Genomic DNA, 57,671 nt, shown 5'->3' on the forward strand with positions numbered 1-57,671 from the left:
CGAACCAGACTTATCTGTCCAATGTGGTGAACCGCTACTTCGGTTGCCACCTGAAGGATTTGCTGAACAAGTACCGGGTAGAATATGCCAAGGAACTGCTCCGTTCGGACACATATACGCTAGATGAGCTGCCCCAACATTGCGGATTCCTGTCACGAAGCACATTCTACGCCGCTTTTAAGAAGATGACGGGCGCCTCTCCAAAAAAATATATGAAACAAGAACAGAGGGCTGTGCCCTCAGAACCGATAGAATATGTATAACCAATTTTAGTTTTTTAAATTTATAAATTTAAAGTTTTTCTATTATGAACAAAAAGTTTTTAAGTGCAATCCTGTTCGGAGCCTTGATGGTTTCGTCAACAGGAACATTCGTGTCTTGTAAAGACTATGATGACGACATCAAGGACTTGCAGGAGCAAATCGACAAGCAGAAGACTGACCTGAGCGATAAGGTCACTGCCATTGAATCTTCTATCGCCAGCCTGCAAACGGCTCAGACCGGCTTGGAAGGCAAAATAGCAGAAGTGAAAGATGCCGCTGAAAAGGCTGCTTTGGAAGCTCAGAAGACTGCTATTGCTGCAGCTGCAGAAGAACTCGCCGGTGTAAAGGCAGAGTTGGAAGCTGCTATCACTAAATTGCAGACTGCAACCGACGAGGAAATTCAGGCTGTAAAAGGTGATATTACAGAAATCGAAGCTTCTATTGCTGAGGTAAACGGTAAAATCAATGCTTTGCAGGCATTTCAGACAACTACCGAAGAAACTTTAGCTGCTTTGGCTGATGCTGATACTAAATTGGCAGGCACACTGACTGCATTGGATGCTGAAGTGAAAGCCAATAAGGTAGCTATCGGTAAAAATGAAGCTGCTATCGGTGCTCAGAAAAAGGCTTTGGATGCCTATATCTTGTCAAACGATGAGGCTGTAGCTGCCAACAAGACTGCCATTGAAGGCATTCTGGTTACATTGGGTGAACAACAGGAAATCTTGGATGGCCTGAAGGCATTCGATGTGAAAGAAACTCAAGATGCTATTGCAGCTATCCAGGCTACACTGGAAACTATGGCTACTGAACTGACAACCTTGTCTAATCAGATTTCAGCAATCAACTCCAACTTGGATTTGGTTTGGGCTGCTATTGCCAAAGGTGTAACTCACGTTTCTCTGTATGCTTCGGCTAACGGTGCTATCATTAATGGTGAAAATGTGAAACTTGGAGCAGCCAACATTGAACTGCTTTCTGCCAAATCAATCGCTGACTGGACTTTCGGTGAAGGAATGCCGGGTGCTGTTAAATTCACTAAGGGTGAAAGAAGCAAACTGAGAGCTACCTTGGTTGTTCGCGTTTCTCCCGTTACTGCAACTTTAAATGCAGGAGACATTCACTTTATCAGTACTCAACTGGACGGTACTACTCCGGTAGACTTGGTTGAAAAAGGTTTGGTGAAAGTAACAGGTATAGAGGCTTACAAAGGTGAAGTATTGTCACGCGCCGGTATTTCAGCAACAGGATTGTGGACTGTAAACTTGGAAGTGGGTGATAAATATGATGAAACTGCTTATGACAAGGCTACAACCGTTGTTAAATCAGAAGAAAAAGATAAGCTGTTTGGCAATCCAGATTATAATGTAGTTACTGAAGAAAAGTCTGTCTTATTTGCGGTGAAGGTTGCTGATACAGACAATGCTGCCAGAGCTGCAGTATCTGAATATGCTTTAGCGTTTACAAAAGACAATTCTGAAGCGAAGGCAACACTTGATTTCAATGTATGGGCCGGAACTGATGGTTGGAAAGTTAAAAATCTGCACAACCGTTTTAGTGAGAGTGAAGAAGATGTTGATGGAACAAAGGCTCCTACTGAATACACATGGACCGATGCTCCTGCTGCTACTCCTATATTTAAAGGTGCTTTGGCTAATACAAAAGAAGATACTGAGGATGACCGCCAAAACACATGCTTGAGTCAAGCAACTGGAAAAGTTGAAAAACCGGTTGTGTCTTCTACTGCAAATTCATTCAAAGTGAAATTGGCAGACAATATGTTGGCATCAGCTACTCACTTCTATGTAGTATTGGATAAAGAACGTGCTTTGTCTTCAGACGATTCTGAAATCAAGGCTTGGACAGAAATTTATGAACCGAAGATTACCGGTATCAATACTGTATATGATGTGAAGACTACAGGTGGCGAGGCAACAATCGGTTTCACTGCTGACAACATCAATGACGTTATCGGTTTCCGTGTTTACGCTGTAAACTCTAATGGTACTTTGGTTGACCCGGATGGTCGTGCATTCTATGTACGCGTAGGTGCTGTTACAGATGTAATCTCTGCTAAGACAACTATCATTGCAGATGCTAATGTCGCTTACAATAAGAACTTATCTGGTAAGGTTGACGTTGCAGTTGAAATGAAGGATAAGTATGCTGAGGCAAAAGGTACAATTGCCGGTGTTGAATTAGTAACTGATAAAGTTTATCACTTGAGTGGCTCTTGGATGGGTGAACCTTACTCAAAAGATGCATTCCAGGTTAAATTTGAAATGCAAGATGGTTCTATTCAAGATATTACTTACTTTAATAGTAAAGACTTGAAGGAGTTGGCTAAGGTTAAGAGTATCTATACTACTCGTACAAAGGATATCGCTGTAACTGATTATGTTGACGACCAAGTTTATAACGGTACTATCAGCTTCAAGAATGATAAAGATGTAGCTATTGCTACTCTGAATGTTTCTATGACTAAGGTTGTTCCGACTACTTTGCCTGCAGGTACTGCATGGAAGGAAAATCAATTGCAAGCTGACAAGAAGACATACTTGTGCTATGTTATTCCTGATGCATTTACTCCTGTAACTGCTACCGAAGCTACAATGAAGACCAATGAAATGTTCAATGTTGATGCCACTATCAGTGATGTAAAGAAGTACACATTCTTCTTCACAACCAACAATCCGATTGTAAATAGAAAGGTTGAAGGTTTCGGTAATACTGTTTTGAGCCTTGATGATAAATCTAAGGATGAATTTGCAATGATTGATGATGTAACTCCTTATGATGTAGTCGTTAAGTACAACTATGGTAAGGTTTCATCTAAGACTCCTACTCAGGATATTGTAATAGATAATGCAGCAGATGGCTGGAAGGCTATTTATAGCAATATTTATGGCAAGTCTTATACATTCGATTGGGCAAGTGATGCCTATAAAGCAGCCGCACAAAAGATAAAATATGGTGTAGACTTCAAGTACATGAATGGTAAGGATGTTGTCACTTTGGATAATGTAATCGAAGGCAAGAGCTCTTATTACGCCATCTATGATGCAGTATTGGCTGAGGCAAAAGGCTTGAAGATTATACCTGAGAAATGTTCTTTCGTAACAGTTTCAACAGGCGAAATTTCTGAATACTTCGGAATTAGTTGGAGTGCTGATGGTAAAACACCTGAATATTTGGAAGCTCTTAAGAAGGATTCTAATATTGGTGCCAATGTTCCTTCTATATTGAAGATTACAGTTCAGGATTGCTTTGGTAACGAACGTGTAATTGAAATGAACATGACAGTTGTTCCTAACGTTGCAAAATAATAGTTTTTAGAGCAGGTTTTAAAAACTATTCCTAATAAAGCTTACCCTCGTCGCAAGTAATTGTGGCGGGGGTAATTTTTTTAGGGGCTCCTTTATGGAAAGACTTATGATAAGCTTGCTTAATATTTCCTCGATAATAATCTTATAGGTGTCCATTTGATATTACGGAACCTGACACTTCATGGCATATATATATGTAGGCTTACGCGTACGTACGTGTAGGCCTATACGTATATACGTGTGGCCCGATGCGTACGTACGTGCAGGCCTATGCCACCGTATGTGTAGCCCGATGCGTACACTACAGTGGATAATGCTGTCGTTTCGTGCGTAGGGGCGAGGTTTGCTCGCCCGAAAACAGTTTGTTTTGTGTCTTCGGGCAGGCGAACCCTGCCCCTACAGCTGACGATGGGATAGCCCGGTTTAGTTTTGACACACTCCTATGCTGCAAAAAAGACCTTGAAGTTTTCAAAAAAGCTCGGTATGTTTCTTAAAAACTTCAGCACCTTTTTTTAAAAGCCCGGCATGTTTTTCATGTAGGGGCAGATGGGAGTTTCCCCTCATGAAGCCGGTCATTCCCTCTTCTCCCTTCATCCCTATATTTTAATGAGTACACACTGGCTATCAGATGGTTAAAGATGACAGCACATCTCCTCATCCTCCCTTCAGCCGCGCTTTCCAGGTCCTTTCACAATCTGCCTTCAGTATTTGTCCCGCCGGAAGAAATTCTACAAATGAAGGGAGGCTGAAAGGGTGATGACGAGACGTCCCTTCACTACCGGAGCCCCATCAACAGGGCGTTTCAGCAACGAATGAAAGGTGTAAGGAAGAAGCAGATTTCTGCTTGTAGGGTGAAAAAACACAGTTAGTTTATCACTGCTATCGCAAATGGGTGGCTTTGTTGGATATTGACTGGTTATTAGCCCCATCCAAAGGCGATGGATTGTAGAAAGATTATCCTCGTGGATGGATTATACAATAGAAGACTCTGCCGAAATTAGGAACAAATATTCGATTCGGCAGAGGGAATGGTCAAATTAGCAACTATATGATTTTTCAAATGCTTCGGCTTTTGCGAAAAGTTCTATGTCTTTTTGAAAAAGACTTAAGTCTTTTTCGGAAACTCTTTGGTCTTTTCCAAAAACTTCAAGGTCTTTCCATTATGATACGTTGACATCCGTTAAGATTTACAGAGCAGGAGTAAAACAAACATTTGATGATGCTTAATCTATTGGGAATGTGATGAATAAAATTGGGGGAGGAAGAAGAAAAAAAGTGTATCTCTTACTAAGAGATACACTTTTCGCTGCAAATTTACACAAAGTTTTGATAATTAAAACTTTTTGAGAAGAAAAATCACAGGTCAAATGCAAAAATATCTTTAGTCTTAAGTTGTAGGACAGTTTTTTATCGGCTTAAACAATTAATAATAAAGCGGTTATGTGCGTTCGGTGTATCTCTTAGTAAGAGATATACTGAACGCAACCCTTTTTTAAGGGTTTGGAAAATGTGTATTTATCTGAAAAAGAGACGATAAAAAGAGAGTACAATGGACTACCTGTTTCTACACCGCGACAAGCGCACCTTTACTTCCGAAAGGCAGAAGAATCTGCTCTTCCGGGCTGCCCATCTTTACTGGGAGCAGAAGTTTGCAGGCCGTAACGTGGAGCAGGCAAGGAAAGTCGATTGTGAGCTATATAAATATGTATTGTACTATTTGGAAGTGCGCCAGGTGTTCCTTGACCCGAAGCTCTCACTGAAGAAGCTGAGTGAGATGATTGAAACGAACCAAACCTATCTGTCGAACGTAGTAAACCGCTATTTCGGTTGCCATCTGAAAGATTTGGTGAACACATACCGCGTGGAATATGCCAAAGAACTGCTCCGCTCAGGCAAATGTCCGTTGGAGGAGCTGCCCCAACGCTGCGGGTTTCTGTCGCGAAGTACATTTTATACCTCCTTTAAAAAGGTGACGGGTGTCTCTCCCAAAAGATATATGAAACAAGAACAGAGGGCGATACAGCCCTCAGAACCAATAGAATATGTATAACCAATTTTAGTTTTTTAAATTTATAAATTTAAAGTTTTTCTATTATGAACAAAAAATTTTTAAGTGCAATCCTGTTCGGAGCCTTGATGGTTACCTCAACAGGAACATTTGTGTCTTGTAAAGATTACGACGATGACATCAAGGACTTGCAGGGACAAATTGACGCTAACAAAGCAGGCATCGAAGAACTGAAAAAGTTAATCGGTGAGGGTGACTATGTTACCAATGTAGCCAAAGATGGCGATAATATTGTTGTCTCTTTCAAAAACGCCGGGAACAAGACTATTGAACTGAAAGATGAAGTAGGCTCAATCTGTAAGGTGGAAAACGGTGAACTTTACATTGACAACAAGGCAACAGGCATTAAAGTGTCTGCTGACGCTCCTGTTACTGAATTCAAGCCGGCTGTTAAGGTTGAAGACGGCAAATGGGCTGTGTTGCAAGAAGACGGCACTTACAAGACAACCGGTATTCCTGCATCAGGCGTAACAGTTACCGGTTCTCAGACTGACGGCTTTACTTTGACTATTTATGATAAAGACGGTAAAGCAACTGAAGTGAAATTGCCGACTGCCACTTCCAGAATTACAGGCTTGTCTTTGGGTGTGAACAAGATATTGACGCTTGCAGCTGCCACCCCCTGGAATTTGGAACAAAACAAGAACGTCATTACAAAGGCATCAGACTGGAAAGGTCCCAAAACTTTGCCGAACGCCGGTGATGTGGTATATTCCAATGTTGCTAAGGACCCTATTGACTTGCGCATTAACCCTGTGGATATCGATGCTACCGGCATCACATTTACGCTGACTAACAGCAAGAACGAAACATTGAACTATGTTGAGCTGACTGCTAAGGAATATAAAGAAGAATATCAGACCGTACCTCAGACCGTACAGTCAAAAGCTGCTTATGGCAATGGACTGTATACATTGGTGCTGGATAACTTTGTAGTAGCCAAGGCGAATGCTGGTGATTTCAAGGAAGAATTGGAAGCTATTGAAGTAAAAGATGGTGAAGACACTAAATATATAGGTTATGCTGTAAATGCAAATTCTTCTTATCGCACAGCTTATAAGGTTGTAGTGAATACAGGTGAGGCAGAAGGGTTGGCTAAATATAATATCAACGCGGACGTAGATAAAGACCTTGGTGCTGAAACAGCCGAAGAGTTCACCGGAATAGAAGTGGGTAAGGCATACGAAGTAACATTTGATAACCCTGCCGCTCTGTATGATATGTTCTTTGATGTGAAAGATACCTATAAGAATGCATTCGGTGTGACTTGGGATAATGCTACTCATAAGTTTACTGTAGGCAAGAATCCGGATGAAGCTTCTCTTCAGGGAGAGTTTCCGATGGATATCTATACTGTGGATAATACCGGTAAGACTCAAAAGACTTCTGTCAAAATCTCATTGTCAACCGTAATTGCTCCTACTAAGGATTATCAACTGATAACCAAGAATATTGCTGATAAAGACAACTACTTTAATATTGATTTGGCATTGATGAAGAGCAATTTAGGTGCTAAGTTGCAGACTTGGGCATTGAATGCTGATATTAACGAGACAACTTATGCGCTGTATGAAAAATATGAAGATGGTGTATTGAGTGGTGAAGTATCTAGTGTGATTGCCGATAAAGCCTTGTTCACTCCTTCTATTCTGAAAGAATCTAAGAAAGATGCCGCTGTAGCAGCTGCTGCTGATGAAGCCAACTATATTCGTCTGACTATTGACAACGGAAAGGCTAAGAATGCCGGAATGAAGTTGAACACAACTTATTATGTAAGTATCACATTCCAAGACAAGAATTTGTCAGTATTGAACAGCATCGTAGTTCCTGTTAAGTTCGTGGCTCCGGCATTGTCTGAAGCATTTGAAATTGAACCGGCATTCCAAGACAAGACTACTAACGCAATCAATGCTTATTTCTATCTTGGTAATGGAATTGGCAGCAATGGCAAGGTTGCTGAAAAATCAGTTCTGTTGACTAAGTACTTCAAGAAGTATTTGGATACTACTATTGACTTTAAGGATGACGATCAACTGGGTGCAGACAAGAAATCTTCAAAAGCTATTGCTAAATTTAAAAAGGTCTCAGAAACAACTGTAGCAGAGGAAACAACAGACGAAGATGAAGAAGCGAAAGAACCGAGTACTTCTTATGAAGAGGTAACCAGCAACGCAACATTTGAAAACATCTATGTCGGTTTGAATGAAAAAGTTACTAAGAGTAAAACAGACATGCGTGAGTATGGTTATGGTGAAGCATTGACAGTAATTGCTTCTGCTGATGATTATGAAGGTTGGAAATATACTGAAACTGCAGAAAAAGAATACTCATTCCAGATTAAATTGATGAGTCCGATTTATGAAGGTACAGTATCAGGTGTAGATGGTAAACCGATTGAGGTAAATCGTAATGACCTGAAAACAGGTGCTTCCATTACTTCTGCAATGATTAAGGGTTATGACTATACTAACAAAACAACCAATGCATACAATGTAGTTCCTGATGCAGTTGGCGAAAACGGCGCATTGGCATGGGCTGATCCTCAAATCGAGAAAGTTGAAGCAAAAGAATCAGAAAATGATAAACCGGCTTTGCTTACTGAAGTTAAAATGACTGCGGCTACCGGAGCTACGGCAGACAAGCATGGTAAGATTGTAGTGAAAGGTGAATCAACTACAGGAGAATCTAATCCGAAATTGACTGTTACGGTTACCGATATCTGGGGCTATGTTAAAGCATGTGACGTAACTCTTACATTGAAATAATAGTTATTGACTACTGTTTCATTTAGAATAAAAAGAGGAGGAGAGGTTTATACTCTTCTCCTTTTTTATTATACATCAATAAACCGATCAGAATCGCAGTTCATGGTTTCGGAGACAATGTATTGAGATAATGTCTTGCTAAAGAAACAATCTACCAATTGCTCATATTCGCTAAGGATAAACTTAACATTTTGTAGTTTGTCAAACTTATATATTATTTTAAGCAATGCAATTTCATGTTCCGACAACTGAGATAATAAGATATTTCTATAAACGTTTTTCTCTTCTTCCTTTATTGATTGGTTTTGAATGTTTTGATATACATATTGGACAATAGTACAAACAGTGCGATAATAGGATATTAACCTTAATCGATGACCGTCAAACAGTTTAATGTTGGCGTTTCCATAATCTTTTAGATATTTGGGCTTACCGCCATTTATAAGGAATGATTCCTGTAATAATAAGAGTACGTTATTCAGTTCTTTTATTTTTTTCTGTAACTTGTCTGAACAGGTTTCCGATAATCTTGAAATTGATGATTTGCTTACTCCATTCAGAAATAAATAGTATGATTGTTCTAGCTCATATTTTTTTCTATCATGACATCCTTTATATACATTTGAGATGTGTACTAAATAGTAGATAGCCTTGAATTCATAAAACATAAAATGGAATACCTGTTTTGCATCTCCTACATTAGTCATGTGGATACCTGCTTCTTGGTTGTGTAGTAAGTCCAAAAAGCGGAAGAACTTGTTTTCAAAGCGCTCTTTCTTTATATCCATGCGTTGTTTTGCTGCCTCGGCTTCTTGCTTTAAGCTAATTTCTTCTTGGTTTTGGCTAATCTCTATCTGATGTTGGTTGGACTCATATTGAACCCAAAAAGCTTCAAATGTGAGCCAAATAGCAAGTAGAGTTAAAAAAGGGCTTGTAATGCCGCCAATAATGCTTCCTACATCTTTAGGCTCTCCCAAATGGATGACACAGATATCTAATTGTGTAAGGAGAATAGGAGTTATTAATGCTCCTATGGCAAAAATGAGTGCTCCGGTAAAATACAATTTTCTTTTGCGTTTCATTAATACAATCTTTTTCTCTGTATCTTTTTGTGTTCCCATATATAAGTAGATTTACGTTGTACTTCACAAACATAGTAAAATAAATTAGCTCATCTTGTTTATGGACAAAGAAATTTGAGATAAATGTTTAAAAGGGTTTGCTCAAATGGTTCGTCTAAAATTGCATTGGTTATGCTACCTTATGTTTGGGCTAACATACTCATCTCTGAAAGTGATGGAGCCTTTTTGAAAAAGCCTTAGTTCTTTTTCAGAAACTATTAAGTATTCGGAGAAAATCTATAAGTTCCTTAGAATGTGTGTTTTTACATTTTTAAACACTGCCTAAAGTGATAGGAAATAGGTGTGGGGATAAGGCTAATATGCTGATTATGTGTTGAATAGCTCTAGGGGAGAAACTTGAAAAAATGTATATCTCTTAGTAAGAGATATACATTTCGCTGCAAATTTACACAAAGTTTTGATAATTAAAACTTTTTGAGAAGAAAAATCACAAGGCAAGTGCAAAAATATCTTTAGTCTTAAGTTATAGGACACTTTTTTATCGGCTTAAACTATTAATAATAAAGCGGTTATGTGCGTTCGGTGTATCTCTTACTAAGAGATGCACCGAACGCAACCCTTTTTTAAGGGTTTGAAAAATGTGTAATTATCTGAAATAGAGACGATAAAAAGAGAGTACAATGGACTACCTGTTCCTACATCGCGACAAGCGCACCTTTACTTCCGAAAGGCAGAAGAATCTGCTCTTCCGGGCTGCCCATCTTTACTGGGAGCAGAAGTTTGCAGGCCGTAACGTGGAGCAGGCAAGGAAAGTCGATTGTGAGCTATATAAATATGTATTGTACTATTTGGAAGTGCGCCAGGTGTTCCTTGACCCGAAGCTCTCACTGAAGAAGCTGAGTGAGATGATTGAAACGAACCAAACCTATCTGTCGAACGTAGTAAACCGCTATTTCGGTTGCCATCTGAAAGATTTGGTGAACACATACCGCGTGGAATATGCCAAAGAACTGCTCCGCTCAGGTAAGTGTTCGTTGGAAGAGCTTCCCGGACGGTGTGGTTTTCTGTCGCGAAGTACATTTTATGCTGCTTTCAGTAAACTGGTGGGGGTATCTCCCAAACGTTACCTTTTGTATGAACAGAGGACAGACCTCTCAGAACCAATAGATTATGTATAACCAATTTTAGTTTTTTAAATTTATAAATTTAAAGTTTTTCTATTATGAACAAAAAGTTTTTAAGTGCAATCCTGTTCGGAGCCTTAATGGTTACCTCGACAGGAACATTTGTATCTTGTAAGGACTACGATGATGACATCGATAATTTGCAAGGACAAATTGACAAGCTTGTTACTCCCGAGACGCTGAGTACTCAGATCGCCCAGTTGCAGGCTAATATTGATGCAGCTAAGCAGAGCGCAACTTCTGAACTGGCGACAGCTAAGGCTGCTTTGGAAGCTGCGATAGCAGGTAAGGCTGATGCTGCTGTTATAACAAGCTTGACAGAGAAAGTGACTGCTGCTCAGACTAAAGTTGACAACTTGGAAGATAAGTTAGGTACTATTGAGTCTACTTTAAATTCAGTTAAGTCGGATGTTGATAACCTGAAACAAAATGCGGGTAAAGCTGAAATGGCTGAAATTGACCGTAGAATTAAAGAACTTAGAAATGAATTGCTAGCTATTATCGGTGATAAGCTGAGTAGTTTGGTGTTCGTTCCTGCTTTGTATGAAAATGGTATCGAAGCGACTCGTTATCCTTATGCTCAAGGTATTTATAAAGCATTTACAGGAAAAAGCGAAGGCGAGAAAAATGCTGAGGGAGCTGAGTTTACTATCGCTGAAAAAAATACCCTTATAAATGTTGCTGCTGAAGGTGATTATACAATTGGCTCTTTAGCTAAAGCTGTTTATCGTGTAAATCCTACCACAGCAAATTTGACCAATGTCGCTTGGGGATTCTTATATAGTGAACCTGAATATGTGGATGCATCTGTACGTGCTGCTGTAACTCCTAAACCGGTATACAGTACTAGCCAACAATTGGCTAATGGTGATTTGGAAGTGGTTTATAAAGTAGAAAACCCTGCTGAACTGAAAATTGTAGCTGACAAGAATGTGTCTGTAATGGCTTTGACCGGTACTTATCAGAACGAAGAAGCCAAAGATACAACAGTTACTTCTGATTATGCTGCTATTTTGCCGGCTGTTGTTACTTTTAAAGCGATTGCATTCAATACATTGGAAACAGAAAATACTGCTTGTGCTTTGGGTGCTAAACAGCATGAACTGTATATCACAGGTGAAGATGCAGCTAAAGAAGATGCAACTATCGACGTTAAGTATAATGGCGGTACTCTTGACTTGACTCAGTATCTGAATGTACATTATACTCAGGCTGATATTAAGGCTGCTGCTGATGATGCTGAACACCAGATTATGGCGTATGCTGATGTAGCTGATTATGGCTTGCATTTTGAATATGAAATGTTAGGTTATAAGACAGGTGCTAATAATACAGAAGAAAATAAGTATGGTACAGTAAATAACAATGGTATCTTTACTCCTTGCTATGTAAATGCAAATGGCAATACTACTCCATGTAGCACGAACGAAGACGGTATTTCTGCTGTAGGTAGAACCCCTATCGTATTGGTTAAGTTGATGGATGGCGAAAACATTGTCCTTGCAGGTTATGTTAAGTTGCATATCGTTAAGGATTTGGGTATTCAAACTTTGCCTGAGGTATTTAATGCAACTAAACCTTATGTATGTGATGGCTTCGAAGATGGCATTACATGGGATGATATGTCCGGTAAGATTATTGAAGCGTTGAAGATGACTAAGGCTGAATTTGTTAATTCATTCAATTTTGTAGTTGGAAAGACTTACATCACCAATGACAGTCAGAAGACATTTGCTGAGGTTGAAAATAACGTATACGGTGAGTTGACAATCTCTAGTGACTTTACAAATGTAACAACTACGAATGATATTATTACATGGACAGCAGACTTTGATGAAATGGATGCCATTTCTAAATTAGAAGGCCGCACTGTAACATTGTATGCTTGCTTCCAGTCTAAGACTGATACAAAATTCTTTGTATATGTACCGTTTACTGTGACTATAGCAAAACAGCCGGAAGTAACATTCGGAGATAAGATCAAGGCTTACTGGTATCCTACTACAGAGTCTACTGTAGCTAAGAGAGATACTGTGCGTATGAATGTTCCGAGACCTGCTACTAATGATAAGACCGTAGAGGATTATTCTAAGGATTTGGATGATAATTTTGAAGGCAATGTGGTTAAAGTGGCTAAGACTTCTGCAACTCAAAACCAGTATTATGATTTGGAAGTTTTGGGCACAGCTTATTCTTATGAATTTGCGGCTGCACAACCTGAAATTGCAGATCCTAACCAGAATGGTGTTAAGTACCAGCTTGTTCGTGGTACCGATCACACTAAATTGTATGTAGGTACAGCAGATGTTGCAGATAATCTTGTAGCTTCTATTGCTGCTGATGGAACCCTGACTTATGCAACTACCGACAGTGCTAAGAAACTTTTGAACTTATACGGTCACTTGATTCCCAAGCATTTTGCAAATGTTGAAATTGTTGCTACTTATGATGAGTGTAAGTTGGCTTTAGGCACAGAAAACTTCAAGGTACGTTTCTTGCGTCCGGTTGATGTTCTTGATGGTGACCAAGCTAAATTCATTGATGCTCAAGCAAATGGTTCTTCTATAGTTTTAGGTGATTTGTTTGACCTGAAGGACTGGCGTGAAGAAGCATTAATCGTTAAGAATGCTGCCGGTGTGTACGAAAGTGCTGTAGAGAATGGTGTTTCTTTGTATCCTTATTATGAATTCGAGACTATTAAAGTTGATATTGCCAATGCAGAATGTGACTTGACCGGAACTAGAAAGAAAGTTTCTGAAGTTACAGATAAATTGCAGTTGTCCGTTACAGAAGATGGAGCAGAAAGTGCTACTAATACTGTAGACATTGCAGATGTTGCAGCATTGAATACTACTAAGATTGTTTACAAGAATAATGAAGGTAATGTTCAGAAATTCACATTGTGGATTCCGGTGGAAATTACTTATTATTGGGGTACTTTGAAAGCTGTAGCCAAGTGTGATGTTGAATCAACGAAAGCAAACCAGTAATAGAACAGGTATTGCATTATTAGCAATTGAATAGATGGAAGGTGCGTTGTTGTCAGCGCACCTTTTATTATTGGTGGACTAATCTTAATTGTATTGCAAATGAAAATAGATAAAATCGTTTTTATTTTATTATTAAGTTGCTTGTCGTTTTCATGTGGACGAAAAGAAACAAAAGAGCGTATGAGGACTTATGCTGATGCAGAAAAAGAATTCGTCGGCTCATTGACAAAGACGGATTCCATTACGGTTCTCGAAATGTCTCAGAAGTGTATGGATAGCTTGAAGGCGGGCAATATAGAAGCAGCGTTAGGAATGCTTTATGTGGTTAAAGATGGTGAAGCGGTAAGACTTACAAATGAGAATGCGGAAAATCTTAAAAAGCATTTCAGTACCTTCCCGGTTGTGGATTATCATTTGGAGCATTTTAGTTTTTCCACTCAGGGATGTAATGATCTTAAATATAAGATTGAATTTGCAAAGAAAGATGTGGATGGAAATGCTCCGACGATGGCTTTTATGTTTAATCCTGTGAAGATTGATGGCATTTGGTATTTATGCATTAAGCATCGAAATCAATCCAGTAAGGAAATGCTAAATCCGCGGGAAAGTAATTCTCCGGCTCCCGGTGAGGTAGTACTACGCAAGTCATAAAATGGCTGGTTAAAATAGGAAGAGAGAACTGATTCCGATAGAATGGATATCGTTCTCTCTTCACTTTTATTTTCTAGAAGATAGATTCTTGCGTTTGCGTTGTCAATAATTCCAATGCTTTAATTCCCATTACCGAGTTTCCTTTCTGGTTCAATCTTGGGCTCCATACTGCTACCGAATAGCGCAATGGATAGACAGCTGCTATGCCACCGCCCACACCACTCTTTCCGGGTAGCCCCACAAGGTAAGAAAACTCTCCCGCTTCATCGTAAAAACCGCACGTCTGCATAATGGCATTAATACGCTTCACTTGCGATGCGGTAAGATTGGTATTCCCAAATGCGAATGGCTGTTTGTGATTGGCAAAAGCCAGAAAAGCCTTGGATAAGTCATAACAGCTCATTTCAACAGAACATTGGAGGAAGTAGAAATGAAGAACGCGCTCGATGTCATTCTCTATGTTATGATGATACTTCAGCAGATTGGCGATGGCTGCGTTCAGATAACCTTTTTCACGTTCGGATATCGCTACCTCTTTATTGTAATCAATAGTATCATTACCACAGATACTACGGATAAAGTGGAGGAAATCTTCTTCGGGATGCGCTGAGTGCTTTAAAAGTATATCTGCCAATACAATGGCACCGGCATTGATGAACGGATTGCGGGGAATTCCTTTCTCAACTTCCAATTGTACGAGGGAGTTGAAGGCAGTGCCCGACGGTTCTTTCCCCACTCTTTTCCACAATTCATCTCCCTCAAGACTGAGGCATACGGCAAGTGAAAATACTTTCGAAATACTCTGGATGGAGAAACGAGTGTCGGCTTGTCCCAGCATGAAAGTTTCTCCTTGAATGGTATTGATGCAAATGCCAAACTGATCCGGGTCTACTTTTGCCAATGCAGGAATATAGTCAGCCTGTTTGCCGATGCCGGCAAAAGGTTGTATCTCCTGATAAATATTTTCGAGTATCTGCTGATAATTCATGGCACAGATATTTTATATTTCAATATAATCGCCGTTCAGCTTAATCAGTTCAATTAATTTCTCTACGGCCTGTTCTTCAGGGATGTTCTTTTCAATGCATTCTTTTTTCTTATAAAGGCTGATTTTACCTCGTCCGGCTCCTACATAACCGTAATCGGCATCTGCCATTTCACCTGGTCCGTTGACGATACAGCCCATGATGCCTATCTTTAAGCCTTTTAAATGAGAGGTGGCGGCTTTGATTCGGGCAATAGTCGATTCTAAATCATATAAAGTACGACCGCAACCGGGGCATGAGATGTATTCTGTCTTGCTGGTGCGGATACGTCCGGCTTGCAGGATACCGAAAGCGGTAGTATCTACTACGGTGTGTGGCAGTGAGCCTTGATTATAAATGAAGATACCGTCACAGAAACCATCAAAAATCAATGCACCCATATCGGCGGCTGCCTTAATCTGTAAGTTCTCCGCTTCTTCTTCCTGATAGTATTGGAAGAATACAACAGGATTTTCCAGTCCTTCCGTCATCAGTTCATGTACCATGGTGCGATATTCGCCTAACCGGTTGGGGTGATTGCTTTGTGCAATGATAACCACTTCCGGGTGTAACTTAAGGGCGGCAATCACTTCTTCATTCATTGCCATGTAAGGCAGGAACAGAAATTTTAAATCGGCCTGGGTGTGGTGCAGTTCTATCATTTGCTGATAGTTGAAGGCGGGATACACATTTTCTTTTTCAGGATTCCAGGCACCGGCATCTACCAAATAGGCTGTTCCCTTATCGCGTGATTCGGGAATTGTTTGTCCGCAATAAATGTAATCGGGCTTGAATTGGGGATTTATTTCGTCCTCTCCTTCCAAACGTTCGGCGATTACTACCGGAAGGTTATCGCCGCCAATATTGCGCACGGCTTTTGTCTTACGGCGTGAAGGGGAGAGGTAATTGAATTCAGGCGCTTCTTTTCCGGGGATGAAGGGATGATTTTCACGCGTCAGTATATAGTCGACCAGTTTACGTGCTACCGGAATCTCTGCTTCCGGGGCCTCGCTCAATGATACGCGGATGGTATCTCCTAAGCCGTCGGACAATAATGCGCCGATGCCTAAAGCCGACTTGATACGTCCGTCTTCACCGTCGCCGGCTTCGGTCACACCCAGATGGAGGGGGAATGCCATGCCTTCCTTTTCCATTTCTGCTACTAGCAAGCGGACTGTTTTTACCATGACTACCGTGTTGGAGGCTTTGATGGAAATAACGACGTCGGTGAAATGTCCTTCCACACAGATGCGGAGGAATTCCATGCACGATTCTACCATGCCTTCGGGGGTATCACCATATCGTGACATGATGCGGTCTGACAAAGAACCGTGGTTTACACCGATGCGGATGGCGGTATGGTTCTCTTTACAGATATTCAGAAAAGGGATGAAGCGGGTGCGTATCTTTTCTATTTCTTGTGCATACTCTTCATCGGTGTATTCCAACTTCTTGAAAGTGCGTCCAGGGTCTACATAGTTGCCCGGATTGATGCGTACCTTTTCTGCATATTGTGCCGCTACATCGGCTACCTTGGGGTTGAAATGCACATCGGCTACCAAGGGGGTGTCATAGCCTTGTGAACGTAATCCGATATTTATATTTTTCAGGTTTTCGGCTTCGCGCACACCTTGTGTGGTGAGACGCACGTATTCACCGCCTGCGTCGATAATCCGTTTGGCTTGTTCTATGCAAGCGTCGGTATCCATTGTTACGGTATTGGTCATACTTTGGATGCGGATGGGATTAGCACCGCCCATTGGAGTAGCTCCAATGTTTACTTCGGAGGCTTCCCGGCGTGAATAGTTGAATAAATCGGTCATGGTTAATTCCTTATCTTTAAAGGGGTTGTAAATGTTCGTTTTAAATTTTCGGGCAGAAAATATCCTATCCTGATTAGAAGGAAAGAATATTTTCTGCCCGTGTTTTTTATAGCGCAGCTTTTCAGCAATGCTTGTTTAAAGAATCAATTCGTCTTATATTCGAACTTTACTTCTTTCAATTCTTCATTGGCTTTCACTATTTTCTTTTTCAAGCCGGTTTTGTAGTCTGCAAATTTAGCTGCGAGCTCTGTATCACTCAAAGCCAACATCTGTACGGCCAGAATAGCGGCATTCATTGCACCATTGATGGCAACTGTTGCAACCGGAATTCCGGGAGGCATCTGGATGATGGAATAGAGTGCGTCTACACCGTCGAGAACAGCCCCTTTCACGGGTACGCCAATGACAGGCAGTGTAGTGTTGGCAGCAATTACACCGGGCAATGCTGCGGCCATACCTGCAGCAGCGATAATGACTTTAATGCCACGGCTTGCAGCGTTCTTGGCAAACTCTTCCACTGCTTCGGGAGTGCGGTGTGCCGATAGAGCATTCATCTCGAAAGGTACGTGCATTTCGTCCAGTAGCTTGGCGGCCTTCTCCATGACGGGGAGGTCGGAGGTGCTGCCCATGATAATACTTACAATAGGTTTCATGTATATTTTTTCTGTAGTTTATTCGTTTACTAAAGCTTTGTAGGCTTCGGCATCCATCAAATCATTGACGTCACTTGCGTCATTAGGTTTGATTTTAACCAACCAGCCTTTGCCATAAGGGTCTTGGTTGACCAGTTCGGGGTTGTCTGCCAATGATTCGTTTTGTTCCAAAACTTCTCCTGCAACCGGAAGGAACAGGTCTGAGATGGTCTTTACTACTTCAATAGTACCAAAAACTTCTCCTTTCTCCAAGGTCTCGCCTTCAGTAGTAATGTCTACGAAAACGATGTCACCCAGTTGTTCCTGTGCATAATCGGTAATGCCTACATAAGCGATATCACCTTCTACGCGTATCCATTCGTGTTCCTCGGTATACTTTACATTGCTTGGGAAATTCATAATGCTTCTAATTTATAAGGTTAATACTAAAATTTTTCTTCAAATAAACAAAATTCCTATGACACCGCAAAACAATCCGACAATAAATCCTGCCAAAACCTCTAATAAAGTGTGTTGCTTTACGATGATGCGGGCTGTCCCCAGCATTCCTGATAGCAAAATGAAAAAACAGAGCCAAGACACAGGATTGAAATTGAATATCAGACTGTATGACAACAGGCCGCCCACCATCATGCCGCTGCTGGCAACATGGGTGCTGATTTTCCATTTAAAGTTTATCACAATGCAGATGACCATGCAGATGAGTGTGGCTACAATGATGCCCGACATATAGCGCGGCAAGTGTATCTTGTACATTGTGAGCAGGCAAGCTACATAGCTGACAATGGTCAGGGCATAAGGTACAAAACGTTTCTCACGATGTCCCAGTTCATGAATGCCCCAGCCGTTGATTTTCTGAAAAAGATAAATGGCAAGCATCGGCATTAAGATGGTAAAACAATAGACGATGCCCAGTACCACCAATTTATATTGGAGGGGCATGATGCGCAAATAGGTGAAAAAGAATAATAAGAAAAAGGCAAGAAATGGAACCATAAAAGGCGTGAATATACCTGATATGATGCGTGAGCCTATCTCTAACGGGTCACTTTTCCTGATTTCTTTCAGAGAACCGGTGGTTTCGTTTGCTTCCATATTTTTATCTTCTTAATCGTGCAACGGGAATGTTTAACTGCTGGCGGTATTTGGCTACGGTGCGGCGTGCAATGGGATAACCTTTGCCTTTCAGCATGTCGGCCAGTTCGTCGTCAGTATAGGGTTTCTCTTTGTCTTCGTTGTCTACACATTCTTTTAATATGCGTTTTATCTCGCGAACGGATAATTCCTCACCGTCTTCGGTGGTGTAGCCGTCGCTAAAGAAGAACTTCAACGAATAGATGCCATAGTTTGTTTGCACATATTTGCTGTTGCTGACGCGTGAGATGGTGGAGATGTCGAGTTTGGCACGTTCTGCCACATCCTTTAGTATCATCGGTTTCAGCAGCGATTCGTCTCCTTCGAGGAAAAACGGACGTTGGATGTCGATGATGGTCTGCATGGTGGTGAGCAAAGTGTGCTGCCGTTGTTTTACGGCATTGATAAAGCCTTGTGCGGCATCTACTTTTTGTTTTAGGAACATCAAGGCATCTTTCGATTCTTTGCTTTGGTTTTCTTTATTACGTGTATGCTCGTCCAATAGCTCGGTAAACTCCCGGCTGAGGCGCAGTTCGGGAACATTATGATTGTTCAGATTGAGGGTAATGGTGCCGTCTTCCAACGTCTCTACAATAAAGTCGGGAATAATCTGTTGGAAGTTCCGTCCCATCGCTTCGCCCAATGAACTTCCCGGACGCGGGTTTAATTTGGTGAGCTCGGCCAATGCTTCGTTGTATTGTTCTTCGGTGATGCCCAGTTTCTGAATTATTTTGTCTTTGTTCTTGCGGGTAAACTCATCACAGCATTTTCCGATAATATCCAGTTCTATCTGTTTTAGCGAGGAATCTGCTTTACGGTTGATTTGAATGAGCAGGCACTCTTGGAGACTGCGTGCACCGATGCCGGCCGGGTCGAAATCCTGAATGATTTCGAGTATCTTGTTCAGTTCATTCTCAGTGGTGTAGATTCCACGATAAATGGCAAGCTCGTCCATGATGGATTCTATGCTTTTGCGCAGGAGTCCGTCATCATCCAACGAGCCAATCAGGTATTCGGCTATGTCGCGCTGTTCATCAGTCAGGTCTTGCATGGCAAGCTGCTCTTTTAATATCTCGTAGAAGGAAACAGCGTCCGAGAAGGGTATCTCTTCGGCTACCCCCTCACGGCTGCGGTTGTGTTCCTGCAATTTATAATCGGGGATGTCATCTTCGGTACGGTAATCTCCCAACGAGATGTCATCGTTGGAGTAATCAGGGTTATCGTTATTATCTTCGTTTCCCTCAAAGTCAGTACTCTCTTCCCCGTTTTCGGGTGTTTCTCTCCCTTCCTCCAGGGCCGGATTGTCCAGTATCTCAGAATGAATACGTTCCTCCAGCTCCACGGTGGGCAATTCCAACAACTTCACAACAAGAATTTGTTGTGGCGACAGTGTCTGTACTTGTTGTTGGGCTTGTGTTTGTACTTGACGTGAGCCTTGTGCCATAATCTCTTTACTCTTTTTGAGGGCAAAAGTAGCGATTTGTATCGTAATAATCTTCCTTTTTGCCGGGATAATTTTAGGAGTTCACCCTAATATTACTAATAATTGAAGCTACTTCCGCCCAAGAATTCTCTTAATAAAGAGGTTGGAGGCAATTCTTTGTCTTGTACGGATACAAAATATTCGAGGAACTTACGGAGGCGGTAGGCTTCCGAGTATTCCGGTCGGTTATTGGGCACTTTCCGCAGAATAGGTTCCAGATAATCCTTTAAAACGGCCAGTTCGAACAGTAATGCCGAGTTGAACATGGCATCTGCATTCTCCTGATAGGGGAAAATCCATTTGTCTTCTCCGGCACGCACGCTGGGCCAGCGGCTGATGGTATCTTCCGCCGAATATCCACGGTATTTGTAGTCACGGACAATGCGGCGCAGCAGACGATTGTCGGTGGTAGGGATATAGTTGTGGTTGTCCAACAGGATGGTGGTCAGGGCGGATACATATATCTTATATTTATTTTCAGCCGGAATATGCGGTGTCAGTTCTGGATTCAATGCATGAATGCCTTCCAAAATCAGTATCATATTATCATCTATCTTCAGATAGTCTCCCTTGAATTCACGTCGGCCGGTGGAGAAATTAAAACGGGGCAGTTCTATTTGCTCTCCACGCAGCAAGGCTTCCAGTTGTTGGTTAAAAAACTCCAAGTCCAAGGCATAAAGGGATTCATAGTCATAGTTGCCGTTCTCATCTTTGGGTGTATCTTCCCGGTTCACGAAATAATCATCCAACGAAATAGGATAAGGTCTCAGTCCGTTGGCCATAAGCTGGATGCTGAGTCGTTTACTGAATGTTGTTTTTCCTGATGAGGAGGGGCCGGATATCAAAATCAGTTTGACACCCCGGCCGTTCTTTCCGCGATTATAGATTTCATCGGCTATGTTTGAAATCTTTTTTTCCTGCAGTGCTTCGGATACATTGATTAAGTCAGTGGCATGACCATTGTTGCAGGCTACATTGAAGTCGCCTACAGTGCCTATACCCAGAATCTGGTTCCAACGGCGGTGTTCCTTAAATACTTCCAACATTTTTTCCTGCTTCACGACTTCTTCCAGCTTGTCGGGGTTTTGTCGGTTGGGAACACGAAGTAACAGCCCGTCATAGTATTTCACTATATCGAACAGACGAATGTATCCGGTACTGGGCAGTAGACTACCGTAATAATAGTCTATGCTGTCGCTCAGCGTATAATAAAAGGAGTAAAGATTGCCCGAAGTTTCAAGCAATTTCACTTTATCCATCATCCCTTTTTGGCGGAATAGCTCTACCACTTCGGTGGTCTGACATTCAAAGCGGTGGAAGGGAATATCTTCTTCGATAATTTCCTGCATACGCTTCTTGATGCGTTGTACATCGTCCAATCCTATCTCTCTGCCGATATGCAAATCGCAATAATATCCTTTGGAGACAGGATGTTCCAGCATGATGCTTCCGTCAGGATAGAGGTCTTCGACGGCTTTGCACAACACAAAGCATAGTGAGCGGACATAAGTGCGCATACCCGAAGAACTCAATATATTCAGGAACTCTACATCCTTGTTGTTATAGGCCCTGTAGTTGAGCCCTTCTACTTTATTATTGACTTTGGCACTGACGGGCCCATAAGGAATATCTAAATTAAATCCATTATAAATATCCAAAAGTGAGCTTCCGATTGGGAAACTTTTAATAATATTGTTATTTTTGCAACATATTTGTAACATAATCGTAATGTTTATTACTAACGTAGTGAAATTGGCTGTTAATTTACCGAATTAAAGGGAGATAAGCCAATTCCTACCAAATTAATTGATGATGGAATATTCTTTTTATGATTTCTTAAAGCTGCTGGGTTCACTGGCGCTATTCCTTTACGGAATGAAAATCATGAGTGAGGGCCTGCAAAAGTTTGCGGGTGACAGGCTTCGTAAAATCCTCACGGCGATGACCACCAACCGGGTAACCGGAGTTCTAACAGGCGTGCTGATTACAGCATTAATCCAATCTTCTTCTGCCACTACCGTCATGGTAGTCAGCTTTGTGAATGCAGGGCTGTTGACATTGTCACAATCCATTGGAGTAATCATGGGAGCCAATATCGGTACTACTGTAACTGCGTGGATCATATCAGCGTTGGGCTTTAAGGTAGATATCGCTGCAATGGCTCTCCCGCTTTTAGCTGTTGGGGTGCCATTATTATTTTCAGGAAAGAGTAATCGTAAATCCATAGGGGAGTTTATTTTCGGTTTCTCTTTTTTGTTTATGGGGCTTTCGTTGCTCAAAGCAAATGCACCGGATTTGGGTAAAAACCCGGAAATGTTATCTTTCGTACAGAATTACACAGACATGGGCTTTGGCTCTGTGATGTTGTTTGTGCTGATAGGTACAATCCTGACGATGATTGTGCAGGCATCGGCTGCAACAATGGCTATTACACTCATTATGTGTGCCAATGGATGGATTAGTTTTGAACTTGGTGCTGCTTTGGTATTGGGTGAGAATATCGGTACCACCATTACAGCTAATCTGGCTGCATTGACTGCAAATACGCAGGCTAGGAGGGCTGCCTTGGCTCACTTGGTGTTTAATGTCTTCGGAGTTATCTGGGTGTTATGTCTGTTTAAACCGTTCACAATGGGGGTATCATGGTTTGTGGAAGATATAATGAAAACACCGGATCCTGCTGTGGCTGTTTCTTTTAAATTATCGGCTTTCCATACGACATTTAATATATGCAATGTGCTGATTCTTATTTGGTTTGTGAAGCTGATTGAAAAAACTGTTTGCAAGATTATCCCTCAAAGAGAACAGGACGAGGAATATCGCTTGCGTTTCATTACGGGCGGTATGCTTTCTACTGCAGAACTCTCTATATTGCAGGCACGGAAGGAAATCAATCTGTTTGCAGAACGTACCCATCGTATGTTTGGTATGGTGCGTGATTTGCTGCATACGACGAATGAGAACGATTTCAATAAGTTGTTCAGCCGTATAGAGAAGTATGAGAATATCAGTGATAGCATGGAGGTGGAGATAGCCAATTATCTGAATCAGGTTTCGGAAGGACGTTTGAGTTCTGAAAGTAAACTTCAGATTCGCTCAATGCTTCGTGAGGTGACAGAAATAGAAAGTATAGGTGACAGTTGTTATAATTTGGCTCGTACTATCAACCGTAAGTATCGCAGTGAAATGGATTTTACACAGAAACAGTATGATCATATCGAGCAGATGTTTAAACTGACGGATGATGCATTGAATCAAATGATTGCGCTGGTGGAAGACGAACATCATACGATTGATGTGAATAAGTCTTTCAATATCGAACACGAAATCAATAACTATCGCAACCAGCTGAAGAATCAGAATGTGCTGGATGTGAATAATAAGGAGTATGATTATCAGATGGGGGTACACTATATGGATATTATTACCGAATGCGAAAAATTGGGTGACTATGTAGTCAATGTAGTGGAAGCCGGTAGTAATGTGAAGGAGAAGAAAGCATAAGTCCGGATTGATGTCCATGATAGGAAAGATTGAATATGAGTGCACGACAGATAAAATAGAGAGTTATATAATAAAAGTGAGATAATGTCTATATTTATTTTTTTGAAACTGATAGGGTCGCTGGCTCTTCTTATGTATGGTATGAAGACCATGAGCGAAGCCTTGCAGAAACTGACGGGTGGGCAGCTTCGTCATTTTCTTGGAGCAATGACAACCAACAGGTTCACAGGACTGCTGACAGGAGCATTTGTAACGGCTTCCGTACAGTCTTCTACTGCTACTACGGTGATGACCGTTAGTTTTGTTAATGCCGGATTGCTGACCTTGGGTCAAGCTATTTCTGTCATTATGGGAGCTAATATCGGTACTACGGTGACTGCATGGATTATGTCCGTATTTGGTTTTCAGATAGACATGAATAATCTCATTTTCCCTCTTTTTGCTTTAGCCGTTCCTCTTATTTTTTCCAGTAAAAGCCAGAAAAAGTCTTTTGGAGAATTCATCTTTGGTTTTGCATTTATGTTCTTGGGTTTGACTACATTGCGTGAAAACGCTATGCACATGGATCTGGAACACAATGCGGCTATCCTTAGTTTCATTACTTCTTGCAAGGAGTGGGGATTCCTGTCTATTCTGCTGTTTCTTTTGATTGGCGGTGTCATTACTATGTGTGCCCAATCATCGGCGGCAGTAATGGCTATTACTTTGATTCTTTGCTCTAGTGGTGTACTTGACTTGTATCTGGGTATAGCTTTGGTGATGGGCGAGAATATCGGTACGACTGTGACTTCGAATATTGCTGCATTGACGGCAAATGCTCAGGCTAGGCGCGCGGCATTGGCACACTTTATCTTTAACACATTTGGTGTGATATGGATATTGTGTATATTCCATCCGTTTGTCAATATGGTAAGTGATGTGGTCAATAGTCTTTTTCCCGGGGTGAGCCCTGAGGTGGCTATTACTTATAAACTATCTGCTTTTCACACTGCATTCAATATTTGTAATGTGCTGATTCTTATTTGGTTTATTAAACCGATAGAAAAGGTGGTATGTTGGGTCATCAAGCCTAAGGAGGATGAAGAAGAATTCAGACTGCGTTTTATTACCGGTGGACTGTTGTCGACGGCTGAGCTTTCTATTGTCCAGGCTCGCAAAGAGATAAATTTATTTGCCGAACGTACCCGCCGTATGTTTGGCATGGTATGTGATTTGCTTCATACATCGAATGAAAATGATTTTAATAAGCTTTTCAGTCGTATTGAGAAGTATGAGAACATAAGTGACAACATGGAGTTGGAGATTGCCAATTATTTGAATCAGGTGTCTGAAGGACGTTTGAGCTCTGAAAGTAAGTTGAAGATTCGTGCCATGTTGCGCGAAGTGACGGAGATAGAAAGTATTGGTGACAGTTGTTATAACCTTGCACGTACCATTAATCATAAATATCGGGGTAATGAAGACTTTACAGAGAAACAGTATAGCCATATTCACCAAATGTTTCAGTTGACTGATGATGCTTTGAAGCAAATGGTGTCTTTAGTGGAGGATGAGGATCATCAGGTGGATGTGAATAAGTCTTTTAATATTGAGAATGAGATAAACAATTATCGTAGCCAGTTGAAGAATCAGAATGTGCTGGATGTGAACAACAAGGAGTATGATTATCAAATGGGTGTACACTATATGGACCTTATCGGTGAGTGCGAAAAATTGGGGGACTATGTGGTTAATGTAGTTGAGGCACGAACAGATATGAAAGAAAAGAAACAGTAGTGTTTGTTGTATCTCATTATAATGATATAAAAAAGAGAAGCGTGAGCCCGTTATCGGGACTCACGCTTTCTTATAATAGAATCATTTTTGAATGATTATTTTTCGATATCAATCAATTCAACTTCGAAAATCAAAGTAGAGAAAGGTTTGATTTGACCGGCATCGCGTGAACCGTAAGCCAAATCCTGCGGGATATAAAGTTCCCATTTTGAACCGACAGGCATCATGGTCAATGCTTCTGTCCATCCTTTGATTACTTGGTTGGCACGAGTGACAAAGGGCTCTTTACGGTCGTATGAGCTATCGAACTGAGTACCGTCAATTAAAGTACCTTTATAGTTTACTTTTACAGTTGAAGAATCGGTAGGGATGGCACCTTTACCTTCTTTGATAACTTTGTATTGAAGACCGCTGGGAGTAGTCTTTACACCTTCTTTTTTTGCATTTTCAGCCAAGAATTTTTCTCCTGCAGCTTTGTTGTCTGCATATTTGGCTTCTGTTGCTTTTGCCTGAATAGCTTCTGCTTTAGTCTGAACAAACATGTTGGCTTCTTCTACAGACATAATGTTCTGCTTCTTCAGAGTTGCGACAAAACCTGCCAAGAAGTTTGCTTTGTCCAAGCTTTGAGTAGAATCGTTGCCAAATAAACGTTGGCTCATCATGTCAAACATACGGCCGCCCACTTGTTGTCCGACCTGCAGACCTACCATGTATGCAACGTCTTTGGGGCTTGTCTTGTTGGCTCCGTCTGTAACACCTTTAAGGAACTCTGCCATATAAGTGCTGTCAACGCCTTGCTGTTGAAGATACATATCCAATCCCTGTGTGTTGGCAACACCCATCATATAAGAAAGTGAATCTACATCACTCTTCATGTTTGCTTTTGGTGCCTGAGCTGTACAAGAAGCTAAGCTGGCAGCAGCAGCGATAGCTACAAAAAAACTAATTTTTTTCATTTGCCTTAAATACTTTAATATTATAATACTTCAATTAATTCTACATCGAAAATCAATGTGCTGTGAGGAGGAATCATTTCACCTGCTTGCTGTGCGCCATAAGCCAGTTCAGAAGGGATGAATAATCTCCATTTAGAGCCTTCTGTCATTAGTTGCAAAGCTTCTACCCATCCTTTAATAACTTGGTTAACACCGAATACAGCCGGTTCACCGCGTTTGATAGAACTATCAAACAATGTTCCGTCAATCAGTGTACCTTCGTAATGACACTTCACACGGTCGGTAGCTCCCGGCTTTTTACCATTACCTTCTTTGATTATTTCATATTGCAAGCCGCTGGGGAGTGTTATAACTTCAGGTCTTTTGGCATTCTCTTCCAGAAAAGATTTGCCCTTTTCGATATTTGCTGCATTCATTTTAGTTTCCAGCTCTTCGAAATATTTGTTCACGATTTCGCGTGCCTCATTGTGACTGATAGCTGTTTCTTTTCCATCTAATACGTCTTTAATTGCCTGAGCAAAGTCATTCACGTTGATACCTTGAGCACCCATGCTCAGCAAATTTTGGCCGATTCCCAGGCCGATAGCGTAACTAAATTTATCCATAACTGTTTATTTTATAAGATGTTTTTCTACAAAACGCACAAAGGTAGGTCTTTTATTTGAATGATTATGATTTTAACAATTTAATTTTTCTTATTTTTGTGTGTCTAGTTTAAAGAGGAGGCCTAAAAATGAAGAATTTAGTGATTCTGACCGGTGCCGGAATGAGTGCCGAAAGTGGTATTAGTACCTTTCGTGATGCGGGAGGACTATGGGATCGATATCCTGTGGAGCAGGTGGCTACTCCGGAAGGTTATATTGCGAATCCTCAGTTGGTGATTCAGTTTTATAATGAACGGCGTAAACAGTTGTTGCAGGTTAAGCCGAACCGGGGACATGAACTGGTGGCTGAACTGGAGAAGTTTTTTAATGTAACTGTGATTACTCAGAATATTGATAATCTGCACGAACGGGCCGGTAGTGGTCATGTTATCCATTTGCATGGTGAGTTGACAAAAGTTACTTCTACTTTGCAACCCAATAATCCTAGCTATATAAAAGAATTAAAGCCGGAGGAATTTGAGGTGAAGGTGGGAGACCTTGCTGCTGACGGTTCGCAATTACGTCCTTTTATTGTATGGTTCGGTGAGTCTGTACCCATGATTGAGAAGGCCATTGAATATGTCGAAAGTGCTGATATCTTTTTAATAATAGGAACTTCCTTGAATGTATATCCGGCAGCCGGATTGTTGAATTATGTGCCTCGTGATGTTCCTGTCTATTTAATAGATCCCAAAGAAGTACCTATAGCTTCAGGCCGAAAAGTGTATGTCATACGCAAAGGGGCTTCGGACGGTATGGAGGAATTGAAAAAAATATTGGTGGGATAGCTTGTACATGAACAAATTCATAGTATATTTGTTATGTATTTAAAAGAACATTTAAAACATAAAACTGAAACAATTATGAAAAAGTACGTTTGCGTAGTATGTGGTTGGGTATACGACCCAGAAGTAGGAGATCCGGAAGGTGGAATCGCTCCGGGAACAGCATTTGAAGATATTCCAGATGATTGGGTTTGCCCTCTTTGTGGAGTTGGTAAAGATGACTTTGAAGTGCAGGAAGATTAATTCCGGTCTATAGGTAGCATGTCAATTAAGTGGAAGGTTTCCACAGGATATATTAGATAGCGCAGCTAGTTATTAGTTGCGCTTTTTTATTGTTGTTCTTTTATTATGGTTGGTGGTAAAAAGAAAAGCACAATCTGCATCGCAGGTTGTGCTTTTATATAAGAGTTGAATAGTCTTATTTCTTTTCTTGTCTTTCGGGACGCGGCAACAATACTTTGCGGGAAAGTTTGAATTTACCAGTCTTCGGGTCAATATCAAGTAATTTGACTTCGATTTCGTCACCTTCTTTCAGACCGGCTTCTTCGATAGTCTCGAGGCGTTTCCAGTCGATTTCAGAAATGTGCAACAAACCGTCTTTACCCGGCAAGAACTCAACAAAAGCACCGTAAGGCATGATAGAACGAATCTTACCTACATATACTTCGCCGACTTCGGGAACTGCAACAATACCTTTAATGATACGCATAGCATCATCAATGCATTTCTTGTTAGTTCCGGCAATCTCGATACGGCCTACACCGTCTACTTCTTCGATAGTGATGGTTGCGCCGGTTTCTTCCTGCATACCTTGGATAATCTTTCCGCCCGGGCCGATGATAGCTCCAATGAATTCTTTAGGAATAGTCATTGTCTCGATGCGCGGAGCATGAGGCTTCAGTTCTGCGCGAGGTTCAGCAATGCATTCGGTAATCTTGCCGAGAATGTGCATGCGTCCTTCTTTAGCCTGATTCAACGCTTTTTCCAGAATATCGTATGATAAACCATCTACCTTGATATCCATCTGTGTAGCGGTAATACCATCACGAGTACCGGTAACCTTGAAGTCCATATCTCCCAAGTGATCTTCGTCACCAAGGATATCAGACAATACTGCATATTTTTCTTCACCGACATTCTTAATCAATCCCATTGCAATACCTGAGACAGGCTTCTTCATCGGTACACCTGCATCCATCAATGCCAGAGTTCCGGCACATACGGTAGCCATTGAAGATGAACCGTTTGACTCAAGGATATCAGAAACGACACGTACAGAGTACGGATAGTTGGCAGGCACTTGTCCTTTTAAAGCACGCCATGCCAAATGGCCGTGACCGATTTCACGACGGCCTACACCACGTTGAGCTTTTGCTTCACCGGTTGAGTAGGGAGGGAAGTTATAATGTAACAGGAAACGCTCTTTGTGCTGATCCAATACATCGTCCACCATCTTTTCATCCAGTTTTGTACCTAATGTGACAGAGCTCAAAGACTGAGTTTCACCGCGAGTGAAAATAGCAGAACCGTGAGGACCGGGCAGATAGCCGACTTCACACCAGATTGGACGGATTTCTGTAGTCTGGCGTCCGTCAAGACGTTTGCCTTCATCGAGGATACAACGACGCATCGCCTCTTTTTCCACATCGTGATAGTAACGGTCAATCAACGGAGCTTTTTCTTCCAGTTCTTCTTCTGTATATTGAGCTTTGAACTCTTCGCGAATAGCATCGAATGCATCTTGGCGTTCGTGCTTGTTTCTGTTTCCTGATGCAGCGATAGCATAAGCTTTTTCGTAGCAGGCGTCATGTACAGCTTTACGGAGTTCTTCGTCATTTTCTTCGTGGCAATATTCGCGTTTGACAGTAGAGCCAACTTCTTCCATCAATTCCATCTGAGCTTTACAGTGGATTTTGATAGCATCGTGAGCGACTTTCATGGCAGCCAGCAAATCTTGTTCGCTTACTTCATCCATTTCGCCTTCTACCATCATGATGTTGTCATAAGTAGCAGCTACCATTAAGTCCATGTCAGCTTTTTCCAGTTGCTCGAAAGTCGGGTCAATAACAAACTGACCGTCAATACGTGCGACACGTACTTCTGAAATCGGACCTCCGAATGGGATGTCAGAAACAGCCAAAGCAGCTGAAGCAGCCAATCCTGCCAATGCATCCGGCATATCTACTCCATCTGCCGAGAACAAGACAATGTTTACATATACCTCTGCGTGAAAGTTATCGGGAAATAAAGGACGCAAGGCGCGGTCTACCAAACGGCAAGTCAGAATTTCATAATCCGAAGCTTTGCCTTCTCTCTTGGTAAAACCACCGGGAAAACGTCCGAATGCTGAATATTTTTCTTTGTACTCTACCTGAAGGGGCATGAAATCTGTACCGGGAACTGCATCTTTTGCTGCACAAACAGTAGCTAGCAACATGGTGTTACCCATGCGGAGCATTACAGAACCGTCTGCCTGTTTTGCCAGCTTTCCCGTTTCGAGCGTAATGGTTCTACCATCGGGAAGCTCGATCGTCTTAACAATTGGATTAATCATAAAAAATGTTTTAATATAATTTTCGTCTAAAATTCATGCAAAGATAGGTATTTATTCTTCTAATCGGGTGAAAATGAGCTAAAAAGTTACACAGATTACTGTTTTTTTTCATTTTAATGTGTAAGAAGCTAAATAAATGCTTTGACAAACCGTGAAAAGACGTATCTTTGCAGCGGAAATTTATTAGAAAACACACATTATATTAATTTTAGCGATGAAAAAGAATGTATATTTTTTGCTCGCACTTCTGTTGATGGTACTGAGCGCTTGCGATAATGAACCGAAATTTAAAGTCTCAGGTGAGATTAGCGGTGCCGATAATAAGACTTTGTATTTTGAAGCGTCGGGACTGGATGGTATTGTGGCGCTTGATTCTACGAAATTGGGAAGTAATGGAAGTTTCAGCTTTAGCGGAAAACGTCCTGAATCGCCGGAGTTTTATCGTTTGCGCCTGGATAATAAGGTGATTAATTTTTCGGTTGACTCTATTGAGGCACTGACAGTGAAGGCCGGAGCTAATGACTTTGCAACAGGATATTCTATTGAAGGTTCGGAAAATAATACGAAGATTAAAGAATTGGTATTATTGCTGGCTGATTTGCAGAAACGCGTAGATCAATTGGCCCATAACCGTAACATTCCGGCCGGAGTTGCTCAGGACAGTTTGGTGTCAATGGTCAATAACTATAAGAATAAAGTGAAACGTGAATATATCTTTGCGGCTCCTAATATGACTTATGCATATTTTGCCTTGTTTCAGGCTTTGAATGGGTATATGCTTTTTGACCCATTGACCAATAAGGATGATGTTAAGTGCTTTGCAGCTGTGGCAACCAGTCTGAATAATACTTATCCGCACGCAGACCGTTCTCGAAACCTTTATAATATGGTTATTAAAGGTATGAAGAACACACGCACTCCCCGCCAGACAGAACTAGATATTCCGCAAGACAAGATAAAAGAGGCTACCATCATTGATATTGAGTTGAAAGATATCAAAGGCAATGTACGTCGTTTGACTGACTTGAAAGGGAAGGTGATATTGATTGATTTTACGGTTTACAACAATGCTATGTCGGCGGTTCATAATCTGGCTTTGCGCGAGTTATATAATAAGTATGCCTCTCAAGGACTGGAAATTTACCAGATTTCGTTGGATGCCGATGAACATTTTTGGAAGACCTCTTCCGACAATTTGCCGTGGATTTGTGTGCGTGATGCTAATGGGGCATATTCTCAGTATGTTACATTGTATAGTGTGACTAATCTGCCTGCTGTTTTCTTGGTGAACCGAGCTAACGAATTAAGCGCACGTGGTGAAACGATTACTGATTTGGAAGAATCTATCAAAAAACTCTTGTAAAAACATAATAATGAGTCTGATTTGTTTAAACATGTTACATAGCATGGCTTTGGACTTGACTTGTATTGCTTAAAAAGCTATCTTTGCAAAACTTAAAATAATAGAGAGGGTTCCGACATCTTCAGTGTCGGAATTCTTTTTGTTTTTATAGGACCGAGTATAAACAATGAAAAATATATAATAATTAAAAAGGAGGAAAACATTATGGCTTATATGTCAGAAGAGGGTTACAAACAACTGGTGGAAGAGTTGAGATACTTGGAATCAGTAGAACGTCCCAAAATTGTATCGGCTATTGCGGAAGCTCGTGACAAAGGTGATTTGTCGGAGAATGCAGAGTATGATGCTGCAAAGGAAGCACAGGGCTTGTTGGAAATGAAGATTAATCAGTTGAAAACTACTATCGGTGATGCTAAGATTATCGATACGTCAAAACTGAAAAACGACACAGTCCAGATTTTGAGTAAAGTAGAGTTGAAGAACGCTAAAACAGGCATGAAGATGGCTTACACTATCGTGGCTGAAAGCGAAGCAAACTTGAAACTGGGTAAGATTTCTGTTAACACACCGATTGCGCAAGGTTTATTAGGCAAAAAGGTAGGTGATGTGGCTGAAATCACTATCCCTCAGGGAAAAATCAGTTTGGAAGTAGTAAACATTTCGTTTTAAAGTATAAGGCAGGGTCGTTTCGTGCGGTTCTGCCTTTTTAAATACTCATTGATATGGCAACAATATTTAGTAAGATTATCGCAGGTGAGATTCCCAGCTACAAGGTGGCCGAGAATGAAGAATTTTACGCTTTTCTGGATATCAATCCGTTAGCAAAAGGACATACGTTGGTAGTGCCTAAGCGTGAAGTGGATTATATCTTCGATTTGACAGATGATGAATTGGCTTCTATGCATGTATTTGCAAAGAAAGTGGCATTGGCCATACAGAAATCCTTCCCGTGTAAGAAGGTGGGAGAAGCTGTTATTGGTCTTGAAGTACCCCATGCTCATATTCATTTAATCCCAATTCAAAAGGAATCGGATATGATTTTCTCAAATCCTAAATTAAAACTTGCTGACGAAGAGTTTATTGAGATAGCTAGAGCAATTAATGAAGCCTGGGAAGGTCTGAAATAAGTAATCCTCTTTTTCTATATATTATAAAAAGGGCGTATCTTGGTTGAAAGATGCGCCCTCTGTTTTTTATATGAATCCGGAACGGTCTTGTCTGTTACACGAACCTATCTCCTAGTTTAATCTGGACATCGTTGACAAACTTACGGATGGCACTTTCGTCATCTTTTTTGCAGATAAGCAGCACATTGTCGGTTGCAGCCACCAGATAACCTTCTAGGTCCTGGATCACTGCTAACTTTCCTTCCGGTACCACAACCACATTCTGTTTGCAATTATATAATAAGGAATTGCCGTTAATTGCTACATTCTCATTCTCGTCTTTTGGTGCGACATCATAAAGAGAACTCCAGGTTCCCAAATCAGCCCATCCGAAGTCACATAGTTGTACAAAGACATTGTTTGCTTTTTCCATGATGCCGTAATCAATAGATATGTTAGGACATGAAGCAAAGTCTTCTTCGCCTTCGGATAATTTGGAGCACACTTCCGGCATTATTTCGTTGAATGCATTGATAATTGTGTTGATATTCCAAAGGAAAATTCCGGAATTCCAATAGAACTCCCCGCTTTCAACGAATACTTTGGCAAAGTCCAGTTGCGGTTTCTCGATAAAGGTTTTGACTTTAAAGAAATCCCCTTGTTTCTCTTCATCTATCTGTATGTAGCCATAACCGGTTTCCGGGCGGTTGGGCTTAATCCCTAGAGTAAGCAATTGTGGAGACTGTGAAACAAATTCCAGTCCTTTTATGATGGCCTCTTTAAATTCATCTTCTTTCAGAATCAGATGGTCAGACGGTGCAACGATGACATTTGCATTGGGGTTTATTCCTTTAATATGATAGGAAGCCCATGCAATGCACGGTGCCGTGCTTCTTCTTGTCGGTTCCAATAAAATTTGTTCTTCTTTTAATTCAGGAAGTTGCTCTTGGACTAATTCCTTATATAGCACATTGGTTGTTACGAATATATTCTCTAATGGGACGATTCTCTTGTATCTGTCGAATGTCTGTTGGATAAGAGAACGTCCTGTACCAAAGAAATCAAGGAATTGCTTAGGGAGATTTTTACGGCTATATGGCCAAAATCGGCTTCCGATACCTCCCCCCATGATCACACAATAATTATTGCTGTTCGTCATGATATTGAATCGTTTTAAAGTTTGTGCTAATATAGGGCTTATTTTTATATTTCCCTTGTTCAATCTACCATAAATGATGGTATATTTATCTTTTTTTGAAAAAAAACGCCGAAAAGTTTGCAGGTATGAAAAAAAGTCGTACCTTTGCAACCGCAATCGAGAAACAAACAATGTTTCAAGAGATGCCCAGATGGCGGAATCGGTAGACGCGCTGGTCTCAAACACCAGTGGATTCACTTCCATCCCGGTTCGACCCCGGGTCTGGGTACGAAGATAAAAGCTAAGTAATTGATAATTCAGTACTTAGCTTTTTGTTTTTATCGGAGATGTTCCCAAATTGTTCCCAATCATCCTTATGTGTCTTATCAAAGATGGGGCATTTACTTCATGCCATCTATTACCTTTAGTATAGAATCTGGCTTTTCTACCATTCGCAATACAGAATCCGAATCAAATCCCATATATTCTATATAGGTTCGTATTAACTCATAATGTTCTTTGGCATAACTTGTATCTATGATGCGTGTGGCGTTGAAACAGATAGGTTCATGATGTGCTATTCGGTTGCGAAATTCACGGATGGCAGTCAGTTGTTTGTAGATGTCTGTTTGCTTTAAACCATGGGCTTTGTTGGGGAATATTTGAAGAAGTGTTTTTCCTCCTATGCGGTAATTGCGTCTTGTAAACAGATAAGTCCAGAAACCAAATGTAAAGGAAGCTACCATCTTATCGTTGTTGTATACCCCCATATTGGTATAAGTGCGTTGTATGCGTACTATTTCGGAAGTTTCCTGTTCAAGCAATCCATTGGGTCTTGCTTGGTTGATAATCCAATTATCATCGTTGAAATATTGTTTGTAGTGAGCGTTTATGGCATTGCGTAGCATTATCTCAAACATACCGATAACCCCATAAAAACGTTGGCTCAACTTGATGTTGTATTGGTATAGCCGCAAGGTCTTGGCTTTTTCATTGCCACTTGCTTGTGCGTATTTATTTAATCTTGCAGGGGATAGTACCTGCAAACATTCGTCATATTTCATTTGGTATAAGTTTAAAAACGGAACATCTCTTGCAAATATAGAAATTAATGCCTATATTTGCAAGCGTAAGACCCTGTTGTCCCTGCTGAACAAGCAAACTTCAGGGTTATTGTTTTTTATGTACCTATGATAATGGCAGAATTTTGTTAGAGCCTGTCTCTCCGCAATAAACGCTGAAAATCAGTAAATTGCAAAATAAACACCCAGTTTTACACCCAAGAATGTAAATTGGCCGTTTTTTGTATATTCTTAACTGTTGAAGTTTTCCCTGAGCTGTAATAGTTGTTTGTTACTTATCTAATTTATATGCTTACTCCTCCCCACTAAATTTCTACTGCCCCAGATTAAATTCTTCCGCCGGATCAAATGTCTGCACGTTGAACCGGAAGCGATAGCGGGAGGTAGCGTTTGTCAAGAAAGGGAGACAAACTAATCCAATCACCTGGCACACAATATGACGGAGCCTGACACAATGACATATATACATGCAGGCTTATGCGTACGTCCGTGTAGCCCGATGCGTATATACGTGTAGGCTTATGCGTACGTCCGTGTAGCCCGATGCGTATATACGTGTAGGCTTATGCGTACGTCCGTGTAGGCTTATGTCACCGTATGTGTGAAGTCTGATGCGTACATACACATTTAAAAATAGGCAGCCCACACTGAATGTTGAAAAAAGACCTTTGTGTTTCCCAAAAAGCTCTTTATGTTTCCAAAAAACTTCAGCGCCTTTCCAAAAAACTTCACCATCTTTTTAAAAAAGCTCGGCATGTTTTTAAGGTAGGGGTAGATTACACCCCCTCACAAAGCTGCTCATTCCTTCTTCTCCGTTCATCCTTACATTTTAAATTTAACGCACTGACGAACAGTTGGTTAAAGATGACAGGACATCCCCTCATCCTCCCTTCAGCCATGCTTTCCAAGTCCCTTCACAATCTGCCTTCAGCAATTTCCTTTTTGACGAATGAAAGGAGGCTGAAAGGGTGGTGACGAGGTGTCCACTCACTACCGGTTCCCTTATCAACAGATGAATGAGGGGTTGAAGAATGCCTACGAACAGGCAAGAGAAGAAGCAGGGCGCAAAGCTGCCTTGATGCATATCACTGGAAGTGTTCATGATGTAACGGACGTACTTCCCGGTTGTTGATGAACTACATTCAGTTGTAGAAACAGGAAACAAGACATTTTCTCAATAAAAAGAAAATGAGAGTATGATTCTAATATTTAATAGCCACTTTGATAAGTAGGTGAATCGAATGGCTAATAGATTTTCCCGCTGCTTGTTCCGAGCATGAACCAACAGCGGGGTTGTTTGTAGGGATTTACTTTGTGGGAGGATTTATCCCACTACTAGTAATTGGAGGCAAATGGCGAGTATGAAATAAGCTATATAGCAGGCAACGGAGACAACTAAGGAGACAAGCAGTTGTTTCACAAATGATTTTTCTTTCCGCATATAATTGTAATTGAACGTCGCGCCTATGATTCCAAATAAAGCACCGATTAGTCCGCCTAGGAGGATAAGTAACACAGGCAGTCCACCCACAATATACTCGCGGGTAGACAGGCGTTCTTCCAAATCGATTTTTCGCCCGCGGAACACTGCGACATGGACAAAGTCAAGTCCGTAGACAATCTTTATTTCTTCTTGTTCTCCATTGGTATTGGTTATATGATACTTCGGATTAAACCGTCCTTGTCTTTTAATCTCTCTTCCGTCTTGATATAAACGTTGTTTAAAAGGGCCGTACTCTAATTTTAAATTGCCTTGTACGCCTTCCAGTGTAAAATTCAATTCTCTTGCCATAGTATTTATTTTAGATGTTGTTCCTTTTTAAGTTGTCGGTAGATATCGGGTAGTCTGTCGTCTTGAAAAGACGTTATCTGAAAAGAACCGCTTTCTATCCTTCCGTTTACTTGCGGGTTTGTAATAACAGAATCGTTGAAAATAAAGGCTATTTGCTGTCCTATCGCTTTTTCCGTTTCGTCCGCCCATTTGTTTTGCTTGTGTTGACTCACTTTTCCGGTTATTGCATATCTGCCGAAGGCGTCGGTGTCCAGTCGGAGTGCACTAAAGTCTTTTACAGTCACAATCGGTTCAGGGTCAATGCTGTCTTTTTGTTCGGATATGATGTGATACCATCCGTTTTCATACTGTTGTGACCTGTGGTTTCGGTTGCATGAAGCAAGGCATGAGGTGAGGCAGGCAATGGGAAGGAGTATGCCAAATAGATTTCTGAGTTCCATATTTGATTGATTTATCTGTTTTTCAATGTCTTTCTTATCGATAGGCTTACATACGGCTCTTCTGGCTCTGTCCGGCTCCTGTTCCTTTATACTTGTTCTTTGCAGCATTGAACTTGTAGCGCAGGGTGAAAGTGACCTGTCGGAACTGGGTGATATAATCGCTCATCGTGCGTATGCCACTGTATATCACTACGTCCGCATCATCGGTTTCTAAAAGATTATTGGCTTGCAGTTGCATGCTCAGCCGGTTGTCGAAGAAGGCTTTGTATAAAGCCAGCGAAACATTGCACGCATCTTTTTGCTGGTACATGTTTTGGTTGTGTCCGCAAGTGGTGTAGGCGGCGTTTACATCCAGTAATATACCGGCAGGCAGCGAGAAGTTATTGCGCCAGACGAATGTGCCGACAGGATTGTTGAGTGACATCATGCCGTTGTGGGTTTTGATGGAGAACCACTGCTTGTAGAGTTCTGCCGTGAACTGCGGTTTCCACAGCCCGACGGTGGGCGCCACTGTCAGTGATGCCGTCATGCGGTCGTAGGATTCGGTGTTTACCACTTTCAGTAGTGAAATGGTGGGGTTCTCTTCCGAATAGTTTTCTGATATCTGCATCATGTCGTCTTTCACGCGGCTGTATCCCACGGAGACATTCAGCCATTGGTAAGAGGCTGACAGCAAGATGTTTTGCGTCATGGTCGGAGTCAGGAAAGGGTTTCCTGTCTGATAGGTATAGCGGTTGGCATAATAGGTGTTGTTTCGCAGATTGTCGTAAGAAGGGCGGGCGATGTCTCCTGCATAGCTGAGCTGCACCTGTGTCTTTCCGATGGGGAAATTGATGTTCAGCGATGGGAATATGTTATCGAACTTACGGCTTTGTACGTCTATGTGTTTGCCTTTTTCGTAGTAGTCGAAGCCCACGTGCTCGTATCGGATGCCTGCCTGTATGCTTACATCACCGAAGGACCGTGTATAGTCCACAAACATGGAGGCTGCCCCTTCCTTTATCTCGCTGTCATCATCGGCAAGGATACCTTCCGGGTTGAGGTAGAGATTGGTGCGTCCGGTATGCGAGTATTCACCTCCAAATGATAAATTGCCTTGCCACAGAGGGTGTGAAAGTACCAGCTTGGCGGCATAAAGTGTATTGTTGTTTTCATTGAAGGTATTGACATGGTTTTCATCGTGTTCGTTGATGATTTCCGTCGTGTTCTGCGTTTCTTTGGTAGGGCTCCATAAGCCGTCGGCATTGAAGTCGATGTTCCAGTTGTTTATCTGTCCGTTGTAGTAATAGTTCAGGTTGTGGCTGGTGGAAGGGTCGTAAAGCATCATCCGGCTGAAACTCTTCTCGTAAAGTTGGTTGTCGGAGAACACTTGTGTGAGATATCGCCAGTCTCCATGGGTAGCCATATAGCGGTCTATGTTGTAGCGGATTCCCATGGAATGTTTTTCATTGAACTGATAACTCATGGCGAGTGTGCCTTCTATGTTGCTGCGTTTTGTCTTGGCGTATGAGCCGTCCATCTTTTGCTGCCATAACTTGTCCAAATGGGTGTCGATGATAATCTGCTGGTTGTTTCCGCCTCGCAATGTGCCTCCGAATAAACTGCCGGAGAGATCGAAGCCGTTTTTGCGGTAGTTGAAGTTGAACTGGTCATAGACGCTCCAGCCATACGTGCGGCGGTTGCGTGTCACGAGCCGGTTGTCGAAGCCGAAACCTTCGCCTTGCGATTTCTTGGTGATGATGCGCACAACGGCTTTCACGGAAGCGTCGTAGCGTGCTCCTGGATTGCGCACCACTTCCACGCTCTTTACGTTGTCTGAAGAAAGTTGCTCCAGTTCCGAGCTGCTTCTCACTTTTCTTCCGTTGATGTAGATTTCTGCCGTTCCTCTTCCGAACACATTTACCGTCCCTTCTTCAGCCGAAATACCCGGTATCTTGTCGAGCAAATCGTTTCCTGTACCGGATTTTTCTAATACGCTGCCGGCAACTGTGGTCACCATCGCATCGCCCTTCAGACGCATTTTGGGTAAGTCGGCTTTTACGGTCACTGCACCCAGCTGATGTGTGTCTGCCGTCAGTTGGACAACACCTATGTCGGCAAGATTTACCGGTCGGTATATGGTGGCATATCCGATAGAGGAGATGCGTATGATTTGGTGTGGGGGTATTGTGTTCAGACTGAATGTTCCGTCCTCTCCGCTTATCGTTCCGGTCACGAAGGCAGAGTCGGGGAGTGACAGCAGTACCACGTTGGCGTATGGCATCGGTTTGTTCTCTTCGTCTACTAATTTTCCACTGACTGTTTGTGCAAAAAGTCCGGTGATTATGCCTTGGCAAGCCAATATAAGTAATGCAATATTAAGTGCTTTCATATCGTGATAAATGTGTTCGCTATACTCTTTCGGGGGCAATGTCGCGAAAATTATTGGTATCTACAAGTAAATAGTCGGAAACTTTAGCCGGCGCTACTGTTTTTTAAGTTGGCTCTAACTGCATTTATCGGGAGCGGTTTTATACTTTTTAGAGAAGGCGGCTTTATTGATGTTTGCGATAAAGGCTCTGGGAGTAACTCCTTTGTAGCGTTTAAAATTGCGGTTGAAGGTTGCATAGGATTTGAATCCACATTGTTCTGATAGAGTGCCGAGGTCTAGGGTCGGTTCTTTGTGTATGGCGGCTATAGCGTAATCGATACGGAGATTATTAATCCATGTAGTAAAGTCCATGCCGGTACACATGTTGACAGCCTTTGACACATAGTCACGGTTACTTTTTACTTCTTTGGTAACGAATTCAATAGACAAATCCTTGCTTAAGAATCTGTTGTGATCCATGACAACGGTATGAATGTATGCGAATAAGGTCGTATTTTGCTGTGTCGGACTTTTGGGGCGGTCTATGCTTTTGGATGGGGAGATAACAGTTGCCTTCTGCTGTTTGTCCTGTTGGTTGTTGACAGTCTCTTGAAGCGGTGCTTTCTTCTTGGCTTTGTTTTGCGAACTGGTGATTTTCCATTTTATAAGGTAGAATGCAATGGGGCTGAGTGCAATAAATATCATAATACTTATGATGATTGCATACGTCAAATGGCGGGAATATTCCAATTCTGTGTCTTTTTTCTCTAGGTTGAATTGGAGTTCTTGAATTTCAAGCCGGTCTGCTAAGTTTTTGCTGTCTTTTTCCTTTTGCATTTCATTGTAAAGTTGTTGAATAGAGTCTCTGTGAGCAATTAATTCGAGTGCTTTCTTATATTGTTTGGTAGAACGACAGAAATGGCTGAAACTGGTTAGTGCCTCAATTTGTCTTTCTAATAATGGGGCTACTTGGCTGGACTCTTTCATTAAAGGCTCTACCATTGAGTAATAATAGTTTGCTTGTTGTTCTTTTTGATGTTTATGTAATAAGTTTGCTAAATAAGAAAAAGTTGATAACGAATAATTAGGCAGATTCTTTATATTGGGATTGGTTTCAATGGCTTTGTTTATGAAATATATGGCAGAGTCTTCTTTTCCTTCAATGATGTAGCTTTCAGACATTTTACAGTTAAGGAAGAAACTGTTCCTTTCTTTTCCGTTTAATCTTTCAGATAAAACAATGCGTGCGCTATCTGGCTTGTGGAGACCTAAATAGCACGTTACTAACAGATTTTGGATAGAAGGAGAAGTCGTGACTATTTCTTTATTATGCTTGATAGCATCATTATAATAATACAGGGCTTTAGAGTAATTTTTATTATCAGCTAATAGCTTGATTAATGGTGGTAAACAAGAGTTCTGTAAATTACTTAACTGGTTGGCTATGATTAATTGGTATGCCTCTTCGTACGTAGAGATAGCTTGATTATAATCACCTAACCTACTTAGGTGATTAGCGATAATGAGTAAATCATCAACAATATATTGGGGGATATTAGCTATACGGTGCTCTTTAAGTAATTCAAACCAAATAGGTAGATATTCTTCTTGTTTTCCTCTTCTGTTAAGTAATTGAGCTTTGAGCCGTTTCACTTTCCATTTTTCTTCTTGAGTTAATGAATAATTTGTTTCTAGCTCATGAATATAATTAAATTCTATGTCCGATATTATAGTATTTGTATTTCTAACTTCTAATTTATTGCATAGCTCAATTACACGCAATAGTATGCTTTTTCGTTCTCTGTTTGAAGCAAATGGTAAGAAATGCATTAACAAATCTTTTTGTTTTTGTATTGTGTTTGCTTTATTTTCATTTCTTTCTGCTATTTGGATAGCATACTTTACTTGTTCGTTGATAGGTTGCTTTTGTATTATGATTAATAGCGAATCAAAGGAAGATGATGAAATTGCAACTTTAGAGCATATTTGTTGCAATTCATAAACTTCCTTTTGCTTGTGTTTAGTGCAACAGATGCATAAGCATAATAAAAGGATTAAATATAAGATCTTCACTTATAATAGTTCCTTTAGACGAAAGTTATAGCTCGATATGCACAGACACTAGCACAATCGGCACATTCGTTACAATAATTTTCGTTTTTCAACACTACAAGTTGTGATTCTTTATCTATGTAAAGAAGACCAATAGAACATGCCTCTACACACTCTCCACATCCATTGCATTTTTTTTGGTCAATTTTCCATTTTCCTACTGGCATTGGCTCTTTCTTAGAGTTCCCCAATGATTCTTTGTTTTCCATAATTCTAGTGTTTTAAATGTTAGTTTTATCAAAATTACTCATTCTAATTAAAATAACAAGCCAAACTGCAAGGAAAAATACTTTTTATTTTCATAAGAAGGATTACCGTTGGCTTTCTCATATTCTCCTTCTATACCAATAAACCATTGTAAGTCAGATGTATGAGTGTATAAAATAGAGGCTCGGGCACTCCATCGAGGCTCTGTTAAAATATTAAAGTTTTCTTCTAACCTCTCCGGATTCTTCCACAACTTGATATCCGGCATACTTTGACCGGTTTGTGATTGTTCTTTCTTCATTATATCTCCGCTTCCTTTGCCATATTTTAATCCTATTCTGCAATTCATCTCTCCCGATTTCAGCCTGAGACTGTGAGTGAGGGTACTATGCAGCGTAAAGCGGTGCGCCGGTTGTACATATTTAATAGGATAAAAGAAAATAGTCTGTTTACTTGTATTATACAGAACGCCTGAGACGAGCGAAAACTGCGGATGTTGGTCGTTTCGCAGTCGGTAATACCCATATTCCAAAGCGTATTCATTCTGTTTGGAAGCAGAACGGAGGACTTTTCCGTATGTGTGCCATATTCCGTTTACATCCTGTTGCTGAAGCGGGTCGTAACTCTCTGAATTATTGTATACAATGCGTACATTCCATTCATGGAAGTGGGTGGCGGAGTGCCTTGTAAGGCGGGCGTTGTATTTTATCCTCCATAAGTCGGTTTCGCCTTCTTTCTTGTTCTGTATTTGGCGGCTGACTATATCTTGTTCACCCATCCTTCCGCTAATCTCCTGATATAAATGAAGCGCTCCGAATTTATTTTCTAGTTGTAAAGCTCCTCCCAGTTCTTCCGCACTATAATGCCAGTCGACATTCTCATTTCCCGGCAGTGTCTTGAAGAATCCCAGCGGATAAGAAATAAAGAAAGGATAAGTGCTGTGTGCACCTATATTCTGATAATCGACTTTCTCTTTTTTGCTCGAGTATAGAAAAGAAGCACCCCAGCGAATCGCTTTGTTCTGATAGCCGATGCCGGGAGTAAATTCCCATTCCATCCATTGATTCTTGTTTCTGGGGTCTGTATCTTTCGCTGTCAATTCAACAAGGTAGTCCAACCGACTGCCGACCATCCAATGTGCAGATACCGGTAGAGAGAATGTTCCTGTCAATTGATATTGTTCGGCACTTTGTTTTCCGCTGACAGAATCGCATAGGTTGAGGCTTTGCCAATAGTCGCCTGTCATTCCGTTCCAGTTTATGCGGTGTTTTTGGTTGTTTCTATATCCCATCTTACCATACACAGAAGCTTTTCCCAATTGTTGAAATGACTCACTGTATATGGAGTAATTGTCTGCCGATGAGGGAAAGGCGGTATTACCCAAATTCCCTTTCTGATGGCTGTATCCCGCTTTCGCGATGGAGAATGCATGAAAAGAATTGAAAGACAGACCGATTGGGTTTTCACCGTCCAGCCAACTGTTTTGCCTGTAAATTTCTTCCATAGAATATATATGTAATGAGTCGGGTCGGGCAAAAGTGAGGATACCGGTCATTAGAAGTAATATGGATAATGTGATTCGTTTTCTCATTGTCATTTCCTGTTTTTCAGAGTGGGCACAGTGGTTATCATATCGTTTGAGGAATTATTGGTATCCTGATAAATGATGCGGCCGTCTTCATTCAGACTACTTTTCCGAATCAGCGATTTGCCGGTATAGGGGCCGTCCGGAAGATAGGCTGCTCCACTGTCCAGTTCATCCGGTACCCGCTTGTAGGAGATGCGATCTGGACTTGCCACGCATTCCACGCAGTCAATTACCCATTCTTTGGGAATCATCAGGTAGAATTTCTTTGTATTGGAAGATTGGGGCCGGTTCTCCCGATTGGATATGTCGTTGACATAACTTTCGGCAGACTTGCCTTCTATTTTAAATACAATCATGGTCGGTCCGATTGCGGGAAGAGGATACATCCATATATTGGTATTCAGGTTGAGAAGCATCTTCATTGGCCTTACTCCGGCAGTAATGTCCTGCTGACTGAGGCTTACATCCCAAAATGCCCAGTCCGCTTTGGATAGGTCTACAGAATTGGTATGCTGATATTCGCCTCCCGTGTGGTCTACTGCATTAGTGGCTATGCTGATTTCTTCACCGGGATGTAAAGGATACTCTGTTCCGGTACCGGGAAATTGCCAGGTTACGTCGTTGATGGGGATACGCTTCATGTCGGTATATTTGATCCATGGAGATTGCAGGCTGGATGCAGGGTCGACGATGGCTACACATAAGCTGTCCAGATAGAGTGTTTCTTCCGAATTATTATGGAGAATGAGATATTGGTCGGATTGATATTCCTCTCCTTTTCTACCTATGCATCCGCCGTAATAAATTTCTTTAATAATGAGTGCGTTGCTCCGTGAACGAGACAGTTGCACTTTTGCAGTTCCTTCATATTGCTCGGATAACAAAGATAAAGTTTCGCTTCTGCCACTGAAGATTAAGCCCGATGTCGTTTGGTAGTGCGCCGAAGCAGTGTAATAACCGTATTCCACACGAAAGGCGGCGAGTCCTTCGGACGAACAAGGCATGGCATAAGTGATGCCTTGGTTCTGGTTGGTCAGGATGACATTGATTCTTTCATAAGGCAATGTGTCATAGCCTTCCGGTGCAATAACTTGTATATCTATCATACATGAGTTGCTCTCTTCTTTTTCTGAACACGAAAAAAGGGATACGGCAAGGAGGATGAATAGATAAAACTTTATTTTCATAATTGATTTGTGATGTTTAATAGGTCGTATTTCTCAGAATCGGATATTGATTTCAGCTCCGTAATACAGTTCCGGATTCAATATGGAGTATTGCTGTGTGCTGTTTCTGTATCGTTTCGGATTTGATTGTGTCAGGTTGTTGGCACAAAAGGCAACGGACACATGACGTCCTATTTCTTTGGTAATTCGCAGATTCAATAAGAAATAGGGCCCGAAAGAGTCTTCCTGGAAAGCCGTTAAGGTATTTGTTGACATAATCAAATCTGAAAAACGGCTGTCTGTCTCCATTTCTGCGGTAAAAGGATAAAGGCTGCCGCTTGCATCCATATAGTAGACCGGATTTAACCGTTTCTGATGTTCGATGTCGGTCATGGCATCCCCTTCGATGCGATTGCCATTGGCATCGGTGAGGTAAACCGGATTGTTGTATCGGCTTTCCATGCTTTTCTTTTGCTTGTCCATCCATACGGCTTGCAGTGTCAGGCTGGCAATGAGTCCGATGCGGGGTAGTTGAGTGATGCATTGAAACCGAGTGTTGAACTGTTCCCACACTTGCAAGTTGTCGGTATAAGAAGATGATTCATAGATGCCTACATAGGGATAAGGCTTTCCATTGACTTCTATTTGGGGATGAAAGGCAGAAAGAGTTGTATTCTTTTCCTTCATGTTCATATAATTGCCGCTGATGAGCAATGAAGAATGTAAAGGACGGCATCGGATGGGACCGATGGTATACTCCACACCTTGCTTCTTTTGTTCTATGCCGTTTTGCGGCTGTTGGTAAGTAGCAAAGGAAGATAGGTTGGTATAGCCCAGTGTCTCTCCGTGATTAACGACACCGTCGGGAGTCAGTTCGGGCTGTTCTCCTTTACCAATCAGAGTATTATAACGGTGGTAGCTGAACGGATCGGCTTGCAGTGTAGTACAATATCCGTTTTTCAGATGCTCGTTATACCATACAATATCGGTGGTGATATCTGCTATTCGGAAGTTGATGCCCATTTCAAACTTACGGTTCACGGGAAAAGTCAAATCAGGATTGAAGGTGCGGCCGGTGGCGTAAGTGTGCATGACAGCCATCCGATAATTATTTTCCGTGTCATTATATGTGAAGCTGTTTTTATCAGTATAAGAGATATCGGGATACAGATAGGGCAATACCGGCATTTTGTGCATCAGCCCCCAACCCAGTCGGAGGCTGAGGTACTGAATGAAAGAGTTGTCGTTGTTGTCCATCAATATTTGTTTAAGATTGATGCGCGGATCGGCTATGGGACGGGGGTGCAATGCGCGAGTGTGTAACTTAATTATGCGCAGGCCGGTTTCCAATTCGGTCTGCATTTCTCCGGTGCGTACGACGATGCGGTTTTCGGCAAAAGCAGAATAATGATACACAAAAGGGATGTCACGATAAGAACGGGTTCGTATTCCTATCATGTTGAGGGGAGGATTTGAAGGATTAAAACTGATTCCCTTTCCCCAGTTACCTTCCATGTCGGCTTCCACTCCTAAAAGAAAATACTCGTAGACTTGCTCACTTAATGCTTTTCTCAGATTGGCGATGAGGGAGGCGTGGGTGGTCAGTGGTTCTCCTTCTATAGAAAGGGGAGCAAAATAATTAGGCGGTAAGAAGCTTCCTTCATGTTCTCCCGGCAGTGTGGTGTAGGTAGTGACTTGTTGCGTGCCAGAATAATAGGTGTTTGACTCGTTCTTCTGTCTGCCGTAACTCATTCCTGCCCGATATTCCAGACTGGAGAGCCAAGGCTTCATTACCTTCCATTGTCCGTTGGCCGAAAAAGAGAATCCTTGATTGGTGTATCTTTGATATTCACCGTCCACACTGTTGTTTCCTCTTTTATCATTATCTTTCATCCAATACCCGCGTAAGTCAACTCTCAATGTCGCCGACCGGAAGTCTTTGGCGTAAGCGGCTTGGATACCGATACGGTGAAAGGTTTCTTCCGGAATTTGCGGCGCCTCACGTGAGAATGCATAGTCACCTCCTATATATAATGAGCCTCCGTTGCTGCCCAACCGAAATCCTTTCCCTGCGGATGCCAGTTTTTCTGTTGCAGTGAATCGCATGGATGCGCTGAAAGGCTGAATTCCGACTTTGGATTTGACCAAAACCATTCCACTGGTTACGTCTCCGTAGCGGGCAGAAGGAATACCCCGTATCACTTCAACCGACTCGACGGAAGTGGGAGAGATGGAGCGCACATCAAAGCCCGAGAGTACTGTGGAATTATAAATTCCTCTTCTTCCTTCCAATCCCATCTGCTGCATATTCATATTATTATTCAGGCGCATTCCGTCTACCAAAATGGCCGTTCCCAATGCATTTGTTGTATTGTCATAAGAAGCGCTACGGATGGTGAAGCCGGCAGGAATGTTCAGATTAGGGTTGCGTGTTGTCACTCCCGGCAATAACTGTGTCAGGCCGGATAAATCCGTAGCCTGAATATGCCGGATAGCATCTTGTCCGATAATGGAACGGGAACCCGGCGTGTCCGGTTGGGAAGCCGTGACAATTACTTCCTTTAATTGTATGTGGCGAAGAGTATCTACATCCGGCCTCTGCTTCTGTCCGTGGCAATGAAGCGAACAAAGAAGCAGTATCATAATGACAAATGTACTTGTATAATTGATGTAGCTCATCGTTGTTTTATGGGATTTCTTAAAATGTAGGGCATTTGCTCAAATGTTTTTAAGCATGTACAAAGAAAACAATTTTATTTCATCTGTTCACTATCTGCTATTAAAAAAGTAAAGAGGGCTGCCGCGTTTTGGAGTTTTCTAAGTACATTTGCAGGTACAATAACATGACTATGCTGCTATTTATATTAAAAACATTAAGTTTCTGTCTTTCATTATTTGCCTGGCTCTTATTAAGCGTGGCAGGTGTGTCCTTGATATGGGAATCCCGGCTGGTAAAAAAGAATTCAATTCGCCCTTTGTCACTCATTATAATCATGTGGGGCATTCTTTCTTATAATATATGTTCTGACAATTATCTGTTTCTGGCGGTTTACCGCTATTCTGAGTTCTTGTTTTATCTTTGTCTGATTACCGTTTACTTGATTTGTGCTTTAATAGCGAGCTATATAATGGGAAAAACTTTCCTGTACAGACTCCTTATGCATAAATTGAGAGGCTATGTTTCACCTCAAATCGTCCGTCTCCCTATTGAAATTGCAAGCGGAAACAATGCTTTTGATAATCGGCAGAGAATGGAGAACGTGCATTTTACTTCCGATATGAAAAAGAGAATACACGATGTATTGGATAATCCGAATTTGTTACAGGAACGGAATATTACAATGGAGAAAACGGCCAATCTGATTGGAGTGAATGTCTTTTATTTGAGAACTTATCTGAATTACCATCTGCAAACTACTCTTGCTAAATATCTCAGGGATAAGAGACTTGATTATGCCGAACAATTGTTGCTGGGAACTGATAAGTCCGTTGCTGAGATTGCAACGATGACAGGCTTTGAATCGGATGCCAAGTTCTTCGAGGCGTTTAAGGCACGTCATCAAAGCACTCCTTTGGCATGGAGAAAGAGCAAAAGCTCTCTTGAATAATATAAATCATCAGAGAAATATTATATTATCAGACAAGAAATAATCGATGAAATGGGGCAATATTATAAATGTTCTTATCATTCTCGATTTGGGTATTTGATAAACTTTCATTCTGTCTACCTTTGCAATATGAATAAAACACCAATGGTGTTATTGCAAATGACGAGACTTTATCACCAGTTATTTAAGATTGGTTTGTTAATTAAGATGAGGAATAGAGGGATATGGCTAGTATGCCACTCATTTAAAAATAAAAGGTCGAATCGTGATAAAGTTGTAGAGAAAACAAGTCCTCTACAAAAGTTGAGGGTCTCAATGTGAGGAATATGAAATAGAGATGAATGATGTCTCTATGGATAAGATTTATTTCTTTATATCGCGTATTTGGAATAGACCTTACATTAAAGAGTGCCGGAAAGAAAATGCCATTTTCTTTCCGGTATTATTTTTCTGATACACTTTTCTGATATGCGATACGTTGGGTACCGTTATGTGTATAGATAATGCCACATTCTTCAAAACCGTTTTTCTTCAAGATATTCTGCATCACATAATTGTCATAATGTGTGTCTACACGTATATTATGATGTTGCTCGAAGCACCATCGGATGCATTTGTCTGCAATTCCTTTTTCTTTCCCATTGGCAGCCATACGGTGAATTACACCATAGGGGGCCTCATTCAGCCACTTGCCATTATCGATAACCGTATAGGTAGGATCTTCTCCGGTAATAAAACAGAAGGTGCCTACAATTTCTCCCTGCTCATTCTCGCACACATAGCTGTGGCCGTCGGCTATTTCCTGCTGAATGTATTCTTCAGAAGGATAACCGTTAATCCATTGATTGGGGTTGCCATGTTCCTTCATAAATTGGCGGGCGTAGTCATATATGGCCATTATCGGCTTCAGGTCATTGAAGGTTGTTTGTCTGATTTTCATATTGGGTTGGGCTTACTATCGTGTTAAGATTAGAAATTCATTTTATATACGTTGGTCTCTTTCTGTTCAAACCCTATTGACTGATACAGCTTGTTGGCGGCTGTTCGTTTGGGGTTGGAAGTCAGCATCAGTACAAGGATGCCTTGTGATTTTACGAAATCGATGGCATGGCGGACTAAAATCTTGCTGAGTCCTTTTCCGCGATAAGTTGTATCCAGTACTACATCTTCTATCCATGCTTTTCCACCGGTGGGAGTATAATAAATGCCGATAGTCAACATTCCTGCGATTACTTGATCTTCTAAAAGGAAAAACAGGTGACTGTTTTCCGAGGTGAGTGTCTGCTTGAAAGCTTCTTCTGTAAGTGTGATGGAGCGGGTGGTCAGTTGAGTCAGAAACTTCCGGGTAGCTTCCAGATACTCGGGCTTATATTCGAGTATTTCGATGATTTGAGTCATAAATAAATTGGTTTTAAGTTTCTAATATAATAATAAGGTGAAGTCCGGTTTATGTCCGAGCTTTGAAAACCGGTGCGATTTTTTGTATTTCCGATTCGAAGCCGAACCAGTAGCCATGTTCTGTGTCAGTATCTGCAGGCAGAAAGCAAAGACGCAATTCAGGTTTATAATAACCATAAAGCACTTCCCAATGTTCAGGCGGGGTCTGCCGTTTGGTCTTTACATGCTCTGCCGGCAGCTTCTTGAGTGACATGCCTGCCTCTATCCATGCAATGGAAGCCTGTGTCTGATAGCTTGGATAGTATTGTTTGCAATATTCATAAAGCACCAACCCCCGTCTTTCCAAACTCATAGGTTGGTCAATGAGATTGGCTTCCGTCATGTAGGCCAGAAACTTATATAAAAAAGTCCTGTCGTTTACGATGAGTTCCCGTGTCAGGGATTGCCATGCGGGGGTATTGTAAAAGGCATCGAGTAAGCGGGACAGTTGGCGTGCTGTCTGCAATTCTCCGACGCTGATTTCTTTCGTTTGTAGTACTTCGTAAGGCGGGAGAGGGGAGTAGCGGATTCCCAACTCGTTTGCCCGACGGCGCATTTCTGTTCCGGGCAATAGCTTCAGAGATTCCAATTGGATTTCTCCGGCACAGTATCCGGCGAGGGTGTATACATCTTCGAATATTTCATCCAGATGATAAAGCGGTAGTCCCGCAATCAGGTCGGCATGAGTTTCCATATTGGAGAGTGAACAAAGGAAGGTCAGTCCTTCCAGTGCATCGGAGAGTTTTCCCATTCTCCGGCTTGTCTCCAGAACGGGTGCACGCAGACTTTGAATGCCGGCTTCCAGGTGGAGAAGTCCTGCGGGCAATTGTTTTAACTCTTCTTTCAACTCTTCCGATAACAATGCGGGATGAATTTCCAGATGGAAGCGGATGTCGGGCGAGAACTCCAGGAAGAGGCGAAGAAGTTCTTTGGCACGGCGCGGATTATAGTTGAAGGTACGGTCGAGCACACGTACATTCTTGATGCCATGACTGTGAATGATTTGCAATCTGTGCCGTATGCTTTCGATGGATAGTGTGCGAACAGGCTTTTCTCCTCCGCTTACACAAAAGGCGCAGGTGTTGAAGCATCCGCGTGTGGTCTCCAATTGTACGAAAGGTTTGCTCCAATTGAAGAAGCGGCTTTCTTCAGGGGGGACAAGGTCGGAAAAATGAAGTACGCGTGCTAAGCCATTGTCTTTATATTCCTTCTGGGGAGTCAGATAGCAGAGTCCCGGGATACTTTCCCACTTCTCGGGTTGCTCCCGACAGGCCAGCCATTGCGGAAATGCTTCTTCTCCTTCTCCTCTGAACACACAGTCGACAAAAGGATTCTTACGCAAGAACTCTTCATTATCTCCCAAAAACTCAGGGCCTCCCAAGATGAGACAAGCCTCTGGAAGCAATGCTTTGACACGAGATGTGATATGCATCAGTTGTTCGTGATTGAACAACCAAGTGGTGGCTGCAAGTATGTCGGGCCGGCGGCGGTAGATTTCATCGACAATCATCCCTACATTTTCATTAATGGTAGCAGATACTATATCCCATTCCACAGAGGTGTCCGAAGCTATCTGTGCATGCAAGGCGGGAAGTGCCAGCGAGGAGTGAGCATACGAGCTGTTGAGGTCTATCCAGAGAATCTTCATGTTTAATATTGTTTTCAGTTTGCAAAGATAGCTCTTTTTTTATATCTTGCCTGCGTTTTTAAACAGATACCGTTATGATTAGAAGGGTAGAACTACAAGATGCGAAAGCTATTACGGCTATTTATAATGAATATGTCGCACACAGTGTGGTTACATTTGATATCGAACCAGTGAGGGAAGAGGATATGCGCTTCCGGATAGCTGAGATTTCGGCTCATTATCCTTATTTTGTTTATGAGTCGGACGGAAAGGTTATGGGGTATTGCTATGCTCATCCCTGGAAACAGCGTGTGGCCTACGGACATACATTGGAAACGACTGTTTATCTTCTTCCCGATTGTGTCGGGAAAGGTATGGGAACCCAACTCATGACACGCTTGATAGAAGAATGTCGGAGGGAGGGGTATCATGCACTGATTGCTTGTCTGACGGAGCCGAATGAGGCCAGCACTTCTTTACACACTAAGTTGGGCTTTCAAAAAGTATCTCATTTTAAGGAAGTTGGACTGAAATTTGGTAGTTGGCTCGATGTCGGCGATTACGAGCTCATCTTATAGCCTGTGAACATTTCCATCAAAAAAAAGGTTATAGCCATTAAAACTAAAAACAACTGACTATGACTCAAATTAGTATTAAAAGGGTATATGAAGACTTTTCGCCCAACGATGGTTATCGGGTATTGGTCGACCGTCTTTGGCCCAGAGGAATGAAACGGGAACATCTGATATACGATTATTGGGCAAAAGAATTAACCCCTTCCAATGCTTTGCGTAAATGGTTTCATGCCGACGTAGAAAAAAGATGGGGCGCCTTTGCCGATATGTACCAAAAAGAACTGGAACGCTCACCTGCCGTTAAAGCGTTCATTGATAGGATAAAACCTTATGAAAAGGTTACACTTCTATATGCTTCGAAGAATCAGGAGCAGAATCATGCGCGTGTACTGGCGCAATATTTAAGCACACTTTCTTAGTTTTTGTGCAGAAAAAAGCTAACTTTGCGACCGTTTTAGGTAAAAAGAAGGATTATGATACAAAAGGTTCTAATCGCCAATCGTGGCGAGATAGCCGTACGTGTAATGCGTTCCTGTAAGGAAATGGGCATTCGCACCGTGGCTGTTTTTTCGGAAGCTGACCGCACAGCGCGGCACGTAATGTATGCAGATGAAGCCTGTTTGATAGGCCCTGCCGCTTCCAAAGATAGTTATCTGAATATAGATAATATCATCAAAGCTGCCAAGCAGCATCATGCCGATGCCATTCACCCCGGCTATGGTTTTTTATCCGAGAATGCAGACTTTGCCCGCCGTTGTAAGGAAGAAGGGATTATTTTTATCGGGCCTGCCGCCGAGACGATGGAGGCGATGGGCGATAAGATAGCTGCCCGCAAGCGTATGATTGCTGCCGGCGTACCTGTTGTTCCCGGAACGGAACAGCCGTTACAGAGTGCAGAGGAAGCAGTCCGCATTTGCAATGAAATCGGCTATCCCGTGATGCTGAAAGCCTCAATGGGTGGCGGTGGAAAGGGTATGCGCCTCATTCACAGTGAAAACGAAGTGGTGGAGGCTTATAATACCGCACGTTCGGAATCTATGTCGTCTTTTGGCGATGATACCGTTTATCTGGAGAAATTTGTGGAAGAGCCTCACCATATCGAGTTCCAAATTCTGGGTGACAATCATGGCAATGTGATTCATCTGTTCGACCGAGAATGTTCTGTTCAGCGTCGTAACCAGAAAATAGTGGAGGAAAGTCCTTCGCCGTTCCTTACCCCCGAACTCCGCAGGGAGATGGGTGAGAAAGCGGTTGCTGCAGCCAAGGCGGTGAACTATTCGGGTGCGGGAACCATTGAGTTTCTCGTGGACAAGAACCGTAATTTCTATTTTCTCGAAATGAATACCCGCCTCCAGGTGGAACATCCCATCACGGAAGAAGTGGTCGGTGTAGATTTGGTAAAGGAACAAATCCGTATCGCCAATGACGAGGTGCTGCATCTCAGACAGGAGGAGTTGTTCCAGCGCGGCCATGCCATCGAATGCCGTATCTGCGCTGAGGATACGGAGAATAATTTCATGCCTTCGCCGGGTATCATCAAGCAGCTCACCGAGCCGAACGGTATCGGTGTCCGCATCGACAGCTACGTGTACGAGGGGTATGAGATACCCATCTATTACGATCCCATGATAGGCAAGCTGATTGTTTGGGCTACTACTCGACAATATGCCATCGAGCGTATGCGCCGTGTACTTTATGAATACAAAATCACCGGGCTGAAGACCAACCTCAGCTATTTGAAACGTATCATGCATACGCCCGACTTTGTGAAAGGCGAATATAATACGCTGTTTATCGAGAAGAACTCCCGTATGTTGTTGCGTGGCAACGGCAATAACGAGGAAATCGAGAATATTGCAATGATTGCCTCTTACATTGATTATCTGATGAATCTGGAAGAAAACAAGAGCTCGCAGTTGCCCGACGGCCGTCCCATCAGCCGTTGGCGTGAGTTCGGTTTGCAGAAGGGAGTATTACGCATCTAAACAAACGGAAAAGAAATATGGAAATACATATAGGAGACCGCATCGCCGATGTAACTTTGGTGAGCAAAGAGGGTAATAAGGTACAGTTCCTTATCGATGGAAAGCCTTATGACGTGGATATTGTGATGGCGGAGAACGGAAGTTGTTCCATTCTTCACGATGGCAATTCGTTTAATGCCGAGTTGATTCGCGGTGAAGGCGGTAAGAGTTATGACGTGAACATGTTCTACCGTTCTTACCACGTAAATATTGTGGATACGCAAACCAAGTACTTGCGCATGAAGAAGGGCGGAGAAGAGAAACAAGACAATCGGATTATTGCGCCCATGCCGGGTAAGGTCGTTAAGATTCCCGTCCAAAAGGGAGACTGTCTTAGTGCAGGAGACATCGTGGTGGTGCTGGAAGCCATGAAGATGCAGAGCAACTACAAAGTAAGTTCGGATTGTGTCGTAAAGGATATTCTGGTGCAGGAGGGCGATGCTGTCAATGCTAACCAGGAACTGATTATATTGGATATCATAAAAGAAGATTGAAAGAACCATGACAAGAGAAGAAATATACAGCCGGTTTGAGGAACTGGACAAAAACGCATCGCTGGGTGGCGGTGTGGACAAGATAGAAAAACAGCATGCGCAGGGCAAGATGACTGCCCGCGAACGTATTGAAATGCTCCTTGACAAAGGTACATTCAATGAACTTGACAAGCTGGTAAACCACCGTTGCACCAATTTCGGCATGGAGAAGAAACAGATTGCCGGCGACGGGATGGTGACGGGATACGGAAAGATAGACGGTCGTCTGGTTTTTGTGTATGCCTATGACTTCACCGCACACGGCGGTTCGTTGAGTGAAACCAATGCCGCCAAGATTGTCAAGGTGCAGGAACTTGCTCTGAAGAACGGTGCACCTGTCATTGCACTGAATGATTCGGGTGGTGCCCGTATTCAGGAAGGCGTGAATAGCCTTGCCGGTTATGCCTCCATCTTCTATCAGAATACCATTGCTTCGGGGGTCATTCCACAGATTTCCGCTATCTTGGGGCCTTGTGCGGGTGGTGCTTGCTACTCTCCCGCACTGACCGACTTTATCTTTATGGTGAAAGAGCAGAGCCACATGTTTATTACCGGGCCGGATGTGGTAAAGACCGTGACCAATGAAGAGGTGGGAAAAGAAGAACTGGGTGGCGCTTATACTCACAGTTCCAAGAGTGGCGTCACTCACTTTATGTGTAATAATGAGGAGGAAACTCTGATGAGCATCCGTGAACTGTTGAGTTTCTTGCCTTCCAACAATATGGAGGATGCTCCCCTTGTTGCCTGCACGGATGATATCCATCGTCAGGTAGAAGCGCTTCAGACCGTTATCCCCGAAGACCCCAATATGCCTTACGACATCAAGGACATCATTGAGCCGGTGCTGGACAACCAGTACTTTTTCGAGGTAATGCCCCATTTTGCCAAGAACGTGGTAGTGGGATTCGGTCGTTTGGGCGGTCGTTCGGTGGGTATCGTTGCCAACCAGCCCGCTTACCTTGCCGGTGTGCTCGATATTGATGCCAGCGATAAGGCTGCCCGCTTCATTCGTTTCTGCGACTGTTTCAATATACCTTTGATTACCTTTGAGGATGTTCCCGGTTTCCTTCCCGGCACGGTGCAGGAACACAACGGCATTATCCGTCACGGTGCGAAAATAGTGTATGCATACGCCGAGGCTACGGTTCCCAAAGTTACATTGATTACTCGTAAAGCATACGGTGGAGCCTATATCGTGATGTCCAGCAAACCGACAGGGGCTGATGTGAATCTGGCTTATCCGCAGGCCGAAATTGCAGTGATGGGTGCTGAGGGTGCAGTGAACATCCTTTATCGGAAATCGACTCCCGAAGAGAAGCAGGAAATAATTAAGGAGTATGAGAATAAGTTCTCCAACCCCTACCGTGCAGCCGAACGCGGACTGATTGACGAAGTGATTATGCCGCGCGATACAAGATATAAACTGGCTCAGGCGTTGGATATGTGTCACAACAAAAACCAAAGCAATCCACCTAAGAAACACGGTAATATGCCGCTTTAAAGAAATAGAAGGATAAATGAACTTTTTATAGAAGAACAGTCTTGTTTCTAAAGAATAGGACTGTTCTTTGTTTTGTTCGTTATGGATTAACTGAAAAGTTGTAACTTTGTGCGTTTTGAAGGCGAAGAAGATGATTGCTTGGTTCGCTATAAGTTGCATTAAAGCTTTATATAAAGTTGAATTGCCCGACAATATAGAAATAAAATAGCGTTTTATTTCTATATTGTCGGGCAATCTTTTATCTTTGTGTAACTTAACAACCTAGAAATAATATGTTCTTTCTTTGTAGACTGTGGATATGGTGTAAACGTTTCCGTCATCGTTGTGGTTACGGTGTGCACTCTCCGTCCGACTTTTTTTTGATAACTTCCATTATTTATGAGAGATACCCTTACTATGCATACCGGACATTGAAGAAAAGGGGATTCTCAAATTACCTGCCTCACTATCGGTGTAAAGTGAACCGTTTGCTGTTCAGATTGGTTAATTATTTCAGACCGAAATCTTTGATAGAAGTGGGGATTGGCAATGGAGCGTCCATCAGTTATATGCGTGCGGCTTGTCACACCATGGATTCTGTTACCCTGAAGGGAAGAGACCGGGATAAAACCTTACAGCAACTAGCTGAAAAGTTGGAAGAACTGCAATATATTGATTGCTTGCATATTGCACATACTTCCTTCTACCAAGAAGTGTTTGAACAATCCTTGCCCTATATACACCCGGATAGTTGGTTTATTATAGGAGGAATTTATGAATCAAAGGAGAAGCGCGAATGGTGGAAAAAGGTGGTTGCTGATGAACGTGTCGGTATAACCTTTGATTTATATGATATCGGTCTGGTGTTTTTCGATAAGAAACGTTATAAACAGCATTATATAGTCAACTTCTTATAAATAAGACCATGAAAAAGAGTATGATATATACGAAGACAGGCGATAAAGGTACCACCTCATTGGTAGGGGGAGCTCGTGTGCCCAAGACACATATACGCTTGGAAGCTTATGGAACCATTGATGAACTGAACGCTCATTTGGGGCTTCTGCAAACATATTTGACAGAGGAAAACGACAAACACTTGGTGACCCATGTGCAGAATAAGTTGTTTTCCGTCGGCTCCTATCTGGCTACCGACCAGGCACAGACTGCATTGCGCATGGAGAGCCGTATAAGTGATGAAGATATTACATTATTGGAACAGGCCATTGATGAAATAGACAATGCGCTCACTCCTCTTCATGCGTTTATCCTTCCGGGGGGCGCGCGTGGCGCTGCTGTCTGTCATATCTGCCGTACAGTGTGCCGTCGGGCTGAACGTCGTATATTGGCATTGGCCGGAGAATGTGAAATAGAGGC

At 42.0% G+C, this 57,671-nt stretch carries 47 protein-coding genes and 1 tRNA gene (1 of these 48 running past the window's edge); 23 read left to right on the forward strand and 25 right to left on the reverse strand.

Annotated features, from left to right (window positions below):
- The 4 genes from QYT14_RS12635 to QYT14_RS12650 all read left to right on the forward strand — a co-directional run.
- The coding region (locus QYT14_RS12635; RefSeq protein WP_289826358.1) for a helix-turn-helix domain-containing protein at positions 1-263 on the forward strand (263 nt) is incomplete at its 5' end.
- A 44-nt stretch (positions 264-307) separates the two neighbouring features.
- On the forward strand, positions 308-3,589 hold the full coding sequence (locus QYT14_RS12640; protein WP_288325638.1) for a hypothetical protein: 3,282 nt from the start codon (positions 308-310) through the stop codon (positions 3,587-3,589).
- A 1,549-nt stretch (positions 3,590-5,138) separates the two neighbouring features.
- Positions 5,139-5,639 carry an AraC family transcriptional regulator gene (locus tag QYT14_RS12645; RefSeq protein ID WP_289307616.1) on the forward strand — a complete coding sequence of 167 codons (501 nt, stop codon included), beginning with the start codon at positions 5,139-5,141 and terminating at the stop codon, positions 5,637-5,639.
- A 44-nt stretch (positions 5,640-5,683) separates the two neighbouring features.
- Entirely contained in the window at positions 5,684-8,422 is a 2,739-nt protein-coding gene (locus tag QYT14_RS12650) for a hypothetical protein (protein WP_288325637.1), read from the forward strand.
- Positions 8,423-8,490: 68 nt separating this feature from the next.
- On the opposite strand, the gene QYT14_RS12655 is transcribed toward QYT14_RS12650, so the two are convergent.
- Complete coding sequence (locus QYT14_RS12655) at positions 8,491-9,543, reverse strand: putative phage abortive infection protein (protein ID WP_288325636.1); 1,053 nt, start codon at positions 9,541-9,543, stop codon at positions 8,491-8,493.
- A gap of 641 nt (positions 9,544-10,184) precedes the next feature.
- Here QYT14_RS12655 and QYT14_RS12660 point away from each other — a divergent pair.
- The 3 genes from QYT14_RS12660 to QYT14_RS12670 all read left to right on the forward strand — a co-directional run bounded on the left by QYT14_RS12660 (position 10,185) and on the right by QYT14_RS12670 (position 14,329).
- Entirely contained in the window at positions 10,185-10,682 is a 498-nt protein-coding gene (locus tag QYT14_RS12660) for an AraC family transcriptional regulator (RefSeq protein ID WP_289395471.1), read from the forward strand.
- A 44-nt stretch (positions 10,683-10,726) separates the two neighbouring features.
- Entirely contained in the window at positions 10,727-13,678 is a 2,952-nt protein-coding gene (locus tag QYT14_RS12665) for a hypothetical protein (RefSeq protein ID WP_288325634.1), read from the forward strand.
- 99 nt (positions 13,679-13,777) lie between these two features.
- On the forward strand, positions 13,778-14,329 hold the full coding sequence (locus QYT14_RS12670) for a hypothetical protein (RefSeq protein ID WP_289307388.1): 552 nt from the start codon (positions 13,778-13,780) through the stop codon (positions 14,327-14,329).
- Positions 14,330-14,402: 73 nt separating this feature from the next.
- Here QYT14_RS12670 and QYT14_RS12675 read toward each other — a convergent pair whose 3' ends face one another.
- The 7 genes from QYT14_RS12675 to QYT14_RS12705 form a co-directional block, all read right to left on the reverse strand.
- Positions 14,403-15,317 (reverse strand): glutaminase, encoded by a 915-nt coding sequence (locus QYT14_RS12675; RefSeq protein ID WP_288325633.1) that lies wholly within the window; start codon positions 15,315-15,317, stop codon positions 14,403-14,405.
- A 12-nt stretch (positions 15,318-15,329) separates the two neighbouring features.
- On the reverse strand, positions 15,330-17,177 hold the full coding sequence (locus QYT14_RS12680; protein ID WP_288325632.1) for a 4-hydroxy-3-methylbut-2-en-1-yl diphosphate synthase: 1,848 nt from the start codon (positions 17,175-17,177) through the stop codon (positions 15,330-15,332).
- A 143-nt stretch (positions 17,178-17,320) separates the two neighbouring features.
- On the reverse strand, positions 17,321-17,830 hold the full coding sequence (purE, locus tag QYT14_RS12685) for a 5-(carboxyamino)imidazole ribonucleotide mutase (RefSeq protein WP_288325631.1): 510 nt from the start codon (positions 17,828-17,830) through the stop codon (positions 17,321-17,323).
- A gap of 18 nt (positions 17,831-17,848) precedes the next feature.
- A complete protein-coding gene (gcvH, locus tag QYT14_RS12690) occupies positions 17,849-18,229 on the reverse strand; it encodes a glycine cleavage system protein GcvH (protein WP_237039423.1) in 381 nt (126 codons plus the stop codon).
- Between the two features lie 39 nt (positions 18,230-18,268).
- The gene (locus QYT14_RS12695) at positions 18,269-18,925 is read right to left on the reverse strand and encodes a phosphatase PAP2 family protein (protein WP_237039424.1); all 657 of its coding nucleotides are present in this window, start codon (positions 18,923-18,925) and stop codon (positions 18,269-18,271) included.
- A gap of 4 nt (positions 18,926-18,929) precedes the next feature.
- Positions 18,930-20,408, reverse strand: a complete 1,479-nt coding sequence (gene rpoN / locus QYT14_RS12700) for an RNA polymerase factor sigma-54 (RefSeq protein ID WP_288325630.1) — start codon at positions 20,406-20,408, stop codon at positions 18,930-18,932.
- 95 nt (positions 20,409-20,503) lie between these two features.
- On the reverse strand, positions 20,504-22,177 hold the full coding sequence (locus QYT14_RS12705; protein ID WP_288325640.1) for a nucleoside kinase: 1,674 nt from the start codon (positions 22,175-22,177) through the stop codon (positions 20,504-20,506).
- A gap of 82 nt (positions 22,178-22,259) precedes the next feature.
- On the opposite strand from QYT14_RS12705, the gene QYT14_RS12710 reads away from it, so the two are divergent.
- Positions 22,260-23,951: a Na/Pi cotransporter family protein gene (locus QYT14_RS12710; protein ID WP_237039520.1), complete on the forward strand. Its 1,692-nt coding sequence runs from the start codon at positions 22,260-22,262 to the stop codon at positions 23,949-23,951.
- 84 nt (positions 23,952-24,035) lie between these two features.
- Positions 24,036-25,727: a Na/Pi cotransporter family protein gene (locus QYT14_RS12715; protein ID WP_237039426.1), complete on the forward strand. Its 1,692-nt coding sequence runs from the start codon at positions 24,036-24,038 to the stop codon at positions 25,725-25,727.
- A gap of 95 nt (positions 25,728-25,822) precedes the next feature.
- On the opposite strand, the gene QYT14_RS12720 is transcribed toward QYT14_RS12715, so the two are convergent.
- Positions 25,823-26,683, reverse strand: a complete 861-nt coding sequence (locus tag QYT14_RS12720) for an FKBP-type peptidyl-prolyl cis-trans isomerase (protein ID WP_237039427.1) — start codon at positions 26,681-26,683, stop codon at positions 25,823-25,825.
- Positions 26,684-26,703: 20 nt separating this feature from the next.
- Complete coding sequence (locus QYT14_RS12725; RefSeq protein ID WP_237039428.1) at positions 26,704-27,288, reverse strand: FKBP-type peptidyl-prolyl cis-trans isomerase; 585 nt, start codon at positions 27,286-27,288, stop codon at positions 26,704-26,706.
- 128 nt (positions 27,289-27,416) lie between these two features.
- Here QYT14_RS12725 and QYT14_RS12730 point away from each other — a divergent pair, with 128 nt between their 5' ends.
- A complete protein-coding gene (locus QYT14_RS12730) occupies positions 27,417-28,115 on the forward strand; it encodes an NAD-dependent deacylase (RefSeq protein WP_288325629.1) in 699 nt (232 codons plus the stop codon).
- 75 nt (positions 28,116-28,190) lie between these two features.
- Positions 28,191-28,355 (forward strand): rubredoxin, encoded by a 165-nt coding sequence (gene rd, locus QYT14_RS12735; RefSeq protein WP_005944308.1) that lies wholly within the window; start codon positions 28,191-28,193, stop codon positions 28,353-28,355.
- A gap of 175 nt (positions 28,356-28,530) precedes the next feature.
- Here rd and pnp read toward each other — a convergent pair whose 3' ends face one another.
- Positions 28,531-30,666 (reverse strand): polyribonucleotide nucleotidyltransferase, encoded by a 2,136-nt coding sequence (pnp, locus tag QYT14_RS12740; protein WP_237039430.1) that lies wholly within the window; start codon positions 30,664-30,666, stop codon positions 28,531-28,533.
- A gap of 214 nt (positions 30,667-30,880) precedes the next feature.
- Between pnp and QYT14_RS12745 the strand changes: the two genes are divergently transcribed.
- From QYT14_RS12745 to QYT14_RS12755, 3 genes are all read left to right on the forward strand, one after another.
- On the forward strand, positions 30,881-32,029 hold the full coding sequence (locus tag QYT14_RS12745; protein ID WP_288325628.1) for a DUF4369 domain-containing protein: 1,149 nt from the start codon (positions 30,881-30,883) through the stop codon (positions 32,027-32,029).
- A 204-nt stretch (positions 32,030-32,233) separates the two neighbouring features.
- Complete coding sequence (greA, locus tag QYT14_RS12750; protein ID WP_237039432.1) at positions 32,234-32,698, forward strand: transcription elongation factor GreA; 465 nt, start codon at positions 32,234-32,236, stop codon at positions 32,696-32,698.
- Positions 32,699-32,751: 53 nt separating this feature from the next.
- A complete protein-coding gene (locus tag QYT14_RS12755) occupies positions 32,752-33,156 on the forward strand; it encodes an HIT family protein (protein ID WP_237039433.1) in 405 nt (134 codons plus the stop codon).
- Positions 33,157-33,250: 94 nt separating this feature from the next.
- On the opposite strand, the gene QYT14_RS12760 is transcribed toward QYT14_RS12755, so the two are convergent.
- The gene (locus tag QYT14_RS12760; RefSeq protein ID WP_288325627.1) at positions 33,251-34,294 is read right to left on the reverse strand and encodes a mannose-1-phosphate guanylyltransferase; all 1,044 of its coding nucleotides are present in this window, start codon (positions 34,292-34,294) and stop codon (positions 33,251-33,253) included.
- 184 nt (positions 34,295-34,478) lie between these two features.
- On the opposite strand from QYT14_RS12760, the gene QYT14_RS12765 reads away from it, so the two are divergent.
- Positions 34,479-34,562, forward strand: a tRNA-Leu gene (locus tag QYT14_RS12765).
- 112 nt (positions 34,563-34,674) lie between these two features.
- Here the strand turns inward: QYT14_RS12765 and QYT14_RS12770 are convergent.
- The 10 genes from QYT14_RS12770 to QYT14_RS12815 all read right to left on the reverse strand — a co-directional run bounded on the left by QYT14_RS12770 (position 34,675) and on the right by QYT14_RS12815 (position 47,689).
- A complete protein-coding gene (locus QYT14_RS12770) occupies positions 34,675-35,337 on the reverse strand; it encodes an Abi family protein (protein ID WP_172500225.1) in 663 nt (220 codons plus the stop codon).
- A gap of 898 nt (positions 35,338-36,235) precedes the next feature.
- Entirely contained in the window at positions 36,236-36,457 is a 222-nt protein-coding gene (locus QYT14_RS12775; protein WP_288325626.1) for a hypothetical protein, read from the reverse strand.
- Positions 36,458-36,679: 222 nt separating this feature from the next.
- The gene (locus QYT14_RS12780) at positions 36,680-37,147 is read right to left on the reverse strand and encodes a hypothetical protein (RefSeq protein WP_288325625.1); all 468 of its coding nucleotides are present in this window, start codon (positions 37,145-37,147) and stop codon (positions 36,680-36,682) included.
- 5 nt (positions 37,148-37,152) lie between these two features.
- Entirely contained in the window at positions 37,153-37,587 is a 435-nt protein-coding gene (locus tag QYT14_RS12785) for a hypothetical protein (RefSeq protein ID WP_288325624.1), read from the reverse strand.
- A gap of 46 nt (positions 37,588-37,633) precedes the next feature.
- A complete protein-coding gene (locus QYT14_RS12790) occupies positions 37,634-39,958 on the reverse strand; it encodes an outer membrane beta-barrel family protein (RefSeq protein WP_288325623.1) in 2,325 nt (774 codons plus the stop codon).
- 114 nt (positions 39,959-40,072) lie between these two features.
- Positions 40,073-41,932, reverse strand: a complete 1,860-nt coding sequence (locus QYT14_RS12795; protein ID WP_289307201.1) for an AraC family transcriptional regulator — start codon at positions 41,930-41,932, stop codon at positions 40,073-40,075.
- Positions 41,933-42,024: 92 nt separating this feature from the next.
- A complete protein-coding gene (locus QYT14_RS12800) occupies positions 42,025-42,258 on the reverse strand; it encodes a 4Fe-4S dicluster domain-containing protein (RefSeq protein ID WP_237039443.1) in 234 nt (77 codons plus the stop codon).
- Positions 42,259-42,305: 47 nt separating this feature from the next.
- Positions 42,306-43,847 carry a DUF6850 family outer membrane beta-barrel protein gene (locus tag QYT14_RS12805; protein WP_288325621.1) on the reverse strand — a complete coding sequence of 514 codons (1,542 nt, stop codon included), beginning with the start codon at positions 43,845-43,847 and terminating at the stop codon, positions 42,306-42,308.
- A gap of 2 nt (positions 43,848-43,849) precedes the next feature.
- Complete coding sequence (locus QYT14_RS12810) at positions 43,850-44,950, reverse strand: DUF4876 domain-containing protein (protein ID WP_288325620.1); 1,101 nt, start codon at positions 44,948-44,950, stop codon at positions 43,850-43,852.
- Positions 44,951-45,064: 114 nt separating this feature from the next.
- A complete protein-coding gene (locus tag QYT14_RS12815; protein WP_288325619.1) occupies positions 45,065-47,689 on the reverse strand; it encodes a TonB-dependent receptor in 2,625 nt (874 codons plus the stop codon).
- Between the two features lie 479 nt (positions 47,690-48,168).
- On the opposite strand from QYT14_RS12815, the gene QYT14_RS12820 reads away from it, so the two are divergent.
- Positions 48,169-48,618, forward strand: coding sequence for an AraC family transcriptional regulator (locus QYT14_RS12820; RefSeq protein WP_288325618.1), 450 nt, complete (start codon positions 48,169-48,171; stop codon positions 48,616-48,618).
- A gap of 442 nt (positions 48,619-49,060) precedes the next feature.
- Here the strand turns inward: QYT14_RS12820 and QYT14_RS12825 are convergent, their stop codons facing one another.
- The 3 genes from QYT14_RS12825 to QYT14_RS12835 are packed head-to-tail and all read right to left on the reverse strand — an operon-like array spanning position 49,061 to position 51,703.
- Positions 49,061-49,558: a GNAT family N-acetyltransferase gene (locus QYT14_RS12825; RefSeq protein WP_288325617.1), complete on the reverse strand. Its 498-nt coding sequence runs from the start codon at positions 49,556-49,558 to the stop codon at positions 49,061-49,063.
- 29 nt (positions 49,559-49,587) lie between these two features.
- Entirely contained in the window at positions 49,588-50,016 is a 429-nt protein-coding gene (locus tag QYT14_RS12830; RefSeq protein ID WP_288325616.1) for a GNAT family N-acetyltransferase, read from the reverse strand.
- Positions 50,017-50,065: 49 nt separating this feature from the next.
- Entirely contained in the window at positions 50,066-51,703 is a 1,638-nt protein-coding gene (locus tag QYT14_RS12835; protein WP_288325615.1) for a DUF4080 domain-containing protein, read from the reverse strand.
- 74 nt (positions 51,704-51,777) lie between these two features.
- On the opposite strand from QYT14_RS12835, the gene QYT14_RS12840 reads away from it, so the two are divergent.
- From QYT14_RS12840 to QYT14_RS12870, 7 genes are all read left to right on the forward strand, one after another.
- Positions 51,778-52,260 carry a GNAT family N-acetyltransferase gene (locus QYT14_RS12840; protein WP_288325614.1) on the forward strand — a complete coding sequence of 161 codons (483 nt, stop codon included), beginning with the start codon at positions 51,778-51,780 and terminating at the stop codon, positions 52,258-52,260.
- Positions 52,261-52,319: 59 nt separating this feature from the next.
- Complete coding sequence (locus QYT14_RS12845) at positions 52,320-52,676, forward strand: DUF488 family protein (RefSeq protein WP_237039452.1); 357 nt, start codon at positions 52,320-52,322, stop codon at positions 52,674-52,676.
- A 54-nt stretch (positions 52,677-52,730) separates the two neighbouring features.
- Positions 52,731-54,242, forward strand: a complete 1,512-nt coding sequence (gene accC / locus QYT14_RS12850) for an acetyl-CoA carboxylase biotin carboxylase subunit (RefSeq protein ID WP_237039453.1) — start codon at positions 52,731-52,733, stop codon at positions 54,240-54,242.
- Positions 54,243-54,259: 17 nt separating this feature from the next.
- The gene (locus QYT14_RS12855) at positions 54,260-54,775 is read left to right on the forward strand and encodes an acetyl-CoA carboxylase biotin carboxyl carrier protein subunit (RefSeq protein ID WP_237039454.1); all 516 of its coding nucleotides are present in this window, start codon (positions 54,260-54,262) and stop codon (positions 54,773-54,775) included.
- 7 nt (positions 54,776-54,782) lie between these two features.
- The gene (locus tag QYT14_RS12860; protein ID WP_288325613.1) at positions 54,783-56,315 is read left to right on the forward strand and encodes an acyl-CoA carboxylase subunit beta; all 1,533 of its coding nucleotides are present in this window, start codon (positions 54,783-54,785) and stop codon (positions 56,313-56,315) included.
- 272 nt (positions 56,316-56,587) lie between these two features.
- Positions 56,588-57,211, forward strand: coding sequence for a hypothetical protein (locus tag QYT14_RS12865; RefSeq protein WP_288325612.1), 624 nt, complete (start codon positions 56,588-56,590; stop codon positions 57,209-57,211).
- An 8-nt stretch (positions 57,212-57,219) separates the two neighbouring features.
- On the forward strand, positions 57,220-57,671 hold the 5' portion of the coding sequence (locus QYT14_RS12870; RefSeq protein WP_288325611.1) for a cob(I)yrinic acid a,c-diamide adenosyltransferase. The gene runs 112 nt beyond the window's last position; only the first 452 of its 564 coding nucleotides appear in the window; it begins with the start codon at positions 57,220-57,222; its stop codon lies beyond the right edge, outside the window.

This window comes from uncultured Phocaeicola sp. (genome assembly GCF_948499155.1).
GTDB classification, from domain to species: Bacteria; Bacteroidota; Bacteroidia; order Bacteroidales; family Bacteroidaceae; genus Phocaeicola; species Phocaeicola faecalis.

Bases quoted from the DNA above. Each gene is read 5' to 3' on its own strand.
- QYT14_RS12640 (WP_288325638.1), top strand. From the start codon at position 308: ATGAACAAAAAGTTTTTAAGTGCAATCCTGTTCGGAGCCTTGATGGTT.
- QYT14_RS12645 (WP_289307616.1), top strand. From the start codon at position 5,139: ATGGACTACCTGTTTCTACACCGCGACAAGCGCACCTTTACTTCCGAA.
- QYT14_RS12650 (WP_288325637.1), top strand. From the start codon at position 5,684: ATGAACAAAAAATTTTTAAGTGCAATCCTGTTCGGAGCCTTGATGGTT.
- QYT14_RS12655 (WP_288325636.1), bottom strand. From the start codon at position 9,543: ATGGGAACACAAAAAGATACAGAGAAAAAGATTGTATTAATGAAACGC.
- QYT14_RS12660 (WP_289395471.1), top strand. From the start codon at position 10,185: ATGGACTACCTGTTCCTACATCGCGACAAGCGCACCTTTACTTCCGAA.
- QYT14_RS12665 (WP_288325634.1), top strand. From the start codon at position 10,727: ATGAACAAAAAGTTTTTAAGTGCAATCCTGTTCGGAGCCTTAATGGTT.
- QYT14_RS12670 (WP_289307388.1), top strand. From the start codon at position 13,778: ATGAAAATAGATAAAATCGTTTTTATTTTATTATTAAGTTGCTTGTCG.
- QYT14_RS12675 (WP_288325633.1), bottom strand. From the start codon at position 15,317: ATGAATTATCAGCAGATACTCGAAAATATTTATCAGGAGATACAACCT.
- QYT14_RS12680 (WP_288325632.1), bottom strand. From the start codon at position 17,177: ATGACCGATTTATTCAACTATTCACGCCGGGAAGCCTCCGAAGTAAAC.
- purE (WP_288325631.1), bottom strand. From the start codon at position 17,830: ATGAAACCTATTGTAAGTATTATCATGGGCAGCACCTCCGACCTCCCC.
- gcvH (WP_237039423.1), bottom strand. From the start codon at position 18,229: ATGAATTTCCCAAGCAATGTAAAGTATACCGAGGAACACGAATGGATA.
- QYT14_RS12695 (WP_237039424.1), bottom strand. From the start codon at position 18,925: ATGGAAGCAAACGAAACCACCGGTTCTCTGAAAGAAATCAGGAAAAGT.
- rpoN (WP_288325630.1), bottom strand. From the start codon at position 20,408: ATGGCACAAGGCTCACGTCAAGTACAAACACAAGCCCAACAACAAGTA.
- QYT14_RS12710 (WP_237039520.1), top strand. From the start codon at position 22,260: ATGGAATATTCTTTTTATGATTTCTTAAAGCTGCTGGGTTCACTGGCG.
- QYT14_RS12715 (WP_237039426.1), top strand. From the start codon at position 24,036: ATGTCTATATTTATTTTTTTGAAACTGATAGGGTCGCTGGCTCTTCTT.
- QYT14_RS12720 (WP_237039427.1), bottom strand. From the start codon at position 26,683: ATGAAAAAAATTAGTTTTTTTGTAGCTATCGCTGCTGCTGCCAGCTTA.
- QYT14_RS12725 (WP_237039428.1), bottom strand. From the start codon at position 27,288: ATGGATAAATTTAGTTACGCTATCGGCCTGGGAATCGGCCAAAATTTG.
- QYT14_RS12730 (WP_288325629.1), top strand. From the start codon at position 27,417: ATGAAGAATTTAGTGATTCTGACCGGTGCCGGAATGAGTGCCGAAAGT.
- rd (WP_005944308.1), top strand. From the start codon at position 28,191: ATGAAAAAGTACGTTTGCGTAGTATGTGGTTGGGTATACGACCCAGAA.
- pnp (WP_237039430.1), bottom strand. From the start codon at position 30,666: ATGATTAATCCAATTGTTAAGACGATCGAGCTTCCCGATGGTAGAACC.
- QYT14_RS12745 (WP_288325628.1), top strand. From the start codon at position 30,881: ATGAAAAAGAATGTATATTTTTTGCTCGCACTTCTGTTGATGGTACTG.
- greA (WP_237039432.1), top strand. From the start codon at position 32,234: ATGGCTTATATGTCAGAAGAGGGTTACAAACAACTGGTGGAAGAGTTG.
- QYT14_RS12755 (WP_237039433.1), top strand. From the start codon at position 32,752: ATGGCAACAATATTTAGTAAGATTATCGCAGGTGAGATTCCCAGCTAC.
- QYT14_RS12760 (WP_288325627.1), bottom strand. From the start codon at position 34,294: ATGACGAACAGCAATAATTATTGTGTGATCATGGGGGGAGGTATCGGA.
- QYT14_RS12770 (WP_172500225.1), bottom strand. From the start codon at position 35,337: ATGAAATATGACGAATGTTTGCAGGTACTATCCCCTGCAAGATTAAAT.
- QYT14_RS12775 (WP_288325626.1), bottom strand. From the start codon at position 36,457: ATGAACACTTCCAGTGATATGCATCAAGGCAGCTTTGCGCCCTGCTTC.
- QYT14_RS12780 (WP_288325625.1), bottom strand. From the start codon at position 37,147: ATGGCAAGAGAATTGAATTTTACACTGGAAGGCGTACAAGGCAATTTA.
- QYT14_RS12785 (WP_288325624.1), bottom strand. From the start codon at position 37,587: ATGGAACTCAGAAATCTATTTGGCATACTCCTTCCCATTGCCTGCCTC.
- QYT14_RS12790 (WP_288325623.1), bottom strand. From the start codon at position 39,958: ATGAAAGCACTTAATATTGCATTACTTATATTGGCTTGCCAAGGCATA.
- QYT14_RS12800 (WP_237039443.1), bottom strand. From the start codon at position 42,258: ATGGAAAACAAAGAATCATTGGGGAACTCTAAGAAAGAGCCAATGCCA.
- QYT14_RS12805 (WP_288325621.1), bottom strand. From the start codon at position 43,847: ATGAGAAAACGAATCACATTATCCATATTACTTCTAATGACCGGTATC.
- QYT14_RS12810 (WP_288325620.1), bottom strand. From the start codon at position 44,950: ATGATAGATATACAAGTTATTGCACCGGAAGGCTATGACACATTGCCT.
- QYT14_RS12815 (WP_288325619.1), bottom strand. From the start codon at position 47,689: ATGAGCTACATCAATTATACAAGTACATTTGTCATTATGATACTGCTT.
- QYT14_RS12820 (WP_288325618.1), top strand. From the start codon at position 48,169: ATGCATAAATTGAGAGGCTATGTTTCACCTCAAATCGTCCGTCTCCCT.
- QYT14_RS12825 (WP_288325617.1), bottom strand. From the start codon at position 49,558: ATGAAAATCAGACAAACAACCTTCAATGACCTGAAGCCGATAATGGCC.
- QYT14_RS12830 (WP_288325616.1), bottom strand. From the start codon at position 50,016: ATGACTCAAATCATCGAAATACTCGAATATAAGCCCGAGTATCTGGAA.
- QYT14_RS12835 (WP_288325615.1), bottom strand. From the start codon at position 51,703: ATGAAGATTCTCTGGATAGACCTCAACAGCTCGTATGCTCACTCCTCG.
- QYT14_RS12840 (WP_288325614.1), top strand. From the start codon at position 51,778: ATGATTAGAAGGGTAGAACTACAAGATGCGAAAGCTATTACGGCTATT.
- QYT14_RS12845 (WP_237039452.1), top strand. From the start codon at position 52,320: ATGACTCAAATTAGTATTAAAAGGGTATATGAAGACTTTTCGCCCAAC.
- accC (WP_237039453.1), top strand. From the start codon at position 52,731: ATGATACAAAAGGTTCTAATCGCCAATCGTGGCGAGATAGCCGTACGT.
- QYT14_RS12855 (WP_237039454.1), top strand. From the start codon at position 54,260: ATGGAAATACATATAGGAGACCGCATCGCCGATGTAACTTTGGTGAGC.
- QYT14_RS12860 (WP_288325613.1), top strand. From the start codon at position 54,783: ATGACAAGAGAAGAAATATACAGCCGGTTTGAGGAACTGGACAAAAAC.
- QYT14_RS12865 (WP_288325612.1), top strand. From the start codon at position 56,588: ATGTTCTTTCTTTGTAGACTGTGGATATGGTGTAAACGTTTCCGTCAT.